This is a genomic window from Nocardia flavorosea NBRC 108225 (assembly GCF_001613385.1).
Taxonomy (GTDB): domain Bacteria; phylum Actinomycetota; class Actinomycetes; order Mycobacteriales; family Mycobacteriaceae; genus Nocardia; species Nocardia flavorosea.
In genome coordinates this window covers 227240-284910 of record NZ_BDCG01000017.1, presented here as the reverse complement: position 1 = coordinate 284910, position 57671 = coordinate 227240, and the positions used below count along the sequence as shown (strand labels likewise).

General features: G+C 67.9%; 49 protein-coding genes (2 of these 49 running past the window's edge). 26 read left to right on the top strand and 23 right to left on the bottom strand.

Features of this window, described 5'->3' with window-relative positions; all coding sequences use genetic code 11:
• The 4 genes from NFL01S_RS23545 to NFL01S_RS23530 form a co-directional block, all read right to left on the bottom strand.
• On the bottom strand, nucleotides 1-192 hold the start of the coding sequence (locus tag NFL01S_RS23545; protein WP_062978447.1) for a hypothetical protein. 300 nt of this gene lie to the left of the window's left edge; only the first 192 of its 492 coding nucleotides appear in the window; the start codon lies at nucleotides 190-192; its stop codon lies off the left edge, out of view.
• Between the two features lie 258 nt (nucleotides 193-450).
• Nucleotides 451-942 carry a hypothetical protein gene (locus NFL01S_RS23540; RefSeq protein ID WP_062978446.1) on the bottom strand — a complete coding sequence of 164 codons (492 nt, stop codon included), beginning with the start codon at nucleotides 940-942 and terminating at the stop codon, nucleotides 451-453.
• Between the two features lie 225 nt (nucleotides 943-1167).
• Nucleotides 1168-1920: a nucleotidyltransferase domain-containing protein gene (locus NFL01S_RS23535; protein WP_062978445.1), complete on the bottom strand. Its 753-nt coding sequence runs from the start codon at nucleotides 1918-1920 to the stop codon at nucleotides 1168-1170.
• 34 nt (nucleotides 1921-1954) lie between these two features.
• The gene (locus NFL01S_RS23530; protein ID WP_062978444.1) at nucleotides 1955-2707 is read right to left on the bottom strand and encodes a TetR/AcrR family transcriptional regulator; all 753 of its coding nucleotides are present in this window, start codon (nucleotides 2705-2707) and stop codon (nucleotides 1955-1957) included.
• A gap of 54 nt (nucleotides 2708-2761) precedes the next feature.
• On the opposite strand from NFL01S_RS23530, the gene NFL01S_RS23525 reads away from it, so the two are divergent.
• Nucleotides 2762-4219 carry an MFS transporter gene (locus tag NFL01S_RS23525; RefSeq protein WP_062978443.1) on the top strand — a complete coding sequence of 486 codons (1458 nt, stop codon included), beginning with the start codon at nucleotides 2762-2764 and terminating at the stop codon, nucleotides 4217-4219.
• Nucleotides 4220-4288: 69 nt separating this feature from the next.
• On the opposite strand, the gene NFL01S_RS34695 is transcribed toward NFL01S_RS23525, so the two are convergent.
• The gene (locus NFL01S_RS34695; protein WP_062978442.1) at nucleotides 4289-5143 is read right to left on the bottom strand and encodes an SDR family NAD(P)-dependent oxidoreductase; all 855 of its coding nucleotides are present in this window, start codon (nucleotides 5141-5143) and stop codon (nucleotides 4289-4291) included.
• Nucleotides 5144-5224: 81 nt separating this feature from the next.
• On the opposite strand from NFL01S_RS34695, the gene NFL01S_RS35685 reads away from it, so the two are divergent.
• The 3 genes from NFL01S_RS35685 to NFL01S_RS23505 all read left to right on the top strand — a co-directional run bounded on the left by NFL01S_RS35685 (nucleotide 5225) and on the right by NFL01S_RS23505 (nucleotide 7292).
• Nucleotides 5225-5785: a TetR/AcrR family transcriptional regulator gene (locus tag NFL01S_RS35685; RefSeq protein ID WP_062978441.1), complete on the top strand. Its 561-nt coding sequence runs from the start codon at nucleotides 5225-5227 to the stop codon at nucleotides 5783-5785.
• Between the two features lie 287 nt (nucleotides 5786-6072).
• A complete protein-coding gene (locus NFL01S_RS23510; protein WP_063916025.1) occupies nucleotides 6073-7020 on the top strand; it encodes an endonuclease/exonuclease/phosphatase family protein in 948 nt (315 codons plus the stop codon).
• A 47-nt stretch (nucleotides 7021-7067) separates the two neighbouring features.
• Nucleotides 7068-7292, top strand: a complete 225-nt coding sequence (locus NFL01S_RS23505; protein WP_062978440.1) for a hypothetical protein — start codon at nucleotides 7068-7070, stop codon at nucleotides 7290-7292.
• Nucleotides 7293-7539: 247 nt separating this feature from the next.
• Here the strand turns inward: NFL01S_RS23505 and NFL01S_RS23500 are convergent, their stop codons facing one another.
• On the bottom strand, nucleotides 7540-7866 hold the full coding sequence (locus NFL01S_RS23500) for a nuclear transport factor 2 family protein (RefSeq protein WP_062978439.1): 327 nt from the start codon (nucleotides 7864-7866) through the stop codon (nucleotides 7540-7542).
• Nucleotides 7867-8304: 438 nt separating this feature from the next.
• Here NFL01S_RS23500 and NFL01S_RS23495 point away from each other — a divergent pair, with 438 nt between their 5' ends.
• Nucleotides 8305-9102, top strand: coding sequence for a polysaccharide deacetylase family protein (locus tag NFL01S_RS23495; protein WP_062978543.1), 798 nt, complete (start codon nucleotides 8305-8307; stop codon nucleotides 9100-9102).
• Nucleotides 9103-9108: 6 nt separating this feature from the next.
• Here the strand turns inward: NFL01S_RS23495 and NFL01S_RS23490 are convergent, their stop codons facing one another.
• Nucleotides 9109-10347 carry a cytochrome P450 family protein gene (locus tag NFL01S_RS23490; RefSeq protein WP_062978438.1) on the bottom strand — a complete coding sequence of 413 codons (1239 nt, stop codon included), beginning with the start codon at nucleotides 10345-10347 and terminating at the stop codon, nucleotides 9109-9111.
• Between the two features lie 233 nt (nucleotides 10348-10580).
• Here NFL01S_RS23490 and NFL01S_RS23485 point away from each other — a divergent pair, with 233 nt between their 5' ends.
• Nucleotides 10581-11408 (top strand): mycofactocin-coupled SDR family oxidoreductase, encoded by an 828-nt coding sequence (locus NFL01S_RS23485; protein ID WP_062978437.1) that lies wholly within the window; start codon nucleotides 10581-10583, stop codon nucleotides 11406-11408.
• Between the two features lie 217 nt (nucleotides 11409-11625).
• Here NFL01S_RS23485 and NFL01S_RS23475 read toward each other — a convergent pair whose 3' ends face one another.
• Entirely contained in the window at nucleotides 11626-11961 is a 336-nt protein-coding gene (locus NFL01S_RS23475; RefSeq protein WP_062978435.1) for a cupin domain-containing protein, read from the bottom strand.
• Nucleotides 11962-12032: 71 nt separating this feature from the next.
• Here NFL01S_RS23475 and NFL01S_RS23470 point away from each other — a divergent pair, with 71 nt between their 5' ends.
• Nucleotides 12033-12968: a GlxA family transcriptional regulator gene (locus NFL01S_RS23470; RefSeq protein WP_062978434.1), complete on the top strand. Its 936-nt coding sequence runs from the start codon at nucleotides 12033-12035 to the stop codon at nucleotides 12966-12968.
• Between the two features lie 52 nt (nucleotides 12969-13020).
• Here the strand turns inward: NFL01S_RS23470 and NFL01S_RS23465 are convergent, their stop codons facing one another.
• A complete protein-coding gene (locus NFL01S_RS23465) occupies nucleotides 13021-13284 on the bottom strand; it encodes a helix-turn-helix transcriptional regulator (protein WP_062978433.1) in 264 nt (87 codons plus the stop codon).
• A 75-nt stretch (nucleotides 13285-13359) separates the two neighbouring features.
• Between NFL01S_RS23465 and map the strand changes: the two genes are divergently transcribed.
• A complete protein-coding gene (gene map / locus NFL01S_RS23460; protein ID WP_062978542.1) occupies nucleotides 13360-14127 on the top strand; it encodes a type I methionyl aminopeptidase in 768 nt (255 codons plus the stop codon).
• A gap of 378 nt (nucleotides 14128-14505) precedes the next feature.
• On the opposite strand, the gene NFL01S_RS23455 is transcribed toward map, so the two are convergent.
• The 6 genes from NFL01S_RS23455 to NFL01S_RS23430 form a co-directional block, all read right to left on the bottom strand.
• Complete coding sequence (locus NFL01S_RS23455; RefSeq protein WP_062978541.1) at nucleotides 14506-15882, bottom strand: metallopeptidase TldD-related protein; 1377 nt, start codon at nucleotides 15880-15882, stop codon at nucleotides 14506-14508.
• A 20-nt stretch (nucleotides 15883-15902) separates the two neighbouring features.
• Nucleotides 15903-17453 (bottom strand): TldD/PmbA family protein, encoded by a 1551-nt coding sequence (locus NFL01S_RS23450; RefSeq protein WP_062978432.1) that lies wholly within the window; start codon nucleotides 17451-17453, stop codon nucleotides 15903-15905.
• Nucleotides 17454-17519: 66 nt separating this feature from the next.
• Nucleotides 17520-17993: a peroxiredoxin family protein gene (locus NFL01S_RS23445; protein ID WP_062978431.1), complete on the bottom strand. Its 474-nt coding sequence runs from the start codon at nucleotides 17991-17993 to the stop codon at nucleotides 17520-17522.
• A gap of 17 nt (nucleotides 17994-18010) precedes the next feature.
• A complete protein-coding gene (locus NFL01S_RS23440; RefSeq protein WP_062978430.1) occupies nucleotides 18011-18550 on the bottom strand; it encodes an RNA polymerase sigma factor in 540 nt (179 codons plus the stop codon).
• A 325-nt stretch (nucleotides 18551-18875) separates the two neighbouring features.
• Entirely contained in the window at nucleotides 18876-19139 is a 264-nt protein-coding gene (locus NFL01S_RS23435; protein WP_062978429.1) for a hypothetical protein, read from the bottom strand.
• A 119-nt stretch (nucleotides 19140-19258) separates the two neighbouring features.
• Nucleotides 19259-20026, bottom strand: a complete 768-nt coding sequence (locus NFL01S_RS23430) for a TSUP family transporter (protein ID WP_062978540.1) — start codon at nucleotides 20024-20026, stop codon at nucleotides 19259-19261.
• A 344-nt stretch (nucleotides 20027-20370) separates the two neighbouring features.
• On the opposite strand from NFL01S_RS23430, the gene NFL01S_RS23425 reads away from it, so the two are divergent.
• The 3 genes from NFL01S_RS23425 to NFL01S_RS23415 all read left to right on the top strand — a co-directional run bounded on the left by NFL01S_RS23425 (nucleotide 20371) and on the right by NFL01S_RS23415 (nucleotide 22885).
• Nucleotides 20371-21540, top strand: a complete 1170-nt coding sequence (locus NFL01S_RS23425) for a sensor histidine kinase (RefSeq protein ID WP_062978428.1) — start codon at nucleotides 20371-20373, stop codon at nucleotides 21538-21540.
• Nucleotides 21541-21567: 27 nt separating this feature from the next.
• Nucleotides 21568-22227 (top strand): response regulator, encoded by a 660-nt coding sequence (locus NFL01S_RS23420; protein ID WP_062978539.1) that lies wholly within the window; start codon nucleotides 21568-21570, stop codon nucleotides 22225-22227.
• Nucleotides 22228-22366: 139 nt separating this feature from the next.
• The gene (locus tag NFL01S_RS23415; RefSeq protein WP_062978538.1) at nucleotides 22367-22885 is read left to right on the top strand and encodes an FxsA family protein; all 519 of its coding nucleotides are present in this window, start codon (nucleotides 22367-22369) and stop codon (nucleotides 22883-22885) included.
• 69 nt (nucleotides 22886-22954) lie between these two features.
• Here NFL01S_RS23415 and NFL01S_RS23410 read toward each other — a convergent pair whose 3' ends face one another.
• Nucleotides 22955-23527, bottom strand: coding sequence for a PadR family transcriptional regulator (locus NFL01S_RS23410; protein WP_062978427.1), 573 nt, complete (start codon nucleotides 23525-23527; stop codon nucleotides 22955-22957).
• Between the two features lie 102 nt (nucleotides 23528-23629).
• On the opposite strand from NFL01S_RS23410, the gene NFL01S_RS23405 reads away from it, so the two are divergent.
• Nucleotides 23630-24379, top strand: a complete 750-nt coding sequence (locus NFL01S_RS23405) for a DUF8817 family protein (protein ID WP_062978426.1) — start codon at nucleotides 23630-23632, stop codon at nucleotides 24377-24379.
• A gap of 215 nt (nucleotides 24380-24594) precedes the next feature.
• Here NFL01S_RS23405 and NFL01S_RS23400 read toward each other — a convergent pair whose 3' ends face one another.
• The gene (locus NFL01S_RS23400; RefSeq protein WP_062978425.1) at nucleotides 24595-24993 is read right to left on the bottom strand and encodes a PPOX class F420-dependent oxidoreductase; all 399 of its coding nucleotides are present in this window, start codon (nucleotides 24991-24993) and stop codon (nucleotides 24595-24597) included.
• A gap of 137 nt (nucleotides 24994-25130) precedes the next feature.
• Here NFL01S_RS23400 and NFL01S_RS23395 point away from each other — a divergent pair, with 137 nt between their 5' ends.
• From NFL01S_RS23395 to NFL01S_RS23375, 5 genes are all read left to right on the top strand, one after another.
• On the top strand, nucleotides 25131-26729 hold the full coding sequence (locus NFL01S_RS23395) for an amidohydrolase (RefSeq protein WP_062978537.1): 1599 nt from the start codon (nucleotides 25131-25133) through the stop codon (nucleotides 26727-26729).
• Between the two features lie 811 nt (nucleotides 26730-27540).
• Nucleotides 27541-29118, top strand: coding sequence for an apolipoprotein N-acyltransferase (lnt, locus tag NFL01S_RS23390; protein ID WP_062978536.1), 1578 nt, complete (start codon nucleotides 27541-27543; stop codon nucleotides 29116-29118).
• Nucleotides 29119-29493: 375 nt separating this feature from the next.
• Nucleotides 29494-42993, top strand: coding sequence for a non-ribosomal peptide synthetase (locus NFL01S_RS23385; protein WP_084493174.1), 13500 nt, complete (start codon nucleotides 29494-29496; stop codon nucleotides 42991-42993).
• A 55-nt stretch (nucleotides 42994-43048) separates the two neighbouring features.
• Complete coding sequence (locus NFL01S_RS23380; RefSeq protein WP_062978424.1) at nucleotides 43049-44038, top strand: ATP-binding cassette domain-containing protein; 990 nt, start codon at nucleotides 43049-43051, stop codon at nucleotides 44036-44038.
• Nucleotides 44035-44943, top strand: a complete 909-nt coding sequence (locus NFL01S_RS23375; RefSeq protein WP_307615762.1) for an ABC transporter permease — start codon at nucleotides 44035-44037, stop codon at nucleotides 44941-44943. Before NFL01S_RS23380 ends, NFL01S_RS23375 begins: the two co-directional genes overlap by 4 nt.
• 125 nt (nucleotides 44944-45068) lie before the next feature.
• On the opposite strand, the gene NFL01S_RS23370 is transcribed toward NFL01S_RS23375, so the two are convergent.
• Nucleotides 45069-45404, bottom strand: coding sequence for an RNA polymerase-binding protein RbpA (locus NFL01S_RS23370; RefSeq protein WP_033241797.1), 336 nt, complete (start codon nucleotides 45402-45404; stop codon nucleotides 45069-45071).
• A 423-nt stretch (nucleotides 45405-45827) separates the two neighbouring features.
• Here NFL01S_RS23370 and NFL01S_RS23365 point away from each other — a divergent pair, with 423 nt between their 5' ends.
• The gene (locus NFL01S_RS23365) at nucleotides 45828-46151 is read left to right on the top strand and encodes a hypothetical protein (RefSeq protein ID WP_062978423.1); all 324 of its coding nucleotides are present in this window, start codon (nucleotides 45828-45830) and stop codon (nucleotides 46149-46151) included.
• A gap of 235 nt (nucleotides 46152-46386) precedes the next feature.
• On the opposite strand, the gene NFL01S_RS23360 is transcribed toward NFL01S_RS23365, so the two are convergent.
• Entirely contained in the window at nucleotides 46387-47100 is a 714-nt protein-coding gene (locus NFL01S_RS23360; protein ID WP_062978422.1) for a M23 family metallopeptidase, read from the bottom strand.
• Between the two features lie 187 nt (nucleotides 47101-47287).
• Here NFL01S_RS23360 and NFL01S_RS23355 point away from each other — a divergent pair, with 187 nt between their 5' ends.
• Nucleotides 47288-47605: an ArsR/SmtB family transcription factor gene (locus NFL01S_RS23355; protein ID WP_062978421.1), complete on the top strand. Its 318-nt coding sequence runs from the start codon at nucleotides 47288-47290 to the stop codon at nucleotides 47603-47605.
• Nucleotides 47606-47632: 27 nt separating this feature from the next.
• Here the strand turns inward: NFL01S_RS23355 and NFL01S_RS23350 are convergent, their stop codons facing one another.
• Together NFL01S_RS23350 and NFL01S_RS23340 are read right to left on the bottom strand one after the other, a co-directional pair.
• Entirely contained in the window at nucleotides 47633-48610 is a 978-nt protein-coding gene (locus NFL01S_RS23350) for a glycosyltransferase family 9 protein (RefSeq protein ID WP_062978420.1), read from the bottom strand.
• Between the two features lie 372 nt (nucleotides 48611-48982).
• Complete coding sequence (locus NFL01S_RS23340; RefSeq protein WP_157116833.1) at nucleotides 48983-50668, bottom strand: hypothetical protein; 1686 nt, start codon at nucleotides 50666-50668, stop codon at nucleotides 48983-48985.
• A 110-nt stretch (nucleotides 50669-50778) separates the two neighbouring features.
• Between NFL01S_RS23340 and NFL01S_RS23335 the strand changes: the two genes are divergently transcribed.
• On the top strand, nucleotides 50779-52326 hold the full coding sequence (locus NFL01S_RS23335) for an acyl-CoA carboxylase subunit beta (RefSeq protein WP_062978417.1): 1548 nt from the start codon (nucleotides 50779-50781) through the stop codon (nucleotides 52324-52326).
• A 100-nt stretch (nucleotides 52327-52426) separates the two neighbouring features.
• On the top strand, nucleotides 52427-53020 hold the full coding sequence (locus NFL01S_RS23330) for a TetR/AcrR family transcriptional regulator (protein ID WP_062978416.1): 594 nt from the start codon (nucleotides 52427-52429) through the stop codon (nucleotides 53018-53020).
• A gap of 15 nt (nucleotides 53021-53035) precedes the next feature.
• Here the strand turns inward: NFL01S_RS23330 and NFL01S_RS23325 are convergent, their stop codons facing one another.
• Nucleotides 53036-53995, bottom strand: a complete 960-nt coding sequence (locus tag NFL01S_RS23325; RefSeq protein ID WP_084493173.1) for a phosphatase PAP2 family protein — start codon at nucleotides 53993-53995, stop codon at nucleotides 53036-53038.
• Nucleotides 53996-54107: 112 nt separating this feature from the next.
• Between NFL01S_RS23325 and NFL01S_RS23320 the strand changes: the two genes are divergently transcribed.
• Nucleotides 54108-54959 (top strand): hypothetical protein, encoded by an 852-nt coding sequence (locus tag NFL01S_RS23320; RefSeq protein ID WP_062978415.1) that lies wholly within the window; start codon nucleotides 54108-54110, stop codon nucleotides 54957-54959.
• Between the two features lie 35 nt (nucleotides 54960-54994).
• On the opposite strand, the gene NFL01S_RS23315 is transcribed toward NFL01S_RS23320, so the two are convergent.
• Nucleotides 54995-55228, bottom strand: a complete 234-nt coding sequence (locus NFL01S_RS23315; protein ID WP_062978532.1) for a metallothionein — start codon at nucleotides 55226-55228, stop codon at nucleotides 54995-54997.
• A gap of 346 nt (nucleotides 55229-55574) precedes the next feature.
• On the opposite strand from NFL01S_RS23315, the gene NFL01S_RS23310 reads away from it, so the two are divergent.
• The 4 genes from NFL01S_RS23310 to NFL01S_RS23295 all read left to right on the top strand — a co-directional run.
• Complete coding sequence (locus tag NFL01S_RS23310; RefSeq protein WP_062978414.1) at nucleotides 55575-56540, top strand: TIGR00341 family protein; 966 nt, start codon at nucleotides 55575-55577, stop codon at nucleotides 56538-56540.
• Nucleotides 56541-56628: 88 nt separating this feature from the next.
• On the top strand, nucleotides 56629-57042 hold the full coding sequence (locus tag NFL01S_RS23305; protein WP_062978413.1) for a DUF7144 family membrane protein: 414 nt from the start codon (nucleotides 56629-56631) through the stop codon (nucleotides 57040-57042).
• 103 nt (nucleotides 57043-57145) lie between these two features.
• Nucleotides 57146-57574, top strand: coding sequence for a DUF6325 family protein (locus tag NFL01S_RS23300; RefSeq protein ID WP_062978412.1), 429 nt, complete (start codon nucleotides 57146-57148; stop codon nucleotides 57572-57574).
• A 10-nt stretch (nucleotides 57575-57584) separates the two neighbouring features.
• Nucleotides 57585-57671, top strand: the start of a protein-coding gene (locus NFL01S_RS23295; RefSeq protein WP_062978411.1) for an SHOCT domain-containing protein. Its footprint extends 252 nt past the window's final position; the window shows 87 of its 339 coding nt (coding positions 1-87); the start codon lies at nucleotides 57585-57587; its stop codon lies off the right edge, out of view.

The window sequence follows — 57671 nt, the reverse complement described above, 5'->3', positions numbered from 1 at the left end:
TCGCACGGTGATCGCCATCGGACCCATGCTCTGAACCTGGATGGGTGTGCCCAGTGGCACTGCTTCGGTGGGCTGCTCGGCGCGGATATCCACCTGCGATGGTGGTGGTTCGGCGGGGTCGGGACCGGCCACGGCCGGGGCTCCGGACAGGGCGGGGAGGGCGATTGCGAATGCGGCGATGAGCTTTCTCATGGTGCGTCCTTCGGCGGTTTCGGTCGCTACCGGGCACTGGTTGCTTTATCTCCGGGTCGACGCGCGAACCGGCCGGCTCACCGCGACGCCTGGAAACGCTGATACCGCAAGGCCATACGCTTACACATAATCGCTCATATGCGTGCGGGTCGGCCTACAGCGAGGGTATGCCCTGTCCGGCGGCTACCGAACCCGGTGACCGTGATCTTGCCGAAGGCGTAGTACTCGATCTTGACGATGCCGCGCCGTGACAGACCGTCAGAGGGTCCAGGCGCCCTGGACGAAATCGTCGTTGGTGGCGAAAACGATTTCCTTCGGCTGCTGCTCGCCGGTGAGCTCGAACGCGACCAGCCCGCTGCGCGGTTGCTCCGGTTCCACGAACCCGCCGGGATACTCGCCGGGGACACCGGTGAGCGGATAGACCATATCGCCGTTCGTGGTGATCAGCCGCAGGTCCAGGGTCGGCAGGAAGTAGGGTTTACCGGCAGTCTGTTCGGCGCTGACGTCGAACACGAGTACCGAACCATCCGCAGCGCGGGGCGCGACCTCGGCCTCGGAAGGATGGACCGTCACCGTCATATCGCCACCCGTACGAATCGGGTAGGCGGTGCCCAGCGGGCCGGTGGCTGCGGGTTCGGCGAGCACTGTGGCGGGTGGGCCGGGTTCCACCGGGGTGGGTTCGGAAACGGCCGGGCCCGCGAAAACGAGGGGCAGGACGACCGCGGCGGCGGTCACGACGATCTTTTTCATCCTCATCCTTCTCCGGGGTCTCGGTCCTCCGCGAGCCTAGGGGCGACACGCCGCTGTGCCCAACCCGGGAGACCTTTGGTACCGAAGCTGTGATGTTCGATCTTGGAGAGACCGCACCGTTATCAGCGGATGTAGCGGCGGTGTCAGGGCGAGCCGTCCGAACTGCGCCGCACCGCGATCCGTACGTACGGCAGGGGCCGCACCTGCGGAAAGAGGTTCCTGTTCCTACGCGCCGGCGGTTTCCAGTATGTGCCGGGCCGCGTCGATCTGTTCCGCCAGTACGTTCGAATCCGGGCTCAACCGAGTGATGATCGTATCCATCTCACGCAGACCGGCGCGTTCCAGCAGGCGTTTCTCGTTGGTCACCCATTCGCCGCGCGCAGCCAGGATGGCATGTGCCGTCTGCATCGCCGCGGTGGCCAGCGCGCCGGCGGTTTCGGTGACCCGCCCGCGTGGTGCATAAGAGGCGCGGGCGTAGCGCAGGCCGAGATCCGCCTGGCGCCGCCAGATCGGCGGCGCCACCGTCCGCATCGCGTCCGGGAATGCGGGTTTCGGCAGCTCACCGCGTAACACCCGGGAGACGGCGAGTTCGCCCACCACCAGATAGCTGGGAATGCCCGCCAGATGGAACGCCAGCGGTTCCCAGCGGAATCGGCCCTGTTCGGCCTCGGCGAGTTCGTTCTCGATCACCGTGAGATCGCGGTAGTGCACATCGACGGCGCGGCCGTCGATCGTCAGCCAGGCGCCGCCGTTGAAGACGCCGCCCCAAGCCCCGATATCGGAGACCTCGCCGGGCCAGCCGACGGCTCGTAAACCGGCCGCGTCGAAATTGTCGCGGTAGTAGAGCGCGAAATCCCAGTCGCTGTCCGGTCCGTGTGTGCCCTGGGCCCGAGAGCCGCCGAGCGAGACGGCGACGACCCCGGGAAGGGCTGCCAAACGGTCTGCGACGTGGGCAACGAAATCGTCGTCGGTGCGCACGGGTTCCTTCCTGTGGTGACGGCCCTGAACGGTCTCACGCCGATCCGGTGGTATCGGCTCCGCCGGACACCGTATCGACGTTCGGCTGTGCACGCAGCCGGTTTTCCAGCCCGTCCAGCACGCAGATGAGCCCGAAATCGAAGCCGACTGCCTGGCCGACCGTCGAATCCTCGGGCATCACGGTGTGGTAATCGGCGCGCATTTCCGGATAGTCCGCCGCCAGCTCGTCCATTGTTTCCAGCACATCGGCCCCCCGGACCGGGCCGGCGTGGGCCTTCTGCATGGCGATCATCGGAACAACCTGACCGAGAACGTAACTGTTCACGGTGCCGCCCGCGAGATACACGTCCAACTCGCGGAAGCCGGCCTCGTGAAATATCCGGCGCAGTTGGTCCCCGAGCCGGAACGCGCGTGGCCCGAAGCTCGGGAGCCGGCCGATGAGGGCGGCTGCCCAGGGGTGCGCGAGCAGGACCGCCCGCAGGTTGTAGGCGTAGGTGGTGAGTGATTCGCGCAGGTCGCCCGGCCGGTCGAGCCCGCCGCCGTCGTCGACCAGACCCCAGAACTCGTCGAGTGCGAGTTCGAGCAGTTCGTCCTTGTTCGCGACGTGCCAGTACAGGCTGGTGGCGCCCGCGCCGAGGCGCGCGCCGAGTTTGCGCATGCTCAACGCCTCGAGGCCGTCCTCGTCCAGCAGGGCGATGGCGGCTCGCACGATCTGGTCCCTGGTCAGGCCCGAGGTCCGGGGTTGCCTGGGTGCGCGGGTCCATACGGAGTCGAACTTCTTGGCCACGAATAGATCCTAGCCCGGATCGCACAATGTTCGATCTGATCGTACAGTGTGCGAGTGGAATCGAACACCGTACGAGACCCGCGCCGGTGGCTGATCCTCGCGGCGCTGTGCCTTTCCCTGTCGGTGCTCATGATCGACAGCACCGTGCTCAATATCGCGATCCCCTCGCTGATCCGTGAACTGGACGCCACCCCCGCCGATGTCCAGTGGATCCTCGACTCCTATGTCTTGGTCTTCGCCGGTCTGCTACTCACCTCCGGGAGTCTCTCGGACCGGTTCGGGCGACGGCGGATGCTGGTACTCGGCCTGGTCGTGCTGGCGATGGGTTCGCTGGCAGCGGTCGTGGCGAGCGAGCCGTGGCAGCTGGTCGCCGCCCGCGCGGTGATGGGCCTCGGCGGGGCGCTGCTCATGCCCTCGACGCTGTCCATCCTCATGACCACCTTCGACGAGACCGAACGCCGGATGGCCCTGGCGGCCTGGTCCAGTGTGTCGATACTCGGCATCGTCGCCGGACCTGTCCTGGGCGGTCTCCTGCTGGAGCATTTCTGGTGGGGATCGGTTTTCCTGCTGAATATTCCGGTGGCCGTCCTGGCCCTCGTGGCCGCCCTCGTCCTCATGCCGGAAACCACCGGCGAACAACACCCGATCGACTTGGTGGGCGTGGTGCTGTCGGTGGTGGCGCTGGGATCCACGGTCTATCTGATCATCGAGCGGGAGTGGAATATCGCGGGCCTGCTGCTCGCCGCCGGGTCGGCCGTCGCGTTCGTGCTGTGGGAACGGCGGCAGGAACATCCGATGTTGCCGCTGGGCTTGTTCGCCAACAGGGATTTCACCGGTACCTGCGCCACGGTTCTTCTGATGGTATTCGGGATGGGGGCGGTGATGCTGATGCTCACCCAGTACCTGCAGTTCGTCCTCGGCTACGGGCCCATGAAAGCCGGCCTGGCACTGCTGCCCTATGCGCTCGCCGGGGCGGTGTTCAACGGTATCGGCGCCACTCTGGGCAAGAATCTCCCGAACAAAACTCTCATCGTCTCGGGTCTGACCGTGATGGCCGTGGCGTTCACCGTCCTCGCCGTCGTCGATGGGTATCTGTGGGTGCTGGTGAGCATGCTGGTCATGGGTATCGGCGGCGGCCTGGCCGGTCCGGCCGCCTATACCGCCATCATGAACACTATTCCGTTGCGGCACGCGGGCGTGGGCTCGGCGCTCAACGACACACTGCAGCAGGTGGGTATAGCTCTCAGTATCGCGATCCTGGGCAGTGTGCTGGCCGGTGTGTTCACCGCACGGATGCCGGGCGACGCCCCAGCGGCCGCCCGGGAATCCATCGGCGCCGCTTTCGACCTCGGGTACGCCGATATCGCGAAAGGGGCGTTCACCGATGCGGTTTCGGTGGGCGCGTGGGTGAGCGCCGGTTTCAGTCTCGCGGCCGCGCTACTGGGGCTGATCCTGCTGCGCTCGCGTCCGGCGCCGGCCGGCCATCGCGAACCGGTGGCCGTATCCGACTGAGCACGGCCGGCAGCCGTGCTCGTCGCTACCGCGGCCACCCGGCCACGCGCCGGGCGCACGCCGTGCGCCTTATCGGAAATCGCGTTCGATCATCTGCGCGAGTCTCGCGATGTCCTCGCGGTCGTGCCCGCCCGCGACGAGCGGTGTGGGCCTTGTGCCGCGGTAGGCGGCGCGCCCCGGTGCAGGGTCGTCGATCAGGTCGATGAGCGGGCGCACCGCGGCGTCCGGTCGTTTGCCCAGGACCGTGCCGAATACCGCGGCGGAAATCTTCATCCCCGGCCCGACCTCGCCGGCAAAACTTGTCCTGACCAGACCGCTGGGTCCCCAGGTGACATAGGCGAGGTTCGGATCTTCCGCAGTGGCGAGTATGCCCAGGAGTTCATTGGCCCGCCGCTGCTGCGCATTGGAGCGGGTGAAGGAGAATCCCCGGCTCATGCCCGGGTCGTCGAAGTCGATGGCATCGGCGCGCGCTCCCGGTACCGCCGTATTCACCACGATCGGCCGCGTTGCCGCGCGGAGGCGGCCGGCGAGCCCGGTGACCAGGAGGTATTTGGATACGAAGAAGAGCACCCAGGATGCCTCGTATCCCTCCGCCGTCAGATGCCGGCGCTGCCGGATGTACGACGCCGCGAGTACCAGTGCATCAATACGCTCGTGCTCGCGCCTCAACTGATCGACCATGCGGCGGGTGTCGGCGATCGACGACAGGTCGGCTGCGACGAATTCCGCGTGCACCGGGCCGGCGTCCGAGGCCGCCGGACCTGTCGCGGCCGGGGTCGCGGGGGGACCGGCCGCGTCTCGTAGTGCCTCGAACTTGGCCCGGTCGCGGCCGATGACAACAACGCGGTCGCCCACGGCCAGGTAGTGCCGGGCGAGGGCCGCGCCCATACCGTCCGTGCCGCCGGTGATCACGATGGTTCGCATGTCCACACCCTTTCCGGAACATTGGTTCCGGATAAGCGTACCTCGAGCGGAACGAATGTTCCGGTTCGCTATAGTGGTGCGGTGGCAGCAGACCGGAAACCGCGGCGCGATGCCGTCGCCAACCGTGAGCGAATCCTCGCCGCTGCACGTATGACTTTGCGCGACAGTGGAATATCGGTGGATATGCGTGCCATTGCCGCCGCGGCCGGCGTCGGTATGGGCACCCTCTACCGCCATTTCCCCACCCGGGAGAGCCTCGTGCAGGCCATCACCGGGACCGATCTCGACCAACTCGCCGAGGCGGGCCTTCCGGACGGGATGTCCGCTCTGGCGGGCCTCCGAGTGCTCTTCACCGCGATGACCACGCAGCTCCTCGACAACCAGGCGATGGTCGACCTGCTCGCCGCCGGGCCACCGTCGAGCGCCGACCTGGAACGCTGCCTCGAACACCTCACCGAACTCGGCCGGGAGGCCGTCGACCGCGCGCGTACCGACCACACCCTCGCCCCCGATGTCACCGCCGCCGATATCGCCTACCAGCTCCTGGGCCTCATCCGCATTGCCCAGTTGATCCCGGCTTCCGGCCCGGACGCCCTCACCCACCATGTGGATCTTGTTCTGCGTGGATTGGCCGCGACATGAACAGTCGGAGGTCGTCACACCTGGCTCGGCCCATGTTGGCGGCAGAAGTCTGCACGCCGCTCGGGTAACCGAGGCCCGGGACCGACCGTTGGTGTCGATTCCCGGCGAACACTCGCATGCTCGACCGTGACAGCGCTCGATATCGCAGTGTTCGTGTAAGGCATGGCCTCGACAGCCGGGGCAGTGGTGACGTACTGCAGGATTCGCCGGCGATCGTTTCGCGGAAGCTGGTACCGGTGCAAGGCCGCGGAACGGTTTTCGCAACCGCAGCCGATAGGTTGACCGGTATGACGTACGGGGTGTTCCGCCGGATACTGCTCGGCGCGGGGTGGTGTGCGCTACTCGCCGCACTGGCCGGTATCGCGCTCTATCTGGGCGGCTGGCAACGGCGAGAACTCATCCTGCTCGCGTCCGGTGCGACCTACTTGATGCTCGGTGCACTGGCGGCGCTGCTGTTGTTCTTGTTCGCCCGAGGCTGGCGCAGCGCCGTCGCGGCCGGAATCGTACTGGCCGGTGTGGTGTGGACACAGCTCCCGCTGTACGTGCCTGACAGCAACGCCGCCACCGGCACCGAACTGACGGTCTTACAGACGAACCTGCTGTTCGGCGGTGCCGATACCGGTGCGGTCGTCGCGGCCGTCCGGGAACAGCAGGTCGATGTCCTCACCGTCGACGAACTCACCCCTGATTCCGTATCGCGACTGACGGCGTCAGGTCTGGACACCCTGCTTCCGTACCACTACCTCGATCCCGGACTCGGGGGCGGCGGAACCGGTATCTACAGCCGCTTCCCGCTCTCGGATACCGTCCGTCACCAAGAATTCGTCATGGCCAACCTGTCCGCCACGCTCGCCCATCCCGCGCTCGGCCCGGTCACCGTTTTCGCGTTCCATCCGCTGCCGCCGAATATCGACCACAGGGTGTGGCTGAAAGAATTATCCGCCGTCGCCACCCTCCTGGAGGCGACAGAAGGACCGGCGATCGTCGGCGCCGATTTCAACGCCACCAGCGATCACGCCGCCTTCCGCAGGCTCGTGAGCGGCCACTTCGCCGCCGCGGCCGAACAGGCGGGCGCGGGCCGGATGCTCACGTACCCGAACGATCGATCCTGGGGGCCGGTGATCGGCATCGACCACATCCTGCTGTCCGGCGGAACCACCGACCACATAGAAACTCTCACCATCCCCGGCTCGGACCATCGCGCCGTCCTGGCCCGCATCCGGTTGTCGGCCTGATCCGCCGGCACCTTCGAAATACCGGTAACCCTCATAGGAGATGCATCATGCTTTCCGGCACCCGTCTGCGCACCGTCACCTACACCGCAGTTATCGCCCTCGCCGCCGGGCTGGGATCGGCCGCCTGCAGCAGCGACCGCTGGTGTGAATTCGACGCCACCGATACGAAGGTCGCCGATTCCTACTGCGAAAAGGGCACACCCGGCTACGAATGGGAACCGGACAGCGACGGTAAGAGCAAGAAGTCCACGACCTCCAAACGCAACAAGTAGCCGTTCGTCCACGAACACGAATCCGAGGCCACCGCCCACTGCCGCCCTCACTGCATGGCGGCCCTTGGTGGTGTTTCCCGGTGATGCTCCTGGCATAGTTGTGGTGCGCACCCGGCTATGGGCCGGAGATGGTGCCGGCGTGACTCATCCGGACCACCGGTCATCGAGGGCTCCGATATTCCCTTGCCGAGACACGATTATTCCGGTGTCGAGACACGCTTATTCCGGCGCTACCACTGGGTGCGGCTCAGGCAGGCGGGATCCGGAACTGTTTCACTTCGTCTCCGGCTACGGTCACGAAGGCTTCGGATTCGCCGTTGAAAACCCGGCTACGCCAATCGAAGCGCAGATGCGTTGTATCACCGTCGGTGTCCGCCGACAGCACGGTCATCCTCGCGCCCGCTCCGATCGCGTCCGAATCGGCCCAGTTACGCACTCCCTCCGGCCCTTCCAGTACCCGCCCCCAGTCGTCGACCGCCCCGTCGGCGGCGAAGGCCGTCACGAAGGCCTCGGTATCCCCCGCATTGATGGCATCGACCACCCGCGCCACGGGCCCTGGTAGTTGCACGCTCATCGACCTGTCCCTTTCCCTCGTCGGCCTGCCGTGCTTCGACGGCTGATGATCCGCGACGACCGGTCTCCCGCAGCGCAGCCACGCCGCCCCGAACCCGATCTTTCTCAGCTCGCAATACTGTCGGTCGCTGACTCGAAGTTGCTTGTGGCTCGCCGCCTGGTCCGAATTACGGCGACCGGGCTCCGGTTACCGATCCGGCCGGTCGGACCACAGAACACAGAACTTACGCGACCGGATTCACCGATCGACACGGTCACTGAAGTATCGAATCGGGTCGAGCAGCTCAACGCTGGGAGCAGGACTCCGGTCGCTGACCGCCCAGCCGACGGTTCTGCGTGGCGATCCGCGGTTCGCGCATTTGCGGCGGTAGAGTGCCGAGCGCGTAACAGCACGTCGGTAGGTCTTCTCGGTAGCGCGATGCGAGGTGATCGGGTGGCGATGGACAGGCGTTCTATGTTGTCGATCCTGGCTGCGGGAACGGCGATGGCGTTGACCGGATGCAGTGCGGCGCAGGGTGAACCGGCTGCCGCAGATCTCCCGGAAGCGCCGGAGGCGGCCGGAGGGGCGCCGGTTGGTCCGGCGTTGCTCCCGGCCCCGCCCGGTGGTCCGAAGACGGCCATTGCGCCCGCCACGATCACCGCGCTGCCGGGCCCGGGGAGCTGTATGGCGCTCACCGTGGACGATGGCGCGAGCGAAGAAGTCGTCGGCGCGTATATCGAGTTCGCGAAGGACACCGGGGCGCGGTTCACTTTCTTCGTGACGGCGTATTACCCGTCGTGGACGGCGCATCGCGACGAACTGCGCCCGCTGGTGGAATCCGGGCAGATCCAGCTGGCCAACCACACCTGGGATCACGCCGATCTGACTGCCCTGTCCGAAACAGCTGTGGCCGACGAACTTTCGCAATGCAAGTTGTTCCTGCGCAACACTTTCGGTGTCGACGGTATGCCCTACTATCGGCCGCCGTTCGGACCGCATAATACGACCGTGGACCGGATCGCCGCCGATCTCGGCTATCCGGTGCCGGTGATGTGGTACGGGTCGTTGTCGGATTCCGGGCACATCACCGAGCAATATCTGGTCGAATGCGCGCGGAAGTACTTCAATCCGCAGACGATCGTGATCGGGCACGCCAATTTCGCGCCGGTCACCCGCTGCTACGGGCAGCTGGTGGACATCATCCGCGAACGCAATCTGTCCCTGGTGACGCTCGACGATGTGCTCACCGTTACCTGAAGGATCTCAGGGAATGTGCAGTGGCGGTGAGGACGGGAAGATGACGGGCAGGGCAGCCAGGGTGCGGTGCAGCGGTCCGGGGCGCCAGGTCAGTTCGCCGGCGGCAATCGCGAGTTCGAGTTCGGGCAGGGCGTCGAGTAGCTGGTCGATGGCCTCCTGTGCGACCACATATGCCGTGTGCTGGGCGGGGCAGGTGTGCGGGCCGGCGCCCCAGGCGAGATGGGCGCGGTTGCCGGTGTGGTTGCCGGCGCGGATCTCCGGGTCGTTGTTGCAGCCGGCGAGGCTGATCACGACGGGCTGATGGGCGGGCAGCCAGGCGCTGCCGACCAGGACCGGCTGGCGGGGATAGGTGACGCTGGCGTTGGGCAGCGGTGGATCGTCGAACAGCACTTCGTCGAGGGCGTCGCGGGTCGATACGGCGCCGCCGAGCATAACGTCGGCGAAACGGTCATCGGTCAGCATGAGACTCAACGCGTTGATGACCAGGCTCTGCATCGGCCCCATGCCGACGCCGTAGAGCGCCAGCACTTGGTGCACCATCTCCTCCTCGTCGAACCGGGCGGGGTCGTTCAGCAGCCGGGTGGTGATGTCGTCACCCGGCGTGCTGCGTTTGAATTCCACGAGGTCGGTAACCGCCTCGCCGAACATCCGGTTGCCCGCGTCGGCATCGACACCGTCGAATATGGCGGCAGTCGCCGCGGCGGCTCGCTCACTGATCTCCGGCGGGCAGCCGAGCATCGCGTTGATGACCTCGAAGGTGAGCGGGAACGCATACTCTCGAACCAGATCGGCCGACCCCACCGAACAGAATGTGTTGATCAGCGGGACCGCGAACTGTTCCACGGTGCGGCGCGCGGTGTGCAGGTCTACTCCGTCGAGGGCCGCGGTGGCCGCCCGGCGATACCGGGTGTGTGCGGTGCCCGTGCTACGCGGGGCGTTCGGCCGCCACTGCAGGACCGGCAGTACCGGGCAATCCTCGGCGACGGTTTTCTCCCAGCTGCGGGGATCGGCGGGGAAACGTTCGGGATCGTTGAGGATTCGCAATGCGCTGCGATACCCGATGACCAGCGTTGCGGGAACCCCGGGGGCCAACTCCACCGGTACCAAAGCGCCGTAGCGCTCGCGCATTCGGCGGTAGGCGCGGTGCGGGTGGGCGGCGAATTCGGCGGTGTACAGCGGGACACGCTCTTCGACGCCGCGTCCGGGTGCGCTGTGCGCCCGCCCGGTATCCGGCGGGGTGGTCATGGCTTGCTCCAGGCAGGTCTGCGGACAACGGCATGGGAAACGAGTCGTCGGTCCTGGTGGGATCGGGCCGTACCGCGGCGCTGCGGGATAGGGAGATTCTAGAACACGGCCGGTTATCGGTCCGGACCAACCTCTTCCCGCGGTCGATGGGGCCGTCGACTTTCGACAGTTAGTGTCATATTCTCGTTGGTGCGCCGGGCGGCGGATCAACCACTGCGGATCGGGAGTAGTTCATGGGCACGTTGGACGGTAAGGTCGCGTTCATCACCGGCGCGGGGCGCGGTCAGGGACGCAGTCATGCAGTGGGTTTCGCGCGTGAGGGCGCCGATATCATCGCCGTCGACACCACCGCGCAGGTCCGAACTGTTCCCTACCCACTCGCGGGTGTCGACGATCTCGCCGAGACGGCCCGCTTGGTCGAGGCCACCGGCCGCCGGATCGTCACACGTGATGTCGACGTCCGCGACTACGCCGCCCTGTCCGCCGCGGTATCCGAGGGCGTGAACACCTTCGGGCGGCTCGATATCGTGGTCGCCAACGCCGGGATCTCCAGTCCCGCCCCGACGCTCGAAATGAGCGAAGAGGTCTGGCAGGACATGATCGATATCAACCTCACCGGGGTGTGGAAAACACTGAAGGCCGCGGTCCCGCAAGTGATCGACGGCGGCCGTGGCGGTTCGGTCGTGATCATCAGTTCGCTGGCGGCGGTCCACGCCAACGAGAACACCGCGCACTACTCGGCCTCGAAAGCCGGCCTGGTGATGCTGATGAAGGTGCTGGCCAAAGAGCTGGCCCCGCACAGTATCCGGGTGAACACGGTGCACCCGTCCACGGTGGCCACCCCCATGATCCTCAACGACGCGACCTACCGGCTGTTCCGGCCGGACCTGGAGAACCCCACCCGCGCCGATTTCGAGGAGGCGGCCCGCACTCTCAACCGCCTTCCGGTTGCGGCGGCCGAACCGCAGGACATCACCGATACGGTGCTGCACCTGGTCTCCGACGCCGCCCGCTATGTCACCGGAACTACCCAGATGGTGGACGCGGGCGGGTCGCTGTAAGCGGCGTTCACCTCAGCCGGCGGACCCGGAAGGGGCACGGCGTGCGTTCGGGTCGTAGATCACTGCCACTTGGGAAATGCCCTCCGCGGTGAGGACGGACTCGGACCCCGCACCGGTACCCGGCGACGCAGCAGCCTGGCCGGTGCTCCGCCGGCCCAGGTTCCGTTCCGGCGGATACGACGAGGTGCACCCGGTTCGCGCCACGCGCAGTTTCGGGCTAGCCCTCGGGGTAGAAAACGAACAGTGTGCAGCCGGTAGCGGTGGCCGGTACATGCCACGAGCCGGCAGGCGCGTGCAGGAACGTGCCCGCCGGGTAATCGCGGGCGCCGTCGTTGAAAATGCCCGCGACCACGTAGACCTCTTCGGGACCGGGCTCGTGGATATCGCGGTGCGGCCACGACGTGCCGGGGTCCATCTCCAGCACCTGGGCGTGTGCCCCGGACGGTTCCCTCCACAGTGGTCGCTGCCGGATTCCGGGGAACAGTTCGCGGGTCGGGGCATCGGTTACGGCAGCTGACGTGTAGCCGGGCTGGGTGAGGATCTCGGAGTGCATAGGGTCCACAGTGCCGCGCGCGGCGGAGGGCGGAAAGTGTCCAGAATGACGTCGTAGGGTACTTTTCTGCCATGCATCGCGTGGTGGCCTTGGTGCGGCCGGTGCAGTCGACATTCGAACTCGGTTGCGCCGTGGAGGTTTTCGGTACCGTCCGAGAGGGGGTACCGCAGTACTACGAAGTCGAGGTCTGCACGGAATTCCCCGGGCAGGTGCCGACGACGGCCGGGTATGCGATATCGGTGGACCTGGGACTGGGAGCGCTCACCCGTGCCGATACCGTGCTCATTCCCGGTTGGTCCCCGGTGGAGGCGCCGCTGTCCGCACCGGTGCGACGCGCGCTGGTGCGCGCGCACGATCGTGGGGCGCGGCTGGTGACGATCTGCTCCGGGGTGTTCGCGCTGGCCCGCACGGGACTGCTGGACGGCCGGTCGGCCACCACGCACTGGGCCCGCGCGGCGCAGCTCGCGCACGAATTCCCGCGGGTCCGAGTGGAGCCTGACGTGCTCTACGTCGACCACGGCGATATCGCCACCAGTGCCGGGGCCGGTGCCGGGATCGACCTGTGTCTGCACCTCGTCCGGAAGGACCACGGCGCCGCGCACGCGGCTCTTCTCGCGCGGCATATGGTGCTGCCGCCGCATCGCGAGGGCGGCCAGGCGCAGTACGCACCGCCGCAACAGCCCGGGGACGCGCTCGACGGCCTCCTCGACTGGGCCGGTGCACGCCTGGGGTCGCCGCTGTCGGTAGGTGATATGGCGTCATATCTCAGTGTTTCGCAGCGAACCCTGGCCCGGCGCTTCGCCGACCGGCTGGGTACCAGCCCGGGTGCGTGGCTGCTGGCGCGCCGGATCGTCGAGGCTCGCGCACTGCTCGAGGAAACCGATCTCCCGGTGGAGGCGATAGCTGTCCGCGTCGGGCTCGCCTCGGCAGTCAACCTGCGCCGTCGCTTCCGTGCCCATATCGGCACCACTCCCGGCGCCTACCGGCGGGCATTCCGGGTCGGCTGAGGCCCGCGTGGCTCGGCCGATAGCCGATCGTGTGGCCGATCTCCGGAATCGGTCAGGCGGATTCGGCGAGTTTATCGGTGGTCCAGATCTCGGCGAGTTCTTCGAGGGGGAGTTGCAACGCCCGGCTCAGTGAGACCACCGTGCCGAAACTGGGAGAGGGCAGGCGGCCGGTTTCGATTTTGCGCAGGGTTTCCGGAGAGATGCCCGCGGAGCGGGCGACCTCGCCGAGGTCGCGGTCGGCGCGGGCGGTCCGGATCCGGACGCCGAGGCGGCGGCCGGCTTCGATCTGGGCGGGGGTCAGGGGGAGGCGGACCATGGACCTCAGCTTAGAAGTGGTATTAAAGTACCGCAAGCGTTGGTATTGAAATACCGCTGACTGATGGAGGTTGTCATGGTGGAACTGAAAACGCCCGAGGAGATCGGGCAGATGCGGGTGGCCGGGGCGTTCGTGGCGCAGACTCTGGCCGAGCTGCGCGAAAAGGCCGCGGTGGGGGTGAATCTGCTCGAGCTGGAACTGATTGTGCGGGAAAGGATCCGGGAGCGTGGCGCCCAATCGTGCTACTGGGATTACGCGCCGTCGTTCGGGCGCGGCCCGTTCCGCAATACGGTCTGCCTGTCGGTCAACGACGCCGTTCTGCACGGACTACCGTTCGACTACGCACTGCGCGACGGCGATGTGCTGACCGCGGACCTGGCGGTGAGTATCGACGGCTGGGTCGCCGACGCAGCCACCACCGTTATCGTCGGCACACCCGACCCGGAGGATCAGCGCCTGGTGGGAGCCACGGAGGAGGCACTCGCGGCCGCGATCGAAGCGGCGCAACCCGGTAAGCGGATGGGCGATATCTCGGCGGCGATCTCCGCCGTCGCCCGCGCCCATGGTTACCCGGTGAACACCGAATTCGGTGGTCACGGACTCGGCCGCACCATGCACGAAGACCCACACGTCGCCAACCACGGCCGGGCGGGCCGCGGATTCCCGCTGAAACCCGGGCTGACCATCGCGATCGAACCGTGGTTCGCGAAAACGACCGACCGGATCGTCACCGACCCCGACGGCTGGACCATCCGCTCGGCCGACGGGTCACGCACCGCGCATTCCGAGCACACCATCGCGATCACCCCGGACGGACCCCAGGTGCTCACCACGGCGAGCTGAGTCGGACGCGGTCCGGCCGGAGTGCTCACCATCGCCGCCGCTCGCCGTCTACCAGCCCGCCACCGCCGCCGAGTCGGCCGCCCTGGGCACGGAATACCTGCTCCGACGCGGCGACCGCCGGCCCACTGCAAAGATCAGCGGCACGCCGACGACCGTCGAGGCAGGGGCGCTCAGGAACGCCGGACGGACCTTGCCGGCCGACCCTCACGTCGATCGGCTCGTTCGCGACGGCGCGCCGATCGGCTCGAGTGATGGCCTGCACGGCGCGAGAGGCAACCGAGTCACTGCGGCGCTGCCCGGCGATCCGCTGCCCCCGGCCGGTCGTTTCGTCATCTACCGAGTAGTCGTGAGCGAGGCCGAGGGCTCGATCCGAGGAACTCAGGTGGCCTGGCTCACCGAGGACATGTGGAAATCCGGGATCCGCAGCGGGGGCATGGCCGTCCGGGTGAACCAGTCCTTCCATTCGCGAGGCAGTGTCTGTTCGGTCGCACCGGCTTCGGTGACCCGGCGCAGCAGATCCAGCGGGCTCTCGTTGAATCGGAAATTGTTCACCGCCGCGGTCACCTCCCCGTTCTCCACCAGATACACCCCGTCGCGAGTGAGCCCGGTGAGCAGCAGGGTGGCGGAGTCGACTTCGCGGATGTACCAGAGCGTGGTGAGCAGCAGGCCGCGTTCGGTGCGGGCGATCATCTCGTCGAGACTCGCCGCCGAACCGCCGGTGAGCAGCAGATTCTGCACCGGGACGGTGGGGGAGGTGCTGTAGTCGGCGGCGGTGGCGCGCGGATATACCAGACCGGCGATCGCGCCGTCGCGGAGCCAGTCGGCGCGTTGGGCGGCCATCCCGTTGTCGAAGACCGAGACGGTTTCCGATGACGCCTGCGTGGCCACGAACGGGAGGCATTCGAGGCCGGGTGCGGCGGGGTCGGAGGTCAGGGTGAGCGGGATATCGGTGAGTTTCTCCCCGATACGCGTACCGCCCGGGGCGGCGAACGCTGTATGACCCTCGTGGGCGCCGCGACCCTCCATCGACCAGTACATATAGATCAGCAGATCGGCGACCGCCGACGGTGGCAGCAGGGTTTCGTAGCGCCCCGCCGGCAGCTCCACCCGCCGCGCCGACCAGTCGAGCCGCCGGGACAGTTCGCTGAGCAGGCCGGAAGTATCCACATCGCGGAAATCCGTGGTTCCGGCACCCACCCAGGCGCTGGCCAGATCCGCGCCGTCGCCGCGTTTACCGTTGATCTCCACCGACCCGGTGGGCTGGGTGTAGCGGCGGCGGATACCGGTGGAGGTGCCGAGCCAGGTGGTGTGCACCTGGTGGTGTGCGAAACCGTAGAGCCGGTCGGCGCCGTCGAATCCGGTGGACAGGTCGGCGGCCAGGCCGGAGAACACGTCGATACCGGTGCCGGCCCCCGGCTGCTCCCAATCCGCGGCCGGATCCGGGGCGTCGAGTAGCGGCATGGCGTCGCGGGCGGGTTCGGCGGCCGCGGCGGCGTCTTCGCTGGCCCGCACCACGGCCTCGATCTCGGCCGGATCCACGCTGGTGGAGGCTACACTGCCGACCCGCGCCGACCGGGGGCCGTCGCGCAGTACCGAGATCACCGACCAGCGTCGCGCCACCGAGGTGCCGTTGGTGGTCATGGAATTACCGGCCCAGCGCAGCGACGCCTCGGCTTCGTCGGTGACGATCACCATCGCCTCGTCGGCCCGGGACAACCCCAGCGCCCGTTCGACCACCGCGTTCGCGGGCAGCACCCCCGTACCGGTCAGTGTCGTCATCGGCCTGCCTCCGTCCGCGTGTTGAGCACATTCACACCGCGCACCAGGACCGAGGGGCAGCCGTGACTGACGGCCGCCACCTGTCCCGGTTGTGCTTTACCGCAGTTGAACGCGCCCCCCAGCTGCCAGGTCGACGGGCCGCCGACCGCCTCCATCGAACCCCAGAAATCCGTGGTGGTGGCCTGGTAGGCCACATCGCGGAGCTGTCCGTCCAGTTCGCCGTTGCGAATCCGGAAGAATCGCTGGCCGGTGAACTGGAAGTTGTAGCGCTGCATATCGATCGACCAGCTCTTATCGCCCACGATGTAGATACCGTCGGTGACTCGTGAGATCAGTTCCTGGGTGCTGGTGTCGCGCTCCGGATCCGGTTGCAGGGAAACGTTCGCCATCCGCTGGATCGGCACGTGATGTGGGGAATCGGCGTACGAACAGCCGTTGGACCGGTCCAGGCCGAGGCGGGGGGCGAATACGCGATCGAGCTGATAGCCCACCAGGACACCGTCGCGGACCAGGTCCCAGCGCTGGCCGGCCACCCCCTCGTCGTCGTAGCCGACGGACGCCAGACCGTGCCGCTGCAGCCGGTCGGCGGTGACGTGCATGACCGGGGTTCCGTACTGCAACGTGCCGAGCAGATCGGGGGTCGCGAACGACGTGCCGGCATAGGCGGATTCATAGCCGATGGCGCGGTCGTACTCGGTGGCGTGCCCGATGGATTCGTGAATGGTCAGCCACAGGTTGGTGGGGTCGATCACCAGATCGGCCGGGCCCGGCGTCACCGTCGGGGCCTTCACCTTCTCGGCCAGCCACTCCGGGATCCGGCTCAGTTCCGTATTCCAGTCCCACACACCGTCCGCGCCGGTGACGTATTCCCAGCCCCGTCCGACCGGCGGTGCCAGCGTCCGCATGGTTTCGAACGCGCCGGACGCGGAATCGACCGTGATCGCCTCCAGTTCGGGCTCCAGGCGCACCCGCTGCTGGATGATCGACGAGCCCGCCGTATCGGCGTAGTAGGTCTGTTCCTTGACCTGCAACAGGGTCGCGGTGACGTGATCGACCCCGTCGGCGGCCGACAGACGCCCCGAATAATCCTGTAGCAGGGCTACTTTGTCGGCGGAGGGGATCGTGAAGGGGTCGATTTCGTAGGCCGAGACCCAGCGCGCGTTGTCGTAGCGGGGTTCGTCCGCCAAGGTGACCCGTTCCCGGTTCAGCGCCCGCAGACTCGTCGCGACGGCCACGGCGGACCGCGCGACCTCCGCTGCGGTATTCGCGGTCAAGACCGCATGCGAGGCGAAACCCCAGGTGCCGTCCACGATGACCCGTACCGCGAAACCCAGCTCCACGGTATCGGTCAACGCCTCTACCCGGCCGTCCCGCAAACGGATCGACTGCGTACACAGCCGGTGCACCCGGAGATCCGCATGCTCGGCACCGGCCGCGCGGGCCGCGGACAGCGCCGCATCGGCCAGACTCCGCAGCGGTAGGCCCGCGAATTCGGGATCGATATCGTGCCCGGAAGAGTGCCCGCCGGGGTCGGTGGACGTCGCCATGTTCACCCGACCAACCTACCCACTGCGCAACATTTCCGGGCGACCCCTCGATTCACGCCACCGGTGTCACCCGATCGGTCGGCCGAGCACGGAATCGATAGCGGCGAGGAGCCCCTTCCTGTCGTAGCTGTTCAGGGGCAGGGTGGCGCCGTGGGCGTGCCGGACGATGCCGTCGAGGTCAACGAGGACGGTGCCGGACTGCTGGAGCGCACCGAAGACTTTACGAGTGAGTCCGATCGATTCGTGAGGGCTTGCCGCAGCGCCGGACAGGACGGGGAACGGGATACCGCGCTCGGTTTTCCATGCCAGGGCTGGGCTGCGCCCCTCGGGCGCCACGACCGCGACATGGATGTTGTCCTCGTCGAACCTGTCTTGCCGAGCGGCGAGATCGCGAACGTGCCGGTTGCACAGCGGGCACGATGTCGACCGCATGAAATACAGGAGAACATTGTGCACGCCGCGGTGCTGGAACAACCGCCACGCCTGCCCGGTGGTGTCTTCGAGTTCGAGGTCGGGTGCGGGGGATCCGGAGATGAGCATGGAAACTTCCCTTCGATTCACGGAGTAGGGCGGAGGTCGCGCCGGACCGCGGCGCGCGCACGGTGCAACTGCGATTTCATTGCCGCGGTGCTCAGGCCGAGGGCATCGGCTGTCGCGCGCCCGGGGTGGCCGAGCACATCGCGCATGATCAGGACCCTGCGCTGGAGGTCGGGCAAGGCGCTGATCGCCTGTATGAGCTGGTCGGCGTCGAGGCGGCGCAGGGCCTCCTCCTCGGCGGAGGCGACGATCTCCGGGGCGGCATCAGCGATCTGCGGTCCGCGGTCGAGCACGTATCGGGCGCGACGCAGGCATTCGTTGCGAACGATGCGGAACATCCACGACGCGAGAGCCGCTGTGGCATTCAGGGTGCCGATTTTCCGATACAGCGTGATCAACGCCTCCTGCGCGGCGTCCTCGGCATCGGCGGACGACGCACACAGATGTTGTGCGAAGCGCCGCACATGCGGATGAGCCCCGTGCACGATCGCCGAGATCGCCTCCGGATCGCCGCGCTGGGCCGCTCGAACGAGCTGTTCACCGGGCCAGCCACGGCCCACGGCCCTCACCTCCTCGACGATCTGCCGGAACGGCCGGTGGGTGTGGCGCGCGGAATATCGCGCTGCTTCGTTTCGGTCGGACTCTCATGAGCATAAGAGCGTGCTCGACCGCGAAAGGATTCGAACCGAATCGAAAACGCTACCGGGATCGTCGGCGCCGGTGTCCGTTCGCGGCCACTGCGGGCGGCCGGCTGCAGCGCGCCGTAGCCGGTAATCCCGCTGTCATCGGGTAGTGCAGCCGGGGATCTCGAGGGCCGGTCGGGCGGGTGATGGCCACTCCGGCAATGTGCCGCTCGGAGGGAGGAGAGCAAGATCCGCCGACGGGTCAGCGGTCCCTCGACATGCCGGCTACCCCGTCGAGCAAGGTGTCGATCACCCGGCGGGCGAGGGCGTCCGGGTCGGCCGATGTATCGGGTTCGCTGTCACCGTGGACCGTTTCGGTGATGAGCGCCAGATAGACACGGCGAACCCAATCCAGGTCCGCATCGGCCGGGATGGTCCTCTCGGCTTGCGCACGACGCTGGGCGGTATCGCATTTGCCGAACACCGCGGCCCGGATCTCGGCCACCTCGTCGTCCGCGGGGCCCACCCGGTCCAGGGCGTGCGCGGCACCGTGTTCGATCGCGATGACATTGGCGGTGGCTGGTGCAGCGCCACCAGCGGTGGTGCGGTGCGCGGGCGGGCGGCGTCCGGCCGGGAATGCGGGGCTCAGCCGAACTGCTGCCAGCCCAGCCGGATCACCATTCCCACGACGACCACCAGCAGCACCACCCGAACGAATTCCGCGCCCCGGGCCAGCGCCATCCGCGACCCCACCACCGCCCCCGCGATATTGGCCACGGCCATGGCTGCACCCAGCGCCCACAGCACGTGGCCGGTGACCCCGAAGAAGACCAGGGCGCCGATATTTGAGCCGCAGTTGATCACCTTCGCCATAGCGGCGGCCCGCACGAATTCGGTACCCAGCAGGGTCGCGAAAGTGATGATGAGAAAGGTTCCCGTACCCGGGCCGAGCAGGCCGTCGTAGGCGCCGACCAGGCCGGCGGCCAGTGCGATCACCAGAATTGTTTTCCGGCGAGACGGCGGATGGGTCGCCAGTGTGATCCCGATCGACGGCCGGGCCGTGACGAAAATCGCCACCCCCACCAGCACCACCAGCACGATCGGGATGAACAGGTCACGATCGATCAGGGAGACGGCTGCCGCGCCCGCCGCGGCGGTGACCGCCGCCAGCGCCGCGGCCGGAACCAGTTGTCCCCACTGCAGCGCAACCTTGCGGGCGAAGGTGACCGCCGCGGTCGCCGTACCCGCCACCGCGGCGAGCTTATTGGTCCCCAGTGCGGTCTGCGGCGCGATACCGGGCGCCACCAGCAGCAGAGTCGGCAGCACGATCAGACCGCCACCCCCTACCACCGCATCGACCCAGCCGGCTGCCGTCGCCGCCGACAGCAGGAGCGCCCAGTCGGTCACATCCATCATGCATAAGGGCTGTTGATGGCAAAAAAGACAATGACCAGCGGAGATGATGAATGCACGACAAGCGAGGATATACAGCGGGGGCAGTCGGGTCGTGGGCGGACCGGCCCTGGCCTGCAGCGCTGTCGAGCTACCACGCCGGCAGTGTGAATATGTGCCGGTTCAACCAGGCCGAGAAGTCGAGAACCGCACTCATGATCAAGCCTGCCAGTTGTGGGTTCGGGACATATCAACCGTGAAGCCGAGCTACGCACCCGGGCCGCAAGACCGCCGGGCACGATCGCGCAACGCGGTGGCGGAGTAGCTGAGGCAACCGGTCCGTGCACCGGCTCTAGGCTGGGGGTGTGCGCCGATTCAGTTTGTGGCTCAGAGACAAACCTGTCGTCGCCGATTCCACGCTCGCACTGATCCTGCTGATCCTCGATCTGGTGATCGCCCGCGACAGCACGAACCCGGCCGCGTTCCTGGTGTTCTCGGTGCTGCTCCCACTGCCGATCGCTTTGCGGCGGGTCTATCCGCGGGCGATGGCGGTGACGTTCATGGTGTTGTCGTTCTGCACCAGCACCATCGGCTTCATCGTCGGTGACCCCACAGTGCATGCCGCGCTGCTCGGGCACGGGATCATGCTGTACACGCTGGTCGCGTATGTGGGGCGGCGTGAAGGTTTCTGGTACGCGCTGGCACTGGTCGCCGATACCGCCTACGGCATGGCGGTGGTGACCGGGTTCAAACTCGGCGATCTGGCGTTCGTCGGGATCTACCTCGCCTTCTGCTGGGTGCTGGCCGAGTTCGCCGGTGCCCGCCGCGCCTATGACGCCGAGGTGGCGGCCCGGCACGCCGTCGCCGAATCCGAGCGGGAACGCCGCGCCCACGACGCGGTCTCGGCCGAGCGCACCCGGATCGCCCGCGAGCTGCACGATGTGGTCGCGCACGCGGTGAGCGTGATGATCGTCCAGGCCGACGGTGCCCGCTACGCGCTGCGCACCGCCCCGGACACCACGGAAAAGGCCCTCGTCACCATTGCCGGTACCGGGCGCGAGGCGTTGCGTGAGCTGCGCCGCACCGTCGCATTGCTACGCACCGAACAGGCGCCCGATCAGGTTCCGCAGCACGGCACGGCGGGCCTGGCCAGAGTGGCGCAGCTCATGCGGGATGCCGGGCTGGCCGTCGAGCTGGAACTGTCCGGCGAACTGGACGATCTCGCGCCCGAGGCCGGGCTGGGCGTGCACCGCATCGTGCAAGAAGCGCTGACCAACACTCTCCGGCATGCCGGTGCCCATCCGAAGGCGTGGGTCCGGGTGCACCGGCACACCGGCGATATCGAGATCGAGGTCACCGATTCCGGCGGGGTGCCGGTGCACCCGGAAGCCCGGATCCAGGGCAGCGGCCTGGGATTGGCCGGGATGCGGGAACGGATGGCGGTGCTCGGCGGCAGCCTGGAAGCCGGCCGTACGCCGGAGGGCACCTGGCGGGTGTATGCCCGGATCCCGCTGGCCGCACCGGATACGGAATAACAAGCTGCCGCCACTACATTGGTGTCCGTGCCGATTACCGTGCTCGTCGTCGACGACCAGGAACTGATGCGTGTCGGCCTGAAGATGGTGCTCGGCGCCCACCCCGATCTGGAAGTGGTCGGCGAGGCCGAGAACGGCGCCACCGCCATCAGTCAGGCCACCGAACTGAAACCCGATATCGTGCTGATGGACGTCCGGATGCCGGTGGTCGACGGTGTCACCGCCACCGGCCGGATCCTGGAGGCCGGACACGGCACCAGAGTGCTGGTGATGACCACCTTCGACCTCGACGAACACGCCCTGGGTGCGCTGCGCGCCGGCGCCAGCGGATTCCTGCTCAAGGACACCCCGCCCGAGGATCTGATCTCCGCTATCCGCAGCGTCGCGGCCGGGGACGCCGTGGTTTCGCCGAAAGTCACCAAACGCCTGCTCGACCGCCTGATCGCCGAACAGCCTGCGCCGTCCCGCGATCCTTCGGTGCTGGATGTCCTCACCGTGCGGGAACGGGAAGTGCTGGAAGAAATTGCCGCGGGCCGGTCGAACGCCGAGATCGCGGGCCGGTTGTTCCTGTCCGAGGCGACGGTCAAAACCCATGTCGGCCGGGTGCTGACCAAGCTCGACCTGCGCGACCGCGTCCAGGCGGTCGTGCTGGCCTACGAAACCGGGCTGGTCCGGCCCGGCGGTTGACCGGTCCGGGAGCAAAACGGACATCTCGTGCGTTGTACGGGTAGTCCGACCGAAAGGTTCGCCCATGCAGTATCCATCCGGCAGGCGCGAGGGCCCTGCGTGGTCTCGCTCCGCTACCGTCTCCGGGCCTGACTCGCGCCTGCCTGTGCTCGGCTTCCTCGTCTACCTCGTCGTCGAGATCGCGGTTTTCGCCGCCGTCGTCTTCTGGCTCGGTGCGGTCCCGGCGATCCTGCTGCTCATCGCCAGCTCCGCCGCGGGGATGCTGTTGCTCGGCTCCCAGTGGCGTCGCGTCGGTGAACAGTTCCGCCGCGCCTCCCGTGCGGAGATCACCCCGGGTGCCGCGGTCGCCGACGGTGCGCTGGTGGCGGCGGGCAGCGTCCTCATGTTCGTGCCCGGTCCGGTCAGTTCGGTGGTGGGGCTGCTCATGCTGCTCCCGCCGACCCGGGCGCTGTTCCGTCCGGTACTCGCCGCCCTGGCCGCCCGCCGGGTCGCCAAGCTGGCCGCGACCATGCCGCGGCAGTCGGTGACGGTCGTCGACGCCGATATCGACGGCGTCGTCGTGGACGAGTGGTACACCGACGAACCCACGCGTTCGGCGCCCGCGTTGGAGAAGCGCGTGGTCACCGCCGACGGTTTCGATCCCGGCCCGCGCAGCTGACCGGCCGACGCCGGGGTTCAATCCATTCCTCCGGCGTTTGCCGGAGCGTGCGCCCGGGCCGGTCTGCGCTCAGGGGCCGGTGTGTGGGTGTTTCTGGTCGGACAGCACGTACTCTCCGCGTTCGAGCCGGTCGAGGACACCCGAGGTCCAGCCCGTGAGATTGGCGAAGACGCCGCTCCACAGTTCCAGGAGGTCGGGGAAGTGCGGGGGTTCGTGGCGGCCGGGGTAGTCGGCGATCATGGCGAGTAAGTCCCGGCGCACGGCTTCGCTGCGGGTGCGCTGTTCCTCGAGTTTGGCGACCACTCGGTCGCGAGGGAGTGCGTCCATGAACGCGATGCCGGCGCCTAGTTCTTCCATATCGACGCTGGTGAGCGCGGTGTCGAGGCGTTCGAAGAATTCGGTTTCGCCCTCTGGGGTCAGCTCGAAAAGGGTTCGTCCCGGGCCGCGGCTGCCACCTTCGGTGCCCAGAGTGCGGAGTTTGCCTTCTTGGGTGAGCTGTTTGACGGCGTGGTAGATGGAGCCGGGTTGCACGTTGGTCCAGGTATCCGCGCGCCAGGAGAGCAGTTCACGGCGGACCGCGTAGCCGTGGGTCGGCTGTTGCCGTCGCGTCACTCCGAGGACCAGTAGCCGTACCACCGACATCGGACTCCTTCCGTCACCGGAACAGTACGGTAGTCAAATTTGACGACTGGGTCGGCCGCAGCCTATTTTTGGGTAGTCAAAATTGATTATTGGAGGGTTTTCATGGGCGATACCGCGGTCCCCGTACTGTCCACCCACGACCTGGCGCGCACCCTGGACTTCTGGCGGACGCTCGGGTACACGGTCACGCACGAACAGCACAAGCCCTATGCCTATGGGGCGTTACGCGCGTACGACTGCGATATCCACTACTACGCACCGCCCGCGGGCGGGCACGACCGGCAGGCACAAGAAACGACCACATGCTTGGTCATGGTCGACGATGTGGCGAGCCGGCATCGCGATTTCACCGCGGCGCTCCGGGAGCGGTACGGCAAGGTGCCGGCCAAGGGGCTCGGGCGTATCACCCGGTTCCGGCCGGGCCAGAGCCGATTCAGCGCGATCGACCCGGACGGCAACTGGGTCACCTACATCCAGGCGGGCGAACCCGATGATGTCGAATACGGCGGCTCCGCCGAGCTTTCCGGGCTGGCGAAAGTCCTCGACAACGCTCGTATCCTGCGGGATTTCAAGGACGACGACAAAGCCGCGGAACGGGCACTCGAGGCCGGGCTGCGTCGTCACGGGGCCGACGCGCGCCGCACCGACCGAGCCCGGGCGTATGCGGCGCTCGCCGAATTGGCTGTGGCGCTGGAGAACCCGGCAAAGGCCGATGCCCGGCGCGCCGACCTGGCGGCACTGTCGCTGACCGAATCCGAGCGAGCCGAACTCGCCACCGAACTCGCCGCCGCCGACGATCTCGCTGCTTGGCTGGATCCGATCGCCGGTGAACACCTGCGCCCTTCGGAGTAGAACAGGTAGGTGCTCCCGTGCAGGCAGACGCCGCGGCACCGGGCCGAGTCCGTCCACGACGACCGGCCGCGGCAGTCACAGCCGAAAGAATCGGTCGGCGGGTCTACCGAAGTGGTGCGCCGGTGAGACCGTGAGGCCCCGGACGCGGCGACCGCTTCAGCGACGAAAGGCGGCATGACCGGGGCCCGGACCGGTGATCGGTCGAGCCTGGTCGGCTACTCGGCGGACGAATCAGCCCGCACGGTCAACTCGATACCGACGGTGCCCGTCTTACCGCGGCGTAGCGTGCTGCCCAGCACCACCAGTGGGCCGGAGAACCGGTACTTGCGGCGGATCAGCTTGCGCACATGCTCGCTGCCGGACGCGTCGAGAATGCGGCCGGTGCCGTGGAGTACCTCGCCGTGCGGTTTCCCCTTGTAATCACAGGGCTGCAGCGTCACCTCGGCGTTGCGGCGCAGTCGCTTGACCTTCCACGAGTCCGTGACGGTCCAGACGTAGAGCTTGCCTTCCTCGGCGACTGCCCACAGCGGGGTCGGTACCGGAGTGCCGTCCTTGCGGAAGGTGGTGAGCAGAACATAGTCGGCGGTGCCGACCGCACCGAGCGTGTTGGTCATGTACGCAGGGTAATTCGCCGGGCCGCCGAGCGTGGGGTGCGATGGGTCGCAGGGTGCGTGGGGTGCGATGGGTCGCAGGGTGCGTGGGGTGCGACCGGTCGCAGCGTGCGCGGGCGGGTGCGGCAGACTGGTTCACCGTGAGTACGCAGCTGCTGGTCGGAGGTCGGATCTACAGTGCGAGCGCCCCCGATGCCACGGCGCTCGCGGTCACCGACGGGGTCGTGGTGTGGCTGGGCGCCGATCATGTGGGGCGGGCCCTGCATCCCGAGGCCGAGGTGATCGACCTCGACGGCGCGCTGGTGACCCCGGCATTCGTCGAGCCGCACCTGCACACCACCGCATACGGACTACAGCGCTCGGGGCTCGACCTGTCCGAAGCGAATTCTCTGGAGCAGTGCCTGGAACTGGTGGCGGAGTTCGCCGCCGGCCGGCCCGACGGCGTGATCCTGGCCGACGGCTGGGATGAAACGCGCTGGCCGGAAGGCCGGCCGCCGACGGTCACCGAAATCGATGCCGCCGTGCAGCGCGGCCGCCCGGTGTATCTGGCGCGGGTCGACAGTCATTCGGCGGTGGCCTCCTCGGCGCTGCTCGATTCGGTCCCCGGACTGCCGGCCGCCGCCGGGTACCGGCCCGGGGAACCGGTCTGCGCGGACGCGCACCATCTGGTGCGAGCGGCGGCCCGGGCACTGCTCACCGGGGAGCAGCGGGCGGCGGCGCGGCGAACGGCGCTGGATATCGCGGCCGCGCACGGGGTGGTCGCGGTGCACGAATGTGCCGGCCCCGATATAGAAGGAGAGACCGATCTGCGCGAGTTGCTCGCCTTCGAGCACGACGTGCAGGTGCGAGCATATTGGGGCCAGGCCGTGCGGACGGCCGGCGAAGCACGGGAACTGGTGCTCGATCTCGGTGTGCACGGCCTGGCCGGGGACCTGTTCGTCGACGGTTCGCTGGGCTCGCACACCGCGTGGTTACGTGACGCCTACTCCGACGCCCCCGGGACCGGTGTCTCCTACCTGGATGCCACGCAGATCGCCGACCATGTGCGGGCCTGCACCGAAGCCGGCGTGCAGGCCGGGTTCCACGCGATCGGTGACGCCGCCGTGGACGCAGTCGTCGCCGGGGTCGGGCAAGTGGTCGCGGAACTCGGTGGCCCCGCCGTCGCGGCTCGTGGGCACCGCGTCGAGCATGCCGAACTGCTCGACAGCTCGCAGATCGAAGCGCTCGCCCGGTGGGGCGTCATCGCGAGTGTACAACCCGTGTTCGACCGCGAATGGGGTGGAACCGACGGTATGTACACCGAGCGCTTGGGGGGCACCCGGGCGGCGGCGCTGAACCCGTTCGCCGCCATGGCCGCGGCCGGGATCTCGCTGGCCATCGGCTCCGATGCGCCGGTCACCGCATTGGATCCGTGGGCCGCCGTCCGGGCCGCGGTGCACCACCGCACTCCCGGGCACGGCCTGTCGCCCCGGGCCGCGTTCGCCGCGGCCACCCGGGGTGCGTGGCGCGCCGGGGGAGTCCGTGACGGTGTGGCCGGCACGTTGGTCCCCGGCGCACCCGCCTCGTACGCGGTCTGGGAGGCCGACGAGCTCGTGGTCTCCGCACCCGCGGATTCCGTGCAGCGCTGGTCCACCGATCCGCGCTCCCGGGTGCCCGGCCTGCCACCGCTCACCCCCGGCGCCCGCCTGCCCCGCTGCTTGCGGACCGTGCGCGAGGGCACGACGATCTACACCGGGTGACCGATGCGCAGGCCCGTGGACCGCTGATCATGGTGTGCGTGTGATCACCCGAAATGCACGGTTACGGGAGATAGGGATCCCACGCGTCTTCCTGCTCGCAGAGGCCTACTGAACGAGCCGGCGCCGGTTGCACGCGCCGCTGGTCGAACCGCGTACTTCGCCCGCTGTCCTCTGGGTGCGTGGCACGCTCCGGGTGACGAAGGCAGACCCGTGACCGAGGGTTTACAGGCCGAACGCCTGGGTGTCACCCGGGCGTTCGGTGCTGAACCCGTTCGCCGCGATGGCCGCCGGGGTTCCGCCGGCCATCGGATCCGTGGGTCGCCCTCCGAGCCGCCGTACACCACCACCGGTGCAACCCATGGGTCCATCACCGCACGCCGCCTATAACCGGTGACAGCGGCAGCCACAACCCTGCCGGGGGCCCGCCGAGCGGCGCGGGGGCGCATAGCGACCGTGAGCCCGACGGTGGCGGCCATTCGGCGACAACGGCGGCCGCCGTGTGCCCGAGGCGCTGGTGACGGTGATCGAGGAGTTCACGGCCGGCTGCCGCTCCGGGAACCAGGAGTCCTGGGCGGCCCACGCCCGACTACCACTCCCGCCGGTGTCGACATTCCATTCGGCGCAAGGAGGTCCCGGATGATCTCCGGCGAAGTACTCGGCCGCGCCGGAGAGCGACGGTGCCGTCCGGCGGATCGGCCGGTGGTGGGGCGGGAACGACACAGGATCGGCGGAACGACAGGATGTAGGTGTGGAACAGGGTGTCAGGACAGCGAACCGGTGGTCCGAGCGGCTGGGCCGTTATCCCGCGGTGATGCGCTCGCTCGCCGCGGTAGTGGCGGGGCTGCTGCTGTTCGGCAGTTTCCCGCCGCGGCCGTGGTGGTTCCTCGCCCCGGTGGGTATCGCGGTGCTGACGCTGGTGCTACGGAGCGGGACCGGTCTGCGGTCCGGATTCGGCTACGGGTTCCTCGCCGGTCTCGGATTCTTTCTGCCGCTGCTGCCGTGGACCGGTATATATGTGGGCCCGGTGCCGTGGATCGCGCTGTCGACTGCGTGCGCGGTGTATATCGGGTTGTTCGGGGTACTGGCCCGGCTGCTCGGCCGGCTGCCGGGCTGGCCTGTGTGGGTTGCGCTGGCCTGGACCGCTGCCGAATGGGGTAGGTCGAGTTTTCCGTTCGGTGGATTCCCGTGGGGCCGCCTGGCCTTCGGTCAGGCCGACGGATGGTTTCTGCCGCCGGCGATGCTGGGTGGGGCGCCGCTGGTGAGTTTCGCCGTCGCGCTCACCGGCACCTGTGCCGCGGCAGTCCTGTGGGCAGTCGGTCACGAACTCCTCGGTGACCATGAGCCGAATACACCATCCGAAGTGGTGGCGCGCGGGCGCCGGTCGGCCACGATCGCCGCCGCGCTGGCCTGCCTGCTGCTCCCCGTCGCCGGTCTCGGCCTGCGCGCGGCGTTGCCTGCGCCGATGGCGGGAGACAGCACTCTGACGGTGGCGGCGATCCAGGGCAGCGTGCCGCGCCTGGGTCTCGATTTCAACGCCCAGCGCCGGGCGGTCCTCGACAACCATGTCCGGCGGACCGAACAGCTCGCCGACGAGGTGGCGGCCGGTCGGTTTCCGGCCCCGGATGTGGTCGTGTGGCCCGAAAACTCCTCGGATATCGACCCGTTACGCAATCCCGACGCGGCTGCGCTGATCTCCGAGGCCGCGCGCCGCATCGCGGCGCCGATTCTGGTGGGCGCGGTACTGGTGAACGACGACCGGACCACAACGAATTCGGTAATGGTCTGGACCGCAGAAGGTGGACCGGGGGAACGGCACGACAAAAAAATAGTACAGCCTTTCGGTGAATACCTGCCGATGCGCGGATTCTTCCGGCTCTTTTCCGACTACGCGGACCGGGCCGGTTACTTCGTGCCGGGTCACGGAGACGGAACAATTCGGGCTTCAGGTACGGAAATCGGGATAGCAACCTGTTACGAGGTTGCTTTCGACCGGGCTTTCCGGGATTCGCTGCAGTCCGGCGCGCAATTGCTGGCGGTGCCGACGAATAACGCGACTTTCGGTGACAGTGAAATGACCTACCAGCAACTGGCGATGTCCAGGGTGCGGGCGGTGGAGCACGGACGGTCGCTGGTCGTTGCCGCGACCTCGGGCGTCAGCGCGATCATCGCCGCCGACGGGAGCATCCGGCAGGAAAGTGCATTGTTCGTGCCGGAAGCGCTGGTCGCAGAGGTTCCCCTACGTACCTCGACCACTCCGGCGACGGCATTGGGGCCGTGGCCGGAACTGGCCGTCGTGCTCGTGACGCTGACGGGTGTGGTGGTCGCGCTGATCCGCCGGCGAGCGGATCGGCGGAGTGTGGACGGACTGGAAACAGCCGTCAGCGCCTGATCGCCGGACGCCGTACGCCGCCCCGGCGCCGCGTTTGCCGGAACTTCGCCGACCGTCGATGTAGTAACCGCGAGTGGCCGGTTTATTTTTTGGCGGCAGAGGGTAAACAGACCTGCCCGCAGTGCGTAGTATCTAGGCAACGCCCGGCCCCTCCGGGTAAGAAGTGAGGCGGAATTCCGCCTGGAAGTGTAGGACTGCGCCGGAATTCGGACATCGTCGTCCGAAGGCTGTTCCGGCTGCAGGTAACCATTCGGTTTCGACTGCCAATCCATTCAAGGTGACGCTCCGAATAACCAGTCGTGAATCACACCCACGACCGGTAACGGTCGGCCGTGGGCTGTTCGGGGAGTGTCGAGCTGTAGAACGGAGTGATTGATGAGATCGTCGGCCACCGGGGTCGATAACGGTTCGTCGGCAGAACTTTCGGCCGAACCCTTTCCGCTCACACCGGCACAGACCGCGATGTGGTACGCCCAGCGGATTCAGCCGGAGATCCCTCTCATCATCGCCGAATATGTGGAGTTCCACGGTGATCTGGACCCGGGCCTGCTGTTGTATGCGATCGAACGCTTCGGAGTGGAAACCGAGGTGGTACTGCAGCGCATCGTGCAGGTCGACGGAGTGCCCCATCAGGTAGTCGACCCCACATCGCGGCCCGGCTGGGCCCGTCTGGACCTGCGTGAGGAGCCCGACCCACATGCGGCGGCGCTGCGCTGGATGCACGACGACACCCGCACGCCGATCGATATCGACCACGATCCCCTGGTCTTCAACGCCGTTCTGCGTACGGGGGAACACGATTACATCTGGTACTCCCGCGTGCACCACATCGTGCTCGACGGCTACGCCGCGATGAACGCGCTGATCCGCACCTCCGAGATCTACACCGCCTACGCGGAGGGCCGCGAACCGTCGGTATCACGGGCGACGCCGCTGGCCGAGCTGTACGCCGGCGAGATCGACTACCGGAACTCGCCGCGCCGCGCCACGGACGGCGCGTACTGGAAGGACATGCTCGACGGGGCGGGCGAAGTCGTCAGCCTGTCCACCGTGACCAATGCACCGGCCTCGGCGATCGCCGGGCGCCGGCTGGCCACCGGTCTCCTGAGCGCAGAGACGGAGGCCCTGGTCGCCACCGCCGCCGAACAGCGGGATACCTCTAATCCGGTGTTGTTCGCCGCGGCGATGGCCTGTTATGTGCGCGCGATGACCGGGCAGGACGATGTCGTGCTGAGCTTGCCGGTGTCGGCGCGCACCACGGTGTCACTGCGCCGCTCGGCGGGGGTCGTATCGAATGTGGTGCCGCTGCGGATCCGGTTCGAACCCGCGACCACTGTCGACGATGTGGTGCGAGCCGTGGGCAGCCAGATCACCGGGGCGCTGCGTCACCAGCGCTACCGGCACGACGATATCCGCCGCGATTGCGGTTACGACCGCGAAACCCGCGGCTTCTTCGGTCCGATGATCAACATCATGCTCTTCGCCCGGCCGCTGCGGTTCGCCGACCTCGACGTTGCCGTGCACGTGCTGGCCACGGGGCCGGTCGAGGATCTTTCGGTCAACCTCTACAACAGTGACGGTGACGGGATCCACCTCGATTTCGAGGCCAATCCACAGCTCTACAGTGCGGCCGAAGTCGCGGCCCATCGCCGGCGCTACCTCGATTTCCTGGATCGTTTCCTCACCAGCGAGCGTGACACCCCCGTGCGGGATCTGACCGCGCCCACCGAGGCCGAGCACCGGCAGGTCCTGCACCTCTGGAACGACACCGCCGCCGAGGTGGAACCGGCCACGCTGGCAGGTATTTTCGCCGATCGGGCGGCGCGCACTCCGGATGCCGAGGCCGTGCGATTCGAGGGCGCGACGCTGACCTACCGGGAACTCGACGCCCGCGCGAACCGGCTGGCGCGTCTGTTGATCGCGCAGGGAGCGGGCCCGGAGCAGGTGGTGGCACTATGCCTGCGCCGCAGCCTGGATCTGGTGGTCGCGATGTACGCCGTGATCAAGTCCGGCGCCGCCTATCTGCCGTTGGATCCCGAACACCCGGTCCAGCGGCTGGAACAGATCGTCCATAGGGCCCGGCCCGCCGCCCTCCTGGCGGCCGCCCGCGACGGTCTCGCTCTGCCCGGCACCGTCGCGGCGATCACCGTCGATACGCTGGATCTGTCCGAGCGGGACCCGGCGCCGATCACCGACAGCGACCGGACCGTACCGCTGCGTGGCGATCACCTCGCCTATCTCCTCTACACCTCCGGGTCCACCGGTGCTCCGAAGGGCGTCGGGATCACTCACCGCGCGATCGTGAACCGGTTGCGCTGGATGCAGCACGAATACCCGCTCGATCACACCGATGCGGTGCTGCAGAAAACCCCGGCGACCTTCGACGTCTCGGTCTGGGAGTTCTTCTGGCCGTTACAGACCGGAGCCCGGTTGGTGGTGGCCCGGCCCGACGGTCACCGGGATCCGGCCTACCTCGCCCGGCTCATCCGCGAAGAACACATCACCACGGCACACTTCGTACCGTCCATGCTGTCGGTGTTCGTCACCGATACCGAGGTGGGAGATTGCGTTACGCTGCGGCGTGTCTTCTGCAGCGGGGAAGCATTGCCGCCCGCGACGGTTCGTGATTTCCGGGCGGCGCTACCGATGCCGCAGTTGCACAATCTGTACGGCCCCACCGAGGCCGCGGTCGATGTGACCTATTGGGAGTGCCCGCCGGATCCGGTCACCGTGCCGATCGGTTCGCCGGTGTGGAACACCCGGACCTACGTGCTCGATCGTGCACTGCGCCCGGTGGCTCCCGGCGCGGTGGGCGAACTGTATCTGTCCGGTGTGCAGCTGGCGCGGGGATATCTGGGGCAGGCCCCGCTGACCGCCGAACGATTCGTCGCCGACCCGTTCCATACCGGTGAGCGGATGTACCGGACAGGCGATCTGGCGCGCTGGCAGCTCGGGGACACCCGCCGCGGCATCTTGGAATACCTCGGCCGTACCGATTTCCAGGTGAAGATCCGCGGTCTGCGAATCGAGCTCGGCGAAATCGAGGCGGCACTGCTCGACGACGAGCGCATCGCGCGCGCGGTCTGCATCGCCCACGCGACCCCCGCGGGTGATCAACTGGCCGCCTACGTGGTCGTCCGCGGTGACGCGGAGCTGGATACCGCGGAGCTGCGGGCCGGGCTGGCACGGACACTTCCGGGGTATATGGTGCCCGCGACGGTGACGCCGCTACCCGAACTACCGCTCAACAGCAATGGCAAGATCGATCGGTCCGCACTACCGGCGCCCGGACCCACCGGCGACCGGGTGCGGACCGCGCCGCGCACGGAGGTCGAAGAGGTACTGGCCGCGATCTTCGCCGAACTGCTCGGCGTACCCGAGGTCGGTATCGACGACGGTTTCTTCGAACTGGGTGGAAACTCGCTGGTGGCCGCGCGGGCGGTGGCACGGATCAATACCGCGCTGGGAACCGCTTTGACGATCCGCGACCTGTTCGAAGCCGGCAGTATCACCGCGCTCACCGAGCGGTTCACCGTGCACGAACCGGATCTCACCTCCCCCCGGCTCGTTCCGGTGGTGCGTCCCGGGCGAATTCCGCTCTCCCCGGCGCAACAGCGACTGTGGATCCTCAACCGGTTCGCCGAACATGCCGCCGCCTACAACATGCCGCTGGCCGTGCAGCTGGACGGCAACCTCGATATCGACGTGCTGCGCGCCGGTCTGCGTGATGTGCTCGAGCGGCACGAAAGTCTGCGCACCACTTTCCCCGACCTGGGGGAGGGCCCGCAGCAGCTGGTACATCCGCTGGCGGAGGTACCGCTGACGCTCGAACCGGTGGAGGTTGCCGCCGGCGGAGTCCGGGAACTTGCTGCCGAATTCGTGGCGCGGCCGTTCGATCTGCGTACGGAGTTCCCGTTCCGGGTCGCGCTGTATGCCGTCGACACCGATTGCCATGTGCTCGTGCTGGTACTGCACCATATCTGCGGTGACGGCTGGTCGGTGGCTCCACTGGTTCGCGATCTCACCGTTGCGGTCACCGCGCGGGCCGCGGGCATGGCGCCCGACTGGACCCCGCTGCCCGTGCAGTACGCCGATTTCGCGCTGTGGCAGCGGGAGTTGCTCGGTGAGGAATCCGATCCGGCCAGCGCGCTGAGCCGGCAGATCATCCATTGGCGCGCCGAGCTCGCCGGGCTGCCGGATCAGCTCGACCTCCCGCTCGACCGGCCACGGCCCGCGCACCGGTCCACCGAGGGCGGGCGGGTTGCGTTCACCATCCCGGCCGGTACCCGCAGTGCGGCCGCGGAACTGGCGGCCACCCGCGGTGCGAGCATGTTCATGGTGGTACATGCCGCACTGGCCACGCTGCTGTCCCGGATCTGCGGCAGTACCGATATCGTCATCGGCACCCCGATCGCGGGCCGTAGTGATCCCGCGCTGGACGAGCTGGTCGGGATGTTCGTCAACACGCTGGTCCTGCGTACCGAGGTCGATCCGGCCGGTGATTTCGACCGGATGCTCGATATCGTGCGGGAAACCGATCTCAATGCTTTCGCCAACGCCGACGTGCCGTTCGAGCGGCTCGTGGAGGTGGTGAATCCGGAACGCTCCGGTGCGCGCCATCCACTGTTCCAGGTGATGCTGTCCTACGACAACGCCGGCGAAATCGACCTGAACCTGCCCGGGGTGCGGACCGAGATCATGGCGCTGGACACCGGGATCGCGAAATTCGACCTCCAGCTCGAGGTGCACGACGACAACTCCGGCGGCGAGCTGCACGCCGAAATCGGCTATGCCACCGATGTGTTCGACGAGCGGACCGTGCAATCGATCGCGCGGCGGTTCGTCGCGGTGCTCGATGCCGCGGTGGCCGCACCCCGGCGCCCGGTCGGCGATATCGATGTGCTGGACCGGCGCGAATACGGCAATCTCGTCCCGCTCGCGGGCGGTCCGGCGGAGCCTCCGGTTTCGCTCGCCGAACTTCTCGGCCGGTCCGCCGTCCGCGATCCGGACGGTGTCGCGGTGCGTTTCCGCGGCCGCGATACGACCTACCGGGAACTGGACGAGCGGGCGAACCGCCTGGCCCGGTTGCTGATCGCGCACGGAGCCGGCCCGGAAACCGTGGTCGCGCTCGCACTGCCCCGGGGTCTGGACGCGATCACCGCGATCTGGGCCGTCGCCAAGACGGGCGCGGCGTATGTACCGGTGGATCCCGGGTATCCGCGCGACCGGATCGCGCATATGCTCACCGATTCCGGTGCGCTGCTGGGAGTGACGAGCCCGGAACAGTTCGATGTGCTGCCGGAGCGTCCCGGCGCTGTCCGGCGATGGCTGGTCCTCGGCGATCCTGCGCTGGAATCTGCGTGCGCGGCAGCCTCTTCCGCGCCGGTGACCGACGCCGACCGGATCCGGCCGGTACGTACCATCCACCCGGCCTATCTGATCTACACCTCCGGATCCACCGGCACCCCGAAGGCCGTGGTCGTCACCCATGGCGGGCTGGCGTCGTTCGCCGCGGAGCAGTGCTACCTGTTCGGGGTCACCCCGGCGGCGCGCACACTGCATTTCTCCTCGCCCAGTTTCGACGCGTCGGTGCTGGAACTGCTGCTCGGCTTCGCCTGCGGGGCGACGGTGGTGATCGCACCCCCGCAGATCTACGGCGGTAGCGAACTCGCCACCTTCCTGCAGGTCGAGCGCATCACCCATGCGTTCATCACACCCGCCGCGCTGGCCACCGTCGATCCGGCCGGTCTGGACCGGCTGCAAACGGTCATGGTGGGCGGGGAGGCCTGTGGCCCCGAACTGGTCGACACCTGGGCCGGCCGGTACCGCATGCACAATATGTACGGTCCGTCCGAGGCCACCGTCGCCGCCACCATGTCCGGGCCGATGCGGCCCGGCCGGCCGGTACCGCTCGGCCATCCGGTGCGTGGTATGCGGCTTTTCGTGCTGGACTCCCGGTTGCGGCCGGTACCGCCGGGGACGCCCGGCGAGCTGTACCTGTCCGGGCCGGGCGTGGCCCGCGGATATCACGGGCGGCATGCGCTCACTGCCGCACGGTTCCCGGCGAACCCGTACGGCCGTCGCGGTGAACGGATGTACCGCACCGGTGACCTGGTCGTAGCCGACCGGTCGGGCCGGCTGCGGTTCCTGGGCCGCGCCGACGATCAGGTGAAACTGCGTGGCTTCCGGATCGAACTGTCCGAGGTCGACCACGTCCTGCGCACCCATCCCGGGGTGCGTCGCGCGCTGACCGTGGTGCACACGGATCCGCAGGGCCGGCAACGTCTCGCCGCCTATATCGTCGCCGACGCGGGCGTCGACCCGGCCGGGGTGCGGGCCACGGTCCGCGGCCGGTTGCCCGGCTATATGGTTCCCGACGCTGTCACCGTGCTGCCGGAATTCCCCACCGCCCCCTCGGGCAAGCTCGACCGGAAGGCGTTGCCGGAACCGGACTTCGCCGGCGCGACCACGAACTCCCGGCCGCCGGCCACAGATATCGAACGGCGGGTGGCCGAGGTGTTCAGCGAGGTGCTGGGCCGGGAGGTCAACGGCGTGGAGGACGGCTTCTTCGATCTCGGCGGCAATTCGCTGCTGGCGACTCGGCTGGTGGGCGGTCTGTACGACCGCTTCGGGGTGGACCTGCCGGTGCGGACGGTATTCGAGGCACCGACCGTGGCGGCGCTGGCCGACCACGTCACCCGCACTCCCGTGACGGTCCGGGTGCCGCTGGCCGCCCGGGATCCGCGGCCCGGCCGGATCCCGTTGTCGCTGCCGCAGCAGCGGCTGTGGTTCCTCAACCGCTTCGCCCCCGAATCCAGTGCCTACAACATTGCCTTCGTCCTCGATATCGACGGCGATCTCGATGTGGCGGCGTTGCGTTCGGCGCTCGGCGATATCGTCGAACGGCACGAGGTCCTGCGCACCGCCTATCCCGACGACGGAAACGGTGCCCAGCAACGGATCCTGCCCGTCACGTGGGCGCTGCCCGCCCTGGAAGTCCGTGATACCGATCCGGCCGGTGCCGCCGCGGCGCTGCACGAAACGGCGACCACCGGTTTCGACCTCACCACCGGTACCCCGCTGCGCGCGATCCTGCTGCGGACCGGTGCGCACCGCTACCGGCTCGGTGTGGTGGTGCACCATATCGCCGCGGACGGCTGGTCGCTCGCACCGCTCACCCGCGACCTCGCCGTCGCCTACCAGGCCCGGTGTGCCGGCTCCGCGCCCGAGTGGAGCCCGCTCGAGGTGCAGTACGCCGACTTCGGACTCTGGCAGCGCGAGCATCTCGGCGCCGCCACCGACCCGGAAAGCCTCGCCGCCCGGCAACTCGGTTACTGGCGTGAACGGCTCGCCGGATTGCCCGAGGAACTGCCCCTGCCCTACACCCGGCCCCGTCCGGCCGAACCACAGCAGACCGCGGGGACCGTGCGATACACGATCCCGGCGCCGACGCGGCAGGCACTCGCGGAACTGGCGCGTGCACAGGGCGTGAGCCCGTTCATGCTGCTGCGGTCGGCGCTCGCTGTGCTGCTGCGTTCGGTGACCGGCGGCCGCGATATCGCCATCGGCACGCCGGTAGCCGGGCGTACCGATCGGCGGCTCGACGAACTGGTCGGCATGTTCGTCAACACGCTCGTATTGCGTTCCGACGTCGACCCGGCCCGCTCCTTCACCGATCTGCTGCGGGCCGACCGGGATACCGAACTCGCCGCGCTGGCCCACGCCGATATCCCGTTCGAACAGGTGGTTTCGGCCCTGGGCAACGATCCGCGCGCCACCGGACGGCATCCGCTGTTCCAGGTTGCGCTGACCGTGCAGGACACCCCGGTGCCGACGCTGGAACTGCCCGGACTCGCGGTGGACGCGGCTGCGCTCGATATCGCCCGCGCCAAATTCGATCTCGAACTCCGGGCGGGTGATCTCGATGCCGGTGAACTCGAATTCGTCTACGCCGACGAACTGTTCGACGCGGCCACGGTACATACCATGGCAGATCGCTTCCTGCGCGTACTGGCCGCCGTCGCCGCACGACCCGATATCGCGGTGGGCGATATCGATACGCGTACCGATTCCGAACGGGCCACCTACAGCCCAGCCCGCGGTCCGGTTCCCGGAATCCCGCGCACTCTGGCGGGTCTGTTCGCCTCGACAGTCCTCGCGCACAGTGCGCGCCCGGCGCTCTACGCCGAGGACACCGTCCTCACCTACGCCGAACTGGACCGCCGGGCCAACCGGCTGGCGCGGGCCCTGATCGCGCGCGGTCTGGGCGCGGGTGACCGGGTCGCGCTGGGGCTCACCCGGTCCGCCGATTCCGTCACCGCCATGCTGGCCATCGCCAAGTCCGGGGCCGCGTTCGTTCCGGTGGATCCGAACTATCCGGTCGAACGGGTCGCGCATATGCTCGCCGATTCCGGTTGCACCGTCGGTATCAGCCGCGCGGGGCATGCGGAAACACTGCGTGCCGCGGGTGGTGACCATATCGATTGGCTGCTGCTCGATACCCCGGCCGGCCGGCGGGAAACCGGTGTCCCGGCCGATCCGGTCACCGACGTCGACCGGGTCCGCCCGGTGCGGGTCACCGATCCGGCCTACCTGATCTACACCTCCGGATCCACGGGCAAACCCAAGGGCGTCACCGCCACCCACGGTTCGCTGGCCGATCTCGCCGACGAATTCCGCGACCGGCTGGCCATCACCCCCGGCGCCCGGACACTGCATTTCTCGTCGCCGAGCTTCGATGCCGCGGTCCTGGACCTGTTGCTCGCCATCGGCCCCGGTGCCGCCATGGTGATCGTCCCGCCCGAGGTGTACGGCGGTGACGAGCTGGCCGAACTCATGACCCGCACCGAGGTGACCCACACCTTCATCACCCCGGCGGCCCTCGCCACCATCGATCCGGACAGGTGGCCGTTGCCGCGGCTGCGCGGCCTGATGGTCGGCGGTGAACATGTCGGCCCGGAACTGGTGGCACGCTGGGCGCCGGGCCGGCGGATGTTCAATGCCTACGGGCCCACCGAAACCACCGTCGTGGTCTCGGTGACCCCGGTGGTACCGGACCGCCCGGCCGGTCTGGCCTCGCTGATCCGGGGGGTGCGCGCGGTGGTCCTCGACGAACGCCTGCGACCGGTACCCACCGGTGTCCCCGGCGAGCTGTATCTCGGTGGCCCCGGGCTGGCCCAGGGCTATCACGAACGGTTCGGCCTGACCGCCGGACGTTTCGTCGCCGACCCGTACGGTCCCGCCGGCGCCCGGATGTACCGCACCGGTGACGTGGTGCGCTGGACGCTCGACGGCGACCTGCGTTATCTGGGCCGCAGCGACAGCCAGGTGAAGATGCGCGGTTTCCGGATCGAACTCGGTGAGATCACCGGTGCGCTCACCGCCCACCCGGCGGTGCATTTCGCCCATACCGAAGTGCGCCGGGTCGCCGGCGTGGATCGGCTGGTGGCCTATGTTCATCCGGCCGATGCCGCCCGCCGTCCCGAACCCGAGGAACTGCGCGAATACCTGGCGCAGCGGCTGCCCCGGCATATGGTGCCCACCGCGTTCACACTGCTGGACGAGATCCCGCTGACCCCGGTCGGCAAACTGGATATCGCGGCACTGCCGGAACCGCAGGCACTGCCCACCGGATCCACCGGCCGGTCCCCGCAGACCGCCACCGAACGCCTGGTAGCGGCGGTGATGGGCGATCTGGTGGATGCCCCGGTCACCGATACCGGCGATAATTTCTTCGAGATCGGCGGTAACTCGCTGCTGGCGACCCAGCTGGTCGGGCGCCTGGAAGCGGCCACCGGGGTACGGCTGGCGGTGCGTTCGGTATTCACCGCACCGACCGTCGCCGAACTGGCTGCCCGGCTGGACGGCGAGAACGCCGGCGGGAGCGGACCCGCGCTGGAACGCCGCGAACGCCCCGCACGGATTCCGCTGTCCCCGGCCCAGCAGCGGCTGTGGTTCCTGAACCGGTTCGGTGGGGCCGATCCGGCGGCGGCCCCCGGCGCCTACAACGTTCCGGTGGTGCTGCGATTGCGCGGTCCGCTCGACCGGGTAGCCCTGGCAACCGCCCTGCACACGGTGCAGCAGCAGCACGAAACCCTGCGCACGGTGTTCCCGGAGATCGACGGGGAACCCGCCCAGCTGGTCCGCGATCTCCCCGGCGCCGCGGTCGAGCTGCAGACTCCGGCGACCGAAGGCGACCCGCGTCCCGATATCGAGCGGTTCATCGCACCCGGCTTCGATCTGTCCACCCAGATCCCTGTGCGGGCAGGGCTGTTCGTCGTAGCCCCGGACGACCACATCCTCGTTCTCGTGGTGCATCACATCGCGATGGACGGCTGGTCGCTGGAACCGCTCGCTGCCGATGTGGCAGAGGCGTACCGGACGGTACGGCTCGGTGCCGAGCCTCGCCCCGACACCGAACGGCTGCAGTACATCGACTACACGCTGTGGCAGCGGGAACTGCTCGGCGACGAGGACGATCCGAACTCGGTGATCAGCGGGCAGCTCGGCTACTGGCGCGACGCACTGGACGGACTGCCCGAACTTCTCGCCGTCCCCGCCGACCGGCCCCGGCCGCCGGTTCCGTCCTATCGTGGCGGCACCGTGGAGGAACGGCTCGACGCCCGCGCCCACCGGGATCTGCGCGATCTCGCGGCCCGCCACAACGTGAGCGTGTTCATGGTGCTGCACGCCGCGCTGGCGGTACTGCTGCACCGCCTCACCGGATCCGGTGATATCGCTGTCGGTTCCCCGGTCGCGGGCCGCGGCCACCCCGAGCTCGACCGGATGATCGGTATGTTCGTCAACACCCTGGTTCTGCGGACACCGGTCGATTCCGGCCGGCAGTTCACCGAACTGCTCGAGACGGTGCGAGAGGCCGATCTCGACGCCTTCGCGCACGCCGAACTGCCGTTCGAACGGCTCGTCGAGGTGCTGAACCCGGTGCGGTCGCAATCGCATCACCCCCTGTTCCAGGTGATGCTGTCGGTTCGCGACGAACCGGTGCGGGCCCTGGAACTGCCGGGGCTGAGTATCGAGGCGATGGATATCGACGCCGGTATCGCGAAATTCGATCTCCAGTTCACGCTCACCGAATGCCGGGGCGCGGATCGATCGCCGGACGGTATATCCGTCGCGGTGAACTACAGCGCCGACCTGTTCGACGAGCCGACCGCCGCCCGGCTCGGCCGCCGGCTGGTCCGGCTGCTCGCCGCGATCGCAGCCGATCCGGCCGTGGTCATCGGCGAGCTGGAGTTGCTGGAACCGGCGGAATGGTCGGCGCTGGCCCCGCTGCGCCGGGCAGATGCCGATCAGCCGGTCACGCTGCCGGAGGTTTTCGCGGCGGCGGCGTCGGTCGACAGGAGCGCGGTCGCGCTGGCTGCTGCGGGTGTGGAGGTCACCTACGACGCGCTCGATCGCTGGAGCAACCGGCTCGCGCGGGTCCTCATCGGTTATGGTGTCGGCCCGGAAACACTTGTGGCGCTGGGTATTCCCCGCACCGTGGAATCCGTGGCGACAGTGCTGGCGGTGACCAAGACGGGTGCGGCCTTCGTCCCGGTCGACCCCGGGTACCCGGCTGCCCGGATCAGCCATATGCTCACCGATTCCGGTGCCGCACTCGGGCTCACGCTCGCCGAGTACCGGCCGCAATTGGTGGGTGAAGTCCAATGGCTGGCCCTCGACGATCCCGATTTCCGGGAAGAAGTGCTGGACGCATCCAGCGCACCGCTCGCCGAAGCGGAGCGTAACGGCCCGCTGCGGATGGACAACCCGGCCTACGTCATCTACACCTCCGGATCCACCGGTACGCCGAAGGGTGTGGTCGTCACCCATCGCGGTCTGTCCAACTTCGCGGCAGAAACCGCACAGCGCTTCGACGTCCGGCCCGACAGCCGCATCCTGCATTTCGCGACGCCGAGTTTCGACGCCGCCATGCTGGATCTGCTGTTCGCGCTCGGCGGCGGGGCCACCCTGGTGCTGACCCCGCCCGGTGTGGTCGGTGGAACGGAACTGGCACGGGTTCTGATCGCCGAACGCATCACTCACGCGTTCATCACCACGGCCGCTCTGGCCACGGTGGATCCGACCGGTATCACCGATTTCCAGCATGTACTGGTGGGCGGTGAGGCACTGCCCGCCGAGGTCGTGGCCCGCTGGGCACCGGGTCGTAACCTGCACAATGTGTACGGTCCCACCGAGACCACCATCGTCACGGTGATCTCGCCGCCGCTGGTACCGGCGGGCCCGATCCCGATCGGGGAACCGATCCGCGGGGTCGCCGCGATGGTGCTGGATTCCCGGCTGCGGCCGGCTCCGCTCGGCGTCACCGGTGAGCTGTACCTCGCGGGCGGCGCGCTGGCCCGCGGCTACCACGACCGCCCGGGTCTCACCGCGCAGCGGTTCGTCGCCAACCCCTTCGGGAAGCCGGGCGAACGGATGTACCGCACGGGCGATCTCGTCCGGATCCGGACCGGCGCCGACGGCGGCCCCGGCGATATCGAATACGTCGGCCGTACCGACCACCAGGTGAAGATCCGCGGATTCCGGATCGAACTCGGCGAAATCGACGCCGCCTTGAGCCGGCATCCGGCGGTGGAGTTCTCGCATACCGCCGGGCATCGCACGCCGGCGGGCGCCACCGCGCTGGTGTCGTATGTGAAGGCCGCATCGCACACCACCGCGGCCGACCTGACCGCACACCTGTCCGAATTCGTACCCAACTACATGGTCCCGCAGTCGATCATGCTGATCGACCGGTTGCCGCTGACCCCCGTGGGCAAACTCGACCGCGCGGCCCTGCCCGAACCGGTGTTCTCCGCAGTCGAGGGCTACCGGGCGCCTGCCAACCCCATCGAAGCCGCCTTGTGCGATATCTTCGCCGATGTCCTCGAAGTCGAGCGGGTCGGCACCGCGGACGGGTTCTTCGAATTGGGCGGCAACTCCCTGCTCGCCACCAAGGTGGTCGCGCAGGCCCGGGACGCCGGATTCGACCTGCCGATGCAGCTGCTGTTCGGTGAATCCACCCCGGCCGCCCTGGCCGCCCGGCTCGGCGACGGCACCGCAAGCGATGCGATGGATCTCGCGCTCGCACCGCTGCTGCCGCTGCGGCCCGAGTCCGGATCGGACCGCGCTCCGTTGTTCTGCATCCACCCCGCCATCGGGCTGTCCTGGTGTTATGCCGGCCTGCTCGCCGAACTGCCCGCCGATCAGCCGGTGTACGGACTGCAGGCACCGCAGGCGGCGGGCGAGCCCGGGTTCTCGTCGATCGCCGAGGTCGCCGAGCACTATCTGACCCATATCCGGTCGGTGCAGCCGCACGGGCCGTATCAGTTGCTCGGCTGGTCGCTGGGCGGTCTCATTGCGCATGAGATCGCCGTGCGGTTACAAGAGGAGGGCGAGGAAGTCGAATCGCTGACCATGCTGGACAGCTACCGTCTCTCCGACGATCTGGCCGAACATGCGATGCCGACCATCACGGAGATCATCGGCGAATTCGGTGGTGACCTCGTCGTCGACGGTGCGGAGCCGACCCTGGCCGAGGCCGCCGAAATGCTGCGCTCACGGCCGGGACCGTTCGCCGCACTCACCCTCGACCATCTGGAACGGCTCTACGCCGGCTATGCCGACGGCACAGTGCAGGCCAACGGGTTCCGGCCCGGGATCTTCGACGGCGACCTGCTGTTCTTCGCTGCTGCCGCCGACCCGGTGAACCGTGCCACAGCAGATCGCCACCCCGGCGCGTGGACAGAATTCGTCACCGGCACGGTGACGGCCCACGAGATCGAATGCACACACGCGGAGATGACCACGGCGCAATCCCTCGCGGTGATCGGACCCGTACTGCGTGAACACCTCCGCGCGCGCCTGCGCACGTAACCGTGCGCGCAGGAGTTCGCCCCCAGCCCGGTACCGAAACGAAGGAGAACGCTCAGTGAAGCCCGCGGTACAGATCACCGGCCTGGTGAAGAATTACGGCCGGGTCCGCGTTTTGGACGATGTCGATCTCGAAATACCCGCCGGCACTGTCATGGGTCTACTCGGACCCAACGGTGCCGGCAAAACCACCACCGTCCGCATCGTGACCACGCTGTTGCGGCCCAACGCCGGAACGGTGCGGGTCGCGGGGGTCGATGTACTGCACGATCCGGCGGCCGCCCGGCGACTGATCGGGTTGTCCGGCCAGTACGCGGCAGTCGATGCCAACCTCACCGGCTACGAGAACCTGCGCATGGTCGCGCGGCTCTACGGTATGAGCCGCGACAACGCCACCGAGCGGGCCCGGGAACTGCTGGTGCAGTTCGGGCTCGAGGATGCCGCCGACCGCCGCGCCGGAACCTATTCCGGCGGTATGACCCGCCGGCTCGACCTGGCCGGCGCACTGATCGCCCGACCGCCGGTGGTGGTTCTCGACGAACCGACCACCGGCCTGGACCCGCGCGCCCGCACCGATATGTGGCGGGTGATCGGTGATCTCGTGCGCGACGGCACCACCGTCCTGCTGACCACCCAGTATCTGGAGGAGGCCGACCGGCTGGCCGATCAGATCACGGTGATCGACAAGGGCCGTGTCATCGCGCGCGGATCGTCGGACGAACTCAAATCCTCGATCGGCGGGGACCGTCTCACCGTCACCCTGGCGCCCGGGCAGGATCCCGCGCCCGCGCTGCGGGTACTCGCCGATGTCGGTCTCGGCGAACCTGCGCACGAAGCGAGTGCCGACGAGGTGTCGGTGGTGGTCGCCGACGGTTCCCGCACCATGGTCGAAGCGCTGCGCCGCCTCGACAACGCAGATGTGGCGGCCGTCGATGCCCGCGTGCACCGGCCCAGCCTCGACGACGTTTTCCTGTCCCTCACCGGCACCTCGGCGACCCCGGACGCCGAGCCGGAAACCAGCGATGTACCCGAGGAGATCATGTCGTGAGTACCGCAGAAGTGGCGGTCGAGAACACCGAAACCACTGACCGGACCGAGGAGGACACCGCGGATACCGAACACGCGCCCGCCTCGCACCGGATCCCGAAATCGGCCGAGCCCCGGCTGCGGATCATTCGCGACAGCGCGATCGTCGCCCACCGCAACCTGCTCACCATCATGCGGGTGCCCACACTGCTGGTCACCGCCACCGTGCAGCCGCTGATGTTCGTCTTCCTGTTCGCCTACGTATTCGGCGCTTCCCTCGGCGGCGGTGAGTACCGGGAATTCCTGATCGCCGGGATCATGGCGCAGACGGTCGCGTTCAGTGCCGCGTTCACCACCGTGGGTCTGGCCGGTGACCTCGAGAAGGGCATCATCGACCGGATGCGTGCGCTGCCCATGTCCCGGCTGGCGGTGCTGATGGGCCGGACCCTGTCGGATCTCGTGGTGAGCATGCTGAGCCTGCTGGTGATGACCGTCTGCGGATATATCGTCGGCTGGAGTATCGAGGGCAGCGTGGCCGATGCCGTACTGGCCTACGGTGTGATCCTGTTGTTCGCCTTCGCCATGTCGTGGGTGGGCGCACTCACCGGCCTGCTCGCACCGAATGTCGAGGTCGCGCAGAGCGCCGGGCTGATCTGGCTGTTCCCGCTGTCGTTCATCTCCTCGGCGTTCATCTCCGCGGCGACTCTGCCCGGGCCGTTGCGCACCATCGCCGAATGGAATCCGATCACCGCGGTCGCGGCCAGCGGCCGGAAGTTGTTCGAGAACAGTGCGCCGCCGACCTTCGAGGCGCCGACCGGATGGCCGGCCGAACACTGTGTCGAATACGCCGTGATCTGCTCGGTGGTGATCCTGCTCATCGCGATGCCGCTGGCACTGCTGCGCTACCGCCGGGTGGCCAGCCGCTGAAGCCACGCCGGCTTTCGCCGCCGAAAACGATAAAGGCCGTACCCACCGGATGATCCGGTGGGTACGGCCTCATCAGCCGGTGTCCGGGTTCCGAGCCCGAACCGAGACTCCCGAAGAGCTGTGACTCAGCCCCGGCGGCGGGTCTTGAGCAGCTCCAGGCGCTCCTTCAGCAGCTCCTCGAGTTCTTCCTTACTGCGCCGTTCCAGCAGCATGTCCCAATGCGTGCGCGGCGGCTTCACCTTCTTGGCCTCCTGCGAGGTGCCTTCGAGCAGCACACCTTCCTGGCCGTTCTTGCACAGCCAGGTCGGTGGGATCTCGGCCTCGTCGGCGAACGGGACATCGAATTCTTCACCATTGTCGGTCCGGTACCGGGCGATCCGGCGGGGAGCCAGATCATGGTCGCGGTCGGTTTCGTAGCTCACCGCTCCGAGCCGGCTGCCCCGGAGTACGCGATCTGCCATCTGTACAGGTCCTCTCTGTGTTGTCGGCGCGTTACCGCGCGCAGGTCCGCGGGTTCCCGGACATTCGGTTCCGGATCACCGGATCGGAAACACCTTTCGGCGATCCGCTGCGGTGCACCGGAACCCGCCCGGGGCGAACCGGTGGGTTGACCCCTGTGGTTGTGCTGTTACGAACTTCGTGGGTTCGCATGTCGCCGGCCGTTGCCTTCCGCCGACCGTTCGGGTCACGTCTGCCGGCCGATACCTGCGCACGAACCGCGGTTCGTGCCGGTTGCGGCCTTGCGCCCTGTTTCTTGTCAACGTTCGCGAGGGTCGATCCGTTCCCAGTTCGGGAGAGCCTTGTAATTGTACGGCGTCGGCCCGGGAACTCTGCGCGGTGTGCGGTGTGTACCGCTGCGCGAAGGCCTATTAGGGTGTCGGGTCATGTCGCGCCGGTTGCAGTCCTGTCTGTGGTGTGGTCGGGAAATCGTTGATACGGAAGCGGGGCGGCGGCGCCGGTATTGCCGGCAGTCCTGCCGTCAGCGCGCGTATGAGCACCGCAACAATGTGAAGGGCACTGGTATCCCCGCCGATTCGGTAGTGCTCAGTGCCGCCGAGGCCACCGCCCTCGCGGACCGCTGGTTCGCGGCGCGCTGTGCGGCCGAGGATGTGGCGACCGCCATCGACGAGGGCGCCGGTAACGACGAACTCGCGCGTCTCAGTGCGGTGCTGGTGGAACTCGCCCGCGACGCCGAACGGTTGCGCTGACTCCAGCCGTATCGAAACGGTTACGGCGGGCGGTGGATTCGCCGCGAAAGGCGCGGGTGGCCCGGACCTCACCGGCTGCTCATCATCGACAACGATGGCCACCGGGGGCCCAAAGACACCAGACCGGCCATCGCTGCGGTACAGAGCAGCAATGGCCGGTGCAGGCATCCGATCACCCGACGAAGATCGGAGGTTGTGGGGCGGCCGGTGTTTTCCGGTCCGCCGGGAAGTAGGGTCAGCCCGGGAAGTTCATGACGTCCATGCCGCGCCCGGCGAACCACGGCATCGGGTCGACCTTGCCGACACCCGGCTGATGCACCTCGAAGTGCAGATGCGGTCCGGTGGACTGGCCACGGCTGCCGACGGTGGCGATCACATCGCCTGCCTGCACCGGCTGGCCGACATGGACCAGGATGTCCTGCATATGGCCGTACACGCCGACGGTTCCGTCGTCCTGCTGGACGCGCACCCACAGGCCGAAACCGGTGGCCGGGCCGGCCTCGATCACCACGCCGTCGGTGACCGAACGGATCGGCACGCCCTGCTGTCCGGCGAAGTCGATACCGAAGTGGTTGGCGCCCCAGCGCGGGCCGAAACCGGAACTCACGACCGCATCGACCGGACGCACGGTGGTGGGCCGGGGCGGCGGCGGAGGCGGGAAGGGGAACGCGATGGGCTGATTGTCCGCAGCGGGCTTGTTCGGGTCCCACGCCGCGGGATCGTGGGAGTGGGCCTGCTGTTCGGCGGTGGCCGCGTCGGTGACGGCCGGGGCGGGCGCGGTGGCCGCCACGTTCTTGATCGTTTCGTTATCGGAATCGGCCCCTGCGGCGAGGAGACCGAAACCGGCACACAGCGCAGTCGTGGTGGCGACAACCTGCGTCGTTACGCGGCGACGGCCGATCGACGGCACCGTGAGCTTGCGGAGAGGTAACGGAAGGGTCACGGGCATGAGTTACAAGCTAGGGGACTTGCAGGCCGAGTCAGCAAGCATGTGGTTACCGTCACCACGGGTGCATAAGCCCAGGTCGCTTATAACCGTACGGTAACGAAACCCGGAATTTCCCGCGTCGAGCTGCACAAATGAGACATTCGGCGGGGGTTTGACCGAGGGGTTGCCCGATGGAGACACTGTATGAGTGGTCGCTAACAGAGTTGCGCCGCTGATCGCCCTCGCCGATCCCACCCGGCGGGCGATATTCGAAGCGTTGCCTTCGGGCCCGCGCTCGGTGGGCGAGCTGGCGAAACAGGTCGGGATCAGCAGCTCGGCCGTATCGCAGCATCTGCGCGTACTGCGCGAAGCGCGCCTGGTGATGGTGCGCCCGATCGGCAACCGCCGGCTCTACTCCCTGGACCCACGCGGCCTCGGGGACGCCCGTGACTACCTCGAGCAGTTCTGGCCGAGTGCCCTCGCTGCCTATGCTGCCGCAGTGAACGAGGCACGCGGACGCGTATGAGACCGGGGGCTGGGCCCCCGGACGTGGTCAGCCCACCCGGCGGTACGCGGCGCTCGTCACCCCGGCCTCGGAGCGGCGCTTGCTCAGCTGCCGATCCAGTGCCGCGATCACCTCGGCGGCGCCGATCTGCAGGAGACCGGGATCGGGTGTGGTGCCTTCCCGGTCACCGGTACGACCCGCCCACAGCACTTCGTGCCGGTTGAGCAGGTGTCCGGGCGGCCCGCTCTGCGCCGGGGGGGTGGGCCCGAACAGTTGCACCGTGCGGGTCCCGAACGCGGTCGCGAGGTGGGCGACACCGGTATCGCCGCACAGCAGCACCGAGGCTTCGGCCACCGTGGCCGACAATTCGATCAGATTCTGGTTACCCGCCAGTACCCGCTGTCCGGCCAGCCCCGCCCGGGCAGCGATCCCGTGGGCGCGTTCACGGTCGCCCTCGTCGCCGGTGAGGACCACTTCGTGGCCGAGAACCAGCAGGTGCCGGATCACCGCGGCGAAGCGATCGGCCGGCCACTGCCGCGCGGTGGCGCCCGCGCCGACGTGCACGACCACACTGTCGCGGTGGCTGGTGGTGGCCACGGGCGGTACCAGCCCGAGATTGCGCCGGTCGGCGCCGATCCCGTCGAATTCCAGCAGATGGCACCAGCGGTCGATCGGATGCCGATCGTCGTGCCAGTCCGGGCCGGGAATTTCCGGGAATGCCGGATTGCGGTAGGTGAGGATACGTTCGGCGCCGGTCTTGGCGAGTTCCACGATCGGCGTGGCCTCGGCGCCGTGCAGATTGATGGCGAGCTTGGGTGCCGGTCCGTCCCAGCGCAACCCCTGCGGGTCGGCGATCGGCACCATCTCGTCCACGAGTGCGATCAGTTCGACCATCGGGCGCAGACGATGGGGGGTGGCGAGAACGAGGTGATCGTTTCGCCGGGCCCGCCGCAGGGCACGCAACGCCGGAACAGCGGTGAGCAGCTCACCGAGACCGCGTGCCTGAAGCACGAGAACTACCGACACCCGACTCTCCTAGCCACCTGTTGCCCATTCCGCCCCCTCCCCGCACCATCCCGAGGGCTGGACCACGACGAGAGCATTCCCTTGGTTGACTACCCGTGGTGCCGGTGGGCAAACGTTGGCCGATCGCGGCCTGGATCACATGTCGTGGCTCACAGAATATGTGGTGATCCGCCGTGGCCGACCGCTGTGCCGGCCGGTCGGAGGGTGCGGCCGCGGCGGCGGTATGGTTCCGCGGCTTGCGCTTCGGTGATGCCGGCGCTGTCCGCAGGCAGAACCGGTGCGAGTCCGGGGCCGCCCCGCAACCGTGTGGTTCGCTGTGCGAACCCGAAGCCGGATACCTGCGCTGTGTTCCCGGCGCCCTGCGCCGGAGGTTCAATTCCGGCCCGCGGTGATGTAGTCGTACATCGGGTCGACCAGTTCGAGCAATCGCGCGACTTCGGTATCGGTGAACCTGTTGCGGCGGCTGATGATGATCAGCACGAGATCGTTGATGGCTCGGGCGATGCTGTCGAACTCATCCCCGGCCACAACTCCTGTCGCTGCGATGGCCGGATCACCCGGCGCCGGAATCGATTGCCGTAATTCGGTGCCGGCCTGTGCGGCCCGGGCGCGGAGAACACCGGCGGATCCGCGCGGGCTGGTCACCCGGGCGGCGTGATCGTAGAACTGGACCGCGGCCTGGAGCAGGCCTTCGGGTCGCGGGTGGACGAGCGATCCGGGTGCCGCTCCGGTGCCATGCCCGGCCGGGCCCGTATCCGAGTCCGCCGGGGCGAGGGACTGCGCCTTGGCGGTCAGGTACTGCGCCACCAGGACGTCTCGCAGTGGGCCGTATTCGGCCGTGCGCAGCAGATCCACGGCGGCATGCCGGTAGTTCTCGACGGCGGTGGCCACCGCCGCGGGATCGTGGGCATGGCCGGTATGGTGCACGAATCCGCTCAGACGCAACAGCGCTCGGATATTGCCCTCGTGCCGCCGGCGCTCGCCGGTGGTGACCGGGAAGCAGGCCAGCAGCTCCTGGATCAGTGTCGGCACGCCGTCGCCGAACAGTGCGGCGAACTGCTCGCCGTGTTCGGGAGTGCGGCCGTAGGCCATATCGATTCGGCACAGGGCGGCAATGATTTCCGCCAGTTCACCGGCTTGCAGGCGATCCTGGGGTTCGTGGCGCCGGTCCGTTCCCGGCGCGCAGAGCGCAGGGAGCGCCCGGGCGACGGTATATACGGAATGCATCTCACGCCGCGGATCCTCCTCGGCGAGAGCACGTGCGTGTTCGATATGGAACCGGGCCAGCAGGCAGTGCAGGTCCCAGCCGAGTGCCTCGGCGAATTCGAGCTCGCTTTCCCTGATCGTGCGGATGCGGCTGAGGCCGGTCGGTTCGTAGTCGAGGTTCCGCGACAGCACCGTCTCGGCAGCGGCCGCCGCCCGCGCACAGCGGATACCCATCATGCAATCGAGACGGGAGGCCGGATCGGCGAGTTCCAGTCCGCGCCGGGCCCAATCGCGGGCGGCCTCGACCCGGGGCCGGTCGCCGCGACGGCGCTCGCGCAGTCCACGTTCGGCGAGTTCGGCGGCCCAGTAGAGCATATCGGCGTGGTCGGACGCGGCAGCGGCGCGATCGAACTGGTCCGCCAGTTGATCCAGGTCGTAGTGCCGGCCCGCGAGTCTGGCTTCCAGTCTCCGGGTATCCACACCTGCCGGCGGAATGGATGTGCGGCCCGCAGCCAGCCGGAGCACCTGGTCGGGAACCACCCGGTCGGCGGCAGCCATATTGTCGGCCACCGCCGCGGCCAGGGCCTCGACAGTTCTGAAGTGTTTCCACATCGTGGCCTTCGGAATCGGTCCCTCGGTGCCGTCACGCCGAATATAGCCACGGGCCCGGGCGCAGATATCTGCGGTCGTGAGATGGGCGAGCGCGTCATCGGTATCGCGCTCGGCGAGCCGTTCTGTCATCAGTTGCTCGGCCGCTGCCACGATCATCGCCTGCGTCCGTTCTTCGAGCGCTCGGCCACTGCGCTGCTGATAGCTGGGTCCCGGGACGCGATGTATTGCAGTAGACGACATGCCGGAAAGTCTATTGCGGTGCACAGCGCTGTGAACGCGTCTATCGGAGCTAGGGTCGTCACGGCATACCGATATCGAGAGCTCGATCGAGACGACGAAGGGCGTACACAGTGGAGGCGACAACCGCTGGAAAACTGAAACAACTGCGGGAGAATCTGGCGGTTGCGCACGAACCGGCCGGCGGGGCAGGTGTCGCCAAACGGGCCGCCAAAGGTATACGCAGCCCCCGCGAGCGTATCGATATGTTGCTCGACGAGGGGAGTTTCGTCGAGATCGGTGCGCTGGTCCGTCAACCCGGTGATCCCGGCAGCCTCTACGGCGACGGTGTCGTGACCGGGCGCGGCACGGTCGAGGACCGCCCCGTCGTGGTCATCGCCCATGATCAGTCGGTGTTCGGCGGTTCCGTCGGCGAGATGTTCGGCCGCAAGGTGGCGGCGGCGATGGATCTCGCCGCCGAGATCGGCTGCCCGTTCGTGGCGATCAACGATTCCGGGGGCGCCCGGGTACAGGACGCGGTCACATCGCTGGCCTGGTATGCCGCCATGAGCCGACGGCAGCTGGGCTTGTCCGGGGTGGTGCCGCAGGTTTCGGTGATGCTCGGTAAATGTGCGGCCGGTGCTGTGTACTCACCGATCAACACCGATGTGCTGGTTGCGACCGAAGGCGCCTATATGTTCGTCACCGGCCCGGACATCATCCGGGAGACCACCGGTGAAGAGATCACGCTCGAAGAACTCGGCAGTGCCCACAACCAGGCGCAGAACGGCAATATCCACCATGTTGCCGCGGACGAGGAGGCGGCGTTCGCGTGGGTGCGCAGCTATCTGAGCTTCATGCCGTCCAATTGCTTCGACCGGCCGCCGCTGATCAACCCCGGTCTCGAACCAGAACTCACCGATTCCGATCGCGCACTCGATTCGATCATCCCAGATTCCGATCGCGCCGGTTACGACATGTACGACGTTTTGCTGCGGATCTTCGACGACGGTGAGTTCCACGAGGTCGGCGATGCGACGGCGCGCAATATGATCACCGGTTTCGCCCGGGTCGACGGCCGCAGTGTCGGTGTGGTGGCCAATCAGCCGCTGGTGTCCAGCGGCGCGATCGATGCCCGTGCTTCGGACAAGGCGGCGCATTTCATCCGGCTGTGCAATGCGTTCGACCTCCCGCTCGTCTTCGTCGTCGACACCCCGGGTGTCCTCCCCGGGGTGGAGGAGGAGAAGATCGGTGTGATCAAACGCGGCGGCCGGTTCTTCTATGCCGTGGTCGAGGCCACCGTCCCGATCGTCACCGTGGTGGTGCGCAAGGCCTACGGCGGCGGCTATGCGGTGATGGGCTGTAAACAACTCGGTGGCGATATCAACCTCGCTTGGCCGACCGCGCGGATCGCCGTCATGGGTGCCGAGGCCGCCGTGGGGCTCACTCAACGCCGGCAACTCGCCGCCGTATCCGCGGAGGAGCGTCCGGCGCTGCGGCAGCAGATGGTCGACTTCTACAACACGGCCGTGGCGACGCCGTGGACCGCGGCCGAACGCGGATATATCGATGCAGTGATCGAACCATCGCAGACCCGGTTGGAGATCCGCCGGGCGTTGCGCCTGCTCCGTGATAAGTCTGTCCGGCACGGGCCGCGCAAACATCACCTCATGCCGCTGTAGCCGACGTGTCCTGGCGTCGGCGCCGCCCGAGAGGATTATGGCCCACCCCGAACCCGCGCCTGCTAGAGTGAATTCTAGTTTTTCGAATCGGAGGTGGGCCGTGCCACGGATAGCGGAGCCCCGCGAGCCAGGGCAACCGTCCACCGCCGGGCAGCAGGAACGTCGGCGCGCCATCCTGCGCGCGGCCGCCCGCCTCGGTGCGGAATCGAGTCTGGAACGGGTCCAGATGTCGGAGATCGCGACGGCCGCCGGGGTCGCGCTCGGCACACTGTACCGCTACTACCCGTCGAAACATCACCTGTATTGGGGGGTACTGGCGACTGCTGTCGAAAAGCTGCCCGCGCCGCCGCGAGACCCCGGTGACCCGGTGGGCGCCGTGGCGGATTTCTTGGAGAACGCGGTGGTCGAACTGCTCCGGCGTCCCCAGCTCGGCCGCGCCATGCTGGTGTCGGCCAATGCCGTGCGATCGGCCGAGACGGGCGTGGGCATCGTCACGATGCGGGACCGCATCATCGCCGTCGCCGGTATCACCGACCCGGATGCCGGCGACCTCCAGCTCGCGCGGCTGGCGGAACAAACCGCGTACGGCATCATGACCTGGGCCACTGCTGGGCTCCTGGAGCCGGAGGAGGCCGCGGCCGATATGCGCCGGGCTTGCAATCTGCTGCTGGCCCCGTGGGCGGGACAGGAGTAGGCACGCTGCCCCGGATCACGGGGCCGGCAGCGCGTCGGACTCCTGCTCCGCCGGGGGTCCGGCCGGTTTGCGCCGGCGCTCCCAGGCGCGGGCCAGCAGAATCGTCAGCCCGACATACCCCCACCCCGCAAGCACATCGACCACATAGTGCTCGCCCCCGTAGACAAGCGTGAAAGCCATCGCCAAGGGGAACAGCGCCAGCGGGATCTTCCACCACCAGTTCCGCGCCAGCGGCCACAACGCCACCGTCACCAGCAGGGCGAACGCGGAGTGCAACGACGGCAGGGCCGCCACCGGGTTGCCTTGGGCCGCAAGCCAGTCCCCGCTGACATCCACCGATACCAGATGGAACCCGAACCCGGTGCCCCGGTAGACCTCGGCGCCGAGGACACCCTCACGGGCCGCGTACCACGGGGGCGCCGCCGGTAACAGCACATAGGTGAGCAGACCGAGATAGGACAGGAGCACGATCCGGCGCATATACTTCGACCAGCGTTCGCGCGCCTGTACGTAGAAGATCGCCGCGATAAGCCAGGGAAGAACGAAATGGCTCGTGTAGACGATACCGGTCAACAGGGTCCACCACGGTTGCACACCCTCGTGGATCAGGTGGTCCTGTAACCACACCGTCGGGATCGTGCCACCGAACAACCAGCTCTCCGCCGTCACCAATTCCTCGACCCGCACCGGCATTCCGAGCGTATTGGCGATACCGCGCGTGTGGTCGTAGACCACCAGCGCAGCGATGAGCGGAACCCAATCGATCAGCGTGCGCATATGGTCACGCCACGGCCGATCCGGATTGAACGCGGCGATCCCGACGATGATCCAGACGGCCTGATATATCCGGTCGGTCGGCAGTCCGAACATGACGGTGACAACCGCCAATGCCAGCAGATAGGCCGACCACACACTGCTGCGCAGCAGCCAGCGCGGCCGCTGCCCGGCCGGCGCCTCGATTGCGGGGGCACCCATCTCACCAGTTTTCCACCAGCCGTCCGCAAGGTGAACGGGCGGCCACCGGGAAATGGCATCCACCGCCCAGTCGCGGCCATCCCGGCCGACGCGCGCATTAGGCTCGGGCGGTATGAGCCTGGGCGAAGTGGCCGCGGAGCTGTACGGGCGAACACCCGCGGACTTCGTGGCCGCGCGCAACGAACAGGTACGTGCCGCGAAGGAGGCAGGGAACAAGAAACTGGCCGCCGATATCGCTGCCCTGCGCAAACCCACAGTGGCTGCCTGGACGGTGAACATGCTGGTGCGCGCGGCACCCGACGAAATCGCCGCACTCCTGCGGCTGGGTGCTGATCTGCGTACCGCGCAGCGGGAGCTGTCCGGGAAACAACTGCGATCGCTCACCGCGCAGCGGCGGCAGGTGGTCGACGCACTCGCCGCCCGGGCCGGCACGGTCGCCGCCGAGCAGGGACAGCCGGTGAACGACGCCGTTCTCCGCCAGGTCGGTGAGACCCTCACCGCCGCCCTCGCCGACCCCGAGATCGCCGAAAGGGTTCGTACGGCGACGCTGGCATCGGCGGCGAACTACTCGGGTTTCGGCCCGGTGGGACCGGATCTCGCCGTCGTGCGGGAAGACGAAGTCACCGCCGAAGCGCAGGACGAGTCCTCCAGTCGGAAAGCATCCTCGAAACGCGCGGGCGGTAAGCATCACGACGACCGCGAGGCGCGGCGACGCGAACGCCGAGCGGAGGAGTTCCCGGCCGTCGAGCAGCAGGCGAAAAGTGCACTGGAAGCCGCCGAACAGAACGCCCGGCGGGCCGCCGAGGAACTCCGGCGCAGTGAAGAGCGGCTCGCGGAACTCCGGGCCGAACTGGCCGCGGCCGAAGAACAGCATCGTTTCGCGCGGCACGCCGAACGTGCCTCTCGTCGAGAGGTCCGCAGCGCGACCACCGAACTGGAACGGGCACGCCGGCGGTTGGAGTGAGCGCTCCCGGCCCTCGCCGCCGCCCTAGCGCTGATCTACGCGTGATCGGCCAGGGCCCCGTGCCCGGCCCGGCGTGCGCAGTGCGCACAGCAGAATATCTGTTCCGCCGCCTCGACACCGTGGCCGAGCACCCGGCAGCCACAATGCGCGCAGACCGGGGCGAGCTCGCTCGCGGCACATTCGAAACTGTCGAATGTCCACGACTGCCCGTCACGGCTGACAGTGAACGTCTTGTCGTAGTCGTTGCCGCAGGTAACACAGATGGCCATCGTCCACACACCTCCCAGGCGTTGTCGGCCGGTGCCGGACCGTGCCACCGACCGGGTGTCATCGGCGCCGTACCCGGCCCGGTGCCGGGCAAACACACCCTGTACGGGCCATGCCGGGGGGCTGCGTCGGCCGGCTGTGCGTGACGGTGACGTCATACAACGTCGGGAAACAGCGGGCCGGGCCGCGCCGGCCATATGTCGTGCCGGGTGGTTGCGCGGGTGGTTTCACCCTTCGTGGATGAGGTCGTCCCGCGGACCGCTGGGCACGATCGACGGATATTCGAGCAGGCCGGCGGTCGGGCACGACGCTGCTCGTGCGCCGCGCGAACCGGATCGAGGTCACGTCATGTCACTGCTGGTCCCCGCTGGTCAACGACGAACACTCGACGAACTCACCGACCGGCTCGACCTGGGGATCGGGGAAACGACCACGAAGCGTTCCGCGTTCTGGATCATGCTGACCCTGTCCGGCATCATCGCCGCGTCCGGGGTCGTCGGCGATTCGACCGCGACCGTGATCGGCGCGATGATCGTTGCCCCGTTGTCGGTGCCGATCCTCGGTGTGGGGCTCGGTATCGCCACCGGCCGTGGAGAACTGGTCGCCCGCAGCCTACTGCTCGTCCTGGCGGGGATCGTCCTGGTCGTTCTCGTGGGTTTCCTGTTCGCACAGGTATTGCCGAACCCGACGAATGTGCTGTCGAACTCGCAGGTGGTCGGCCGTACATCACCGAAACTGATGGATCTCACGGCCGCGCTGGCCACCGGGCTGGTGGGTGTGGTGGCGATCATCCGGCGCGATGTCGGTGATGTTCTGCCCGGGGTGGCCATCGCGATTTCGCTCGTCCCGCCGCTGGCGGTGGTGGGGGTGTGCCTGGGGTCGAGTGCGCCGGGTCTGGCGCTGGGCGCTTTCGTCCTGTTCGCATCGAATATGGTCGCCATGGTCATCACCGCCACCGTGGTGCTGGTGGTCACCGGGTATCCGGCCGAAGCCGGGGCGGGTGCCCAGCGGCGCGGGCGGGCGTATGCGGTGCTGGCGGCCGGGCTGATCGTGGTGGCCGTCCCGATGATGGTGAATTCGCTGTCCTCGCTCTGGGCCGACCAGATCGCCGATGCGGCCCGGAACTGGCTGGCAGATGTGCCCGGCGCGCAGGTAACCGATGTCAGCCTGCAATCGGATACCGCGACGATCCAGGTGCTGTCACCGGGCGAGCTACCCCCGACCGGCAGCCTCGAACGGTCGGTGCACGATCTGGTGCCCTGGCATCCCGATGTCGTGCTCGTGCATACGGTCGGCAGCCGGATCGCGAATTGAGGCCCGGCGACTTCATCCGCACCGGGTGACGCGGCCGCCGTCGCGGATACGGCATACCTGTTCATGGGGGATCGGATGAGGAGGACTCATGGCGCATACGACTGGTTCGCCCCGCAATCCGGTCGCACAAGGGGTGGCGGCCGTGACCTCGCTCGGGGTAGCGGTGCTCCTGCTCACGGTCGGGGTACTGTCCATTCTCGCGGGCGGTTCCGCCGTCGCGGGCGACGACCTTTTCGTCGAAGGACGGGATTACCTGTACCAATTGGACACCACGACCTGGGGTTGGGTGCATATCGTGGTGGGCGCGCTGATCGTGATCGCGGCAGTCGGCCTGCTGGCCGGGGCGGTCTGGGCGCGGGTCACCGCGGTATTCCTGGCCGCCCTGTCGATCATCGGGAACTTCCTGTGGCTCCCGTACTACCCGTGGTGGTCGATTCTCGTGATCGTTCTCGACATCGTGGTGATCTGGGCTGTGACCACCTGGACCCCGGATCGGCGATGAGCCGGGGCGGCGTGCCCCGGGTGCGCTGGCTCTGTCGTCGGTCCGGGCGACCTCATCCGTGGCGGGTGATGCGTTTGCGAGGCCGGGACGCCACCATGACGTGATGACCTACACCTCGGATCTCGGCCCGGTCGAATTGGTCGTTCTCTCCTTCCCCGGTGCACGGATCGACCGGTCGGTGACATCCGCGCTGGCCGAGGTGGTGGACCGCGGCTATGTCACGGTCCTCGACCTCATCTATCTGGCCATGGACGAGAAGGGCGAGCTCGGCCAGGTAGAAGTCGACGAATCGCTCACCGATATCGGGCTCGACGGGCTCACCGTCGATTCCCGCGGTCTGGTCAGCGACGAGGATCTCGACGTTGTACGGGCGGCGATGGAACCCGGGACTTCCGCCGTCGTGATCGCCTACGAGCAGACTTGGGCCTGCAAGCTGGCCGGCATGGTCCGCGGTGCGGGGGGCGAGGTCGCGCTGCATGTGCAGATTCCCCGGGATGCTGTGGCGGCGGCATCGTCGGCAGTCACTCGATAAGGAGAATCACATGGTGTTCCGTGCAGGACGTATCGGCCGGCCTGGGCTGCTCGGCACGGTGGCCCGCACTGCGGTGGTGGCGGGTACCGCCCGTGCG

Bases quoted from the DNA above. Each gene is read 5' to 3' on its own strand.
- NFL01S_RS23540 (WP_062978446.1), bottom strand. From the start codon at position 942: ATGAAAAAGATCGTCGTGACCGCCGCCGCGGTCGTCCTGCCCCTCGTT.
- NFL01S_RS34695 (WP_062978442.1), bottom strand. From the start codon at position 5,143: ATGCGAACCATCGTGATCACCGGCGGCACGGACGGTATGGGCGCGGCC.
- NFL01S_RS23510 (WP_063916025.1), top strand. From the start codon at position 6,073: ATGACGTACGGGGTGTTCCGCCGGATACTGCTCGGCGCGGGGTGGTGT.
- NFL01S_RS23505 (WP_062978440.1), top strand. From the start codon at position 7,068: ATGCTTTCCGGCACCCGTCTGCGCACCGTCACCTACACCGCAGTTATC.
- NFL01S_RS23500 (WP_062978439.1), bottom strand. From the start codon at position 7,866: ATGAGCGTGCAACTACCAGGGCCCGTGGCGCGGGTGGTCGATGCCATC.
- NFL01S_RS23495 (WP_062978543.1), top strand. From the start codon at position 8,305: ATGGACAGGCGTTCTATGTTGTCGATCCTGGCTGCGGGAACGGCGATG.
- NFL01S_RS23490 (WP_062978438.1), bottom strand. From the start codon at position 10,347: ATGACCACCCCGCCGGATACCGGGCGGGCGCACAGCGCACCCGGACGC.
- NFL01S_RS23485 (WP_062978437.1), top strand. From the start codon at position 10,581: ATGGGCACGTTGGACGGTAAGGTCGCGTTCATCACCGGCGCGGGGCGC.
- NFL01S_RS23475 (WP_062978435.1), bottom strand. From the start codon at position 11,961: ATGCACTCCGAGATCCTCACCCAGCCCGGCTACACGTCAGCTGCCGTA.
- NFL01S_RS23470 (WP_062978434.1), top strand. From the start codon at position 12,033: ATGCATCGCGTGGTGGCCTTGGTGCGGCCGGTGCAGTCGACATTCGAA.
- NFL01S_RS23465 (WP_062978433.1), bottom strand. From the start codon at position 13,284: ATGGTCCGCCTCCCCCTGACCCCCGCCCAGATCGAAGCCGGCCGCCGC.
- map (WP_062978542.1), top strand. From the start codon at position 13,360: ATGGTGGAACTGAAAACGCCCGAGGAGATCGGGCAGATGCGGGTGGCC.
- NFL01S_RS23450 (WP_062978432.1), bottom strand. From the start codon at position 17,453: ATGGCGACGTCCACCGACCCCGGCGGGCACTCTTCCGGGCACGATATC.
- NFL01S_RS23445 (WP_062978431.1), bottom strand. From the start codon at position 17,993: ATGCTCATCTCCGGATCCCCCGCACCCGACCTCGAACTCGAAGACACC.
- NFL01S_RS23430 (WP_062978540.1), bottom strand. From the start codon at position 20,026: ATGGATGTGACCGACTGGGCGCTCCTGCTGTCGGCGGCGACGGCAGCC.
- NFL01S_RS23410 (WP_062978427.1), bottom strand. From the start codon at position 23,527: ATGTCGGTGGTACGGCTACTGGTCCTCGGAGTGACGCGACGGCAACAG.
- NFL01S_RS23405 (WP_062978426.1), top strand. From the start codon at position 23,630: ATGGGCGATACCGCGGTCCCCGTACTGTCCACCCACGACCTGGCGCGC.
- NFL01S_RS23400 (WP_062978425.1), bottom strand. From the start codon at position 24,993: ATGACCAACACGCTCGGTGCGGTCGGCACCGCCGACTATGTTCTGCTC.
- lnt (WP_062978536.1), top strand. From the start codon at position 27,541: ATGCGCTCGCTCGCCGCGGTAGTGGCGGGGCTGCTGCTGTTCGGCAGT.
- NFL01S_RS23385 (WP_084493174.1), top strand. From the start codon at position 29,494: ATGAGATCGTCGGCCACCGGGGTCGATAACGGTTCGTCGGCAGAACTT.
- NFL01S_RS23370 (WP_033241797.1), bottom strand. From the start codon at position 45,404: ATGGCAGATCGCGTACTCCGGGGCAGCCGGCTCGGAGCGGTGAGCTAC.
- NFL01S_RS23365 (WP_062978423.1), top strand. From the start codon at position 45,828: ATGTCGCGCCGGTTGCAGTCCTGTCTGTGGTGTGGTCGGGAAATCGTT.
- NFL01S_RS23360 (WP_062978422.1), bottom strand. From the start codon at position 47,100: ATGCCCGTGACCCTTCCGTTACCTCTCCGCAAGCTCACGGTGCCGTCG.
- NFL01S_RS23340 (WP_157116833.1), bottom strand. From the start codon at position 50,668: ATGTCGTCTACTGCAATACATCGCGTCCCGGGACCCAGCTATCAGCAG.
- NFL01S_RS23325 (WP_084493173.1), bottom strand. From the start codon at position 53,995: ATGGGTGCCCCCGCAATCGAGGCGCCGGCCGGGCAGCGGCCGCGCTGG.
- NFL01S_RS23320 (WP_062978415.1), top strand. From the start codon at position 54,108: ATGAGCCTGGGCGAAGTGGCCGCGGAGCTGTACGGGCGAACACCCGCG.
- NFL01S_RS23315 (WP_062978532.1), bottom strand. From the start codon at position 55,228: ATGGCCATCTGTGTTACCTGCGGCAACGACTACGACAAGACGTTCACT.
- NFL01S_RS23310 (WP_062978414.1), top strand. From the start codon at position 55,575: ATGTCACTGCTGGTCCCCGCTGGTCAACGACGAACACTCGACGAACTC.
- NFL01S_RS23305 (WP_062978413.1), top strand. From the start codon at position 56,629: ATGGCGCATACGACTGGTTCGCCCCGCAATCCGGTCGCACAAGGGGTG.
- NFL01S_RS23300 (WP_062978412.1), top strand. From the start codon at position 57,146: ATGACCTACACCTCGGATCTCGGCCCGGTCGAATTGGTCGTTCTCTCC.